41 protein-coding genes, 4 tRNA genes and 1 pseudogene are annotated in these 47,547 nt (G+C 47.4%); 24 read left to right on the forward strand and 22 right to left on the reverse strand.

Features of this window, described 5'->3' with window-relative positions; all coding sequences use genetic code 11:
- On the forward strand, window positions 1–139 hold a 139-nt coding region (locus JNN12_08105), incomplete at its 5' end, for a hypothetical protein (GenBank protein MBL7978292.1).
- A 195-nt stretch (window positions 140–334) separates the two neighbouring features.
- Here JNN12_08105 and gatA read toward each other — a convergent pair.
- The 9 genes from gatA to JNN12_08150 form a co-directional block, all read right to left on the reverse strand.
- Window positions 335–1,792, reverse strand: a complete 1,458-nt coding sequence (gene gatA / locus JNN12_08110; protein MBL7978293.1) for an Asp-tRNA(Asn)/Glu-tRNA(Gln) amidotransferase subunit GatA — start codon at window positions 1,790–1,792, stop codon at window positions 335–337.
- A gap of 48 nt (window positions 1,793–1,840) precedes the next feature.
- Entirely contained in the window at window positions 1,841–2,131 is a 291-nt protein-coding gene (locus JNN12_08115; protein MBL7978294.1) for a twin-arginine translocase TatA/TatE family subunit, read from the reverse strand.
- A gap of 177 nt (window positions 2,132–2,308) precedes the next feature.
- The gene (locus JNN12_08120) at window positions 2,309–3,523 is read right to left on the reverse strand and encodes an MFS transporter (GenBank protein ID MBL7978295.1); all 1,215 of its coding nucleotides are present in this window, start codon (window positions 3,521–3,523) and stop codon (window positions 2,309–2,311) included.
- A gap of 110 nt (window positions 3,524–3,633) precedes the next feature.
- Window positions 3,634–5,859 (reverse strand): VWA domain-containing protein, encoded by a 2,226-nt coding sequence (locus JNN12_08125; GenBank protein MBL7978296.1) that lies wholly within the window; start codon window positions 5,857–5,859, stop codon window positions 3,634–3,636.
- A 114-nt stretch (window positions 5,860–5,973) separates the two neighbouring features.
- On the reverse strand, window positions 5,974–6,192 hold the full coding sequence (locus JNN12_08130) for a zinc ribbon domain-containing protein (protein ID MBL7978297.1): 219 nt from the start codon (window positions 6,190–6,192) through the stop codon (window positions 5,974–5,976).
- Between the two features lie 28 nt (window positions 6,193–6,220).
- On the reverse strand, window positions 6,221–7,939 hold the full coding sequence (locus JNN12_08135) for a tetratricopeptide repeat protein (protein ID MBL7978298.1): 1,719 nt from the start codon (window positions 7,937–7,939) through the stop codon (window positions 6,221–6,223).
- Window positions 7,940–7,997: 58 nt separating this feature from the next.
- Complete coding sequence (locus JNN12_08140) at window positions 7,998–8,936, reverse strand: substrate-binding domain-containing protein (protein MBL7978299.1); 939 nt, start codon at window positions 8,934–8,936, stop codon at window positions 7,998–8,000.
- 90 nt (window positions 8,937–9,026) lie between these two features.
- On the reverse strand, window positions 9,027–9,239 hold the full coding sequence (locus tag JNN12_08145; GenBank protein ID MBL7978300.1) for a hypothetical protein: 213 nt from the start codon (window positions 9,237–9,239) through the stop codon (window positions 9,027–9,029).
- A gap of 295 nt (window positions 9,240–9,534) precedes the next feature.
- The gene (locus tag JNN12_08150) at window positions 9,535–10,569 is read right to left on the reverse strand and encodes a hypothetical protein (GenBank protein ID MBL7978301.1); all 1,035 of its coding nucleotides are present in this window, start codon (window positions 10,567–10,569) and stop codon (window positions 9,535–9,537) included.
- Between the two features lie 214 nt (window positions 10,570–10,783).
- Between JNN12_08150 and JNN12_08155 the strand changes: the two genes are divergently transcribed.
- The 3 genes from JNN12_08155 (at window position 10,784) to JNN12_08165 (ending at window position 15,322) form a co-directional block, all read left to right on the forward strand.
- Window positions 10,784–12,289, forward strand: a complete 1,506-nt coding sequence (locus JNN12_08155) for a DUF92 domain-containing protein (protein MBL7978302.1) — start codon at window positions 10,784–10,786, stop codon at window positions 12,287–12,289.
- A 76-nt stretch (window positions 12,290–12,365) separates the two neighbouring features.
- Complete coding sequence (locus JNN12_08160; GenBank protein ID MBL7978303.1) at window positions 12,366–13,700, forward strand: dicarboxylate/amino acid:cation symporter; 1,335 nt, start codon at window positions 12,366–12,368, stop codon at window positions 13,698–13,700.
- 104 nt (window positions 13,701–13,804) lie between these two features.
- Window positions 13,805–15,322 (forward strand): DUF3808 domain-containing protein, encoded by a 1,518-nt coding sequence (locus JNN12_08165; protein ID MBL7978304.1) that lies wholly within the window; start codon window positions 13,805–13,807, stop codon window positions 15,320–15,322.
- Here JNN12_08165 and JNN12_08170 read toward each other — a convergent pair.
- Window positions 15,319–16,911, reverse strand: a complete 1,593-nt coding sequence (locus JNN12_08170) for a DUF853 family protein (protein ID MBL7978305.1) — start codon at window positions 16,909–16,911, stop codon at window positions 15,319–15,321. The two genes, JNN12_08165 and JNN12_08170, sit on opposite strands and share 4 nt — an antisense overlap.
- A gap of 96 nt (window positions 16,912–17,007) precedes the next feature.
- Between JNN12_08170 and JNN12_08175 the strand changes: the two genes are divergently transcribed.
- Complete coding sequence (locus JNN12_08175; protein MBL7978306.1) at window positions 17,008–17,751, forward strand: hypothetical protein; 744 nt, start codon at window positions 17,008–17,010, stop codon at window positions 17,749–17,751.
- 21 nt (window positions 17,752–17,772) lie between these two features.
- Window positions 17,773–18,093 (forward strand): hypothetical protein, encoded by a 321-nt coding sequence (locus tag JNN12_08180; GenBank protein ID MBL7978307.1) that lies wholly within the window; start codon window positions 17,773–17,775, stop codon window positions 18,091–18,093.
- A gap of 100 nt (window positions 18,094–18,193) precedes the next feature.
- Here JNN12_08180 and JNN12_08185 read toward each other — a convergent pair whose 3' ends face one another.
- Both JNN12_08185 and JNN12_08190 read right to left on the reverse strand, forming a co-directional pair.
- Entirely contained in the window at window positions 18,194–19,438 is a 1,245-nt protein-coding gene (locus tag JNN12_08185; protein MBL7978308.1) for a tetratricopeptide repeat protein, read from the reverse strand.
- A 14-nt stretch (window positions 19,439–19,452) separates the two neighbouring features.
- A complete protein-coding gene (locus JNN12_08190; GenBank protein MBL7978309.1) occupies window positions 19,453–19,716 on the reverse strand; it encodes a hypothetical protein in 264 nt (87 codons plus the stop codon).
- Window positions 19,717–20,063: 347 nt separating this feature from the next.
- On the opposite strand from JNN12_08190, the gene JNN12_08195 reads away from it, so the two are divergent.
- From JNN12_08195 to JNN12_08225, 7 genes are all read left to right on the forward strand, one after another.
- Complete coding sequence (locus JNN12_08195) at window positions 20,064–20,978, forward strand: TonB-dependent receptor (protein MBL7978310.1); 915 nt, start codon at window positions 20,064–20,066, stop codon at window positions 20,976–20,978.
- A gap of 701 nt (window positions 20,979–21,679) precedes the next feature.
- Window positions 21,680–22,312 (forward strand): PDZ domain-containing protein, encoded by a 633-nt coding sequence (locus JNN12_08200; GenBank protein ID MBL7978311.1) that lies wholly within the window; start codon window positions 21,680–21,682, stop codon window positions 22,310–22,312.
- The gene (locus JNN12_08205; GenBank protein ID MBL7978312.1) at window positions 22,258–23,115 is read left to right on the forward strand and encodes a hypothetical protein; all 858 of its coding nucleotides are present in this window, start codon (window positions 22,258–22,260) and stop codon (window positions 23,113–23,115) included. The genes JNN12_08200 and JNN12_08205 overlap by 55 nt, the downstream gene beginning before the upstream one ends.
- A gap of 408 nt (window positions 23,116–23,523) precedes the next feature.
- Complete coding sequence (locus JNN12_08210; GenBank protein ID MBL7978313.1) at window positions 23,524–26,070, forward strand: ATP-binding protein; 2,547 nt, start codon at window positions 23,524–23,526, stop codon at window positions 26,068–26,070.
- A 202-nt stretch (window positions 26,071–26,272) separates the two neighbouring features.
- On the forward strand, window positions 26,273–26,503 hold the full coding sequence (locus JNN12_08215) for a DUF433 domain-containing protein (protein MBL7978314.1): 231 nt from the start codon (window positions 26,273–26,275) through the stop codon (window positions 26,501–26,503).
- Complete coding sequence (locus JNN12_08220; GenBank protein ID MBL7978315.1) at window positions 26,500–26,598, forward strand: DUF5615 family PIN-like protein; 99 nt, start codon at window positions 26,500–26,502, stop codon at window positions 26,596–26,598. Before JNN12_08215 ends, JNN12_08220 begins: the two co-directional genes overlap by 4 nt.
- On the forward strand, window positions 26,585–26,854 hold the full coding sequence (locus tag JNN12_08225; GenBank protein MBL7978316.1) for a DUF5615 family PIN-like protein: 270 nt from the start codon (window positions 26,585–26,587) through the stop codon (window positions 26,852–26,854). The genes JNN12_08220 and JNN12_08225 overlap by 14 nt, the downstream gene beginning before the upstream one ends.
- Window positions 26,855–27,050: 196 nt before the next feature.
- Here JNN12_08225 and JNN12_08230 read toward each other — a convergent pair whose 3' ends face one another.
- Window positions 27,051–29,492, reverse strand: coding sequence for an acyl-CoA dehydrogenase family protein (locus tag JNN12_08230; GenBank protein MBL7978317.1), 2,442 nt, complete (start codon window positions 29,490–29,492; stop codon window positions 27,051–27,053).
- Window positions 29,493–29,712: 220 nt separating this feature from the next.
- Between JNN12_08230 and JNN12_08235 the strand changes: the two genes are divergently transcribed.
- Window positions 29,713–30,690: a N(4)-(beta-N-acetylglucosaminyl)-L-asparaginase gene (locus tag JNN12_08235; protein MBL7978318.1), complete on the forward strand. Its 978-nt coding sequence runs from the start codon at window positions 29,713–29,715 to the stop codon at window positions 30,688–30,690.
- Here JNN12_08235 and pyrF read toward each other — a convergent pair.
- The 8 genes and pseudogenes from pyrF to JNN12_08275 form a co-directional block, all read right to left on the reverse strand.
- Complete coding sequence (gene pyrF / locus JNN12_08240; protein MBL7978319.1) at window positions 30,687–31,523, reverse strand: orotidine-5'-phosphate decarboxylase; 837 nt, start codon at window positions 31,521–31,523, stop codon at window positions 30,687–30,689. The genes JNN12_08235 and pyrF overlap by 4 nt on opposite strands.
- Before the next feature lie 22 nt (window positions 31,524–31,545).
- Window positions 31,546–32,955: a leucyl aminopeptidase family protein gene (locus JNN12_08245; GenBank protein ID MBL7978320.1), complete on the reverse strand. Its 1,410-nt coding sequence runs from the start codon at window positions 32,953–32,955 to the stop codon at window positions 31,546–31,548.
- 12 nt (window positions 32,956–32,967) lie between these two features.
- Entirely contained in the window at window positions 32,968–33,582 is a 615-nt protein-coding gene (locus JNN12_08250; protein ID MBL7978321.1) for a bifunctional phosphoribosyl-AMP cyclohydrolase/phosphoribosyl-ATP diphosphatase HisIE, read from the reverse strand.
- Window positions 33,583–33,619: 37 nt separating this feature from the next.
- Entirely contained in the window at window positions 33,620–34,375 is a 756-nt protein-coding gene (gene hisF / locus JNN12_08255) for an imidazole glycerol phosphate synthase subunit HisF (GenBank protein ID MBL7978322.1), read from the reverse strand.
- Between the two features lie 13 nt (window positions 34,376–34,388).
- Window positions 34,389–35,108 (reverse strand): 1-(5-phosphoribosyl)-5-[(5-phosphoribosylamino)methylideneamino]imidazole-4-carboxamide isomerase, encoded by a 720-nt coding sequence (gene hisA / locus JNN12_08260; protein MBL7978323.1) that lies wholly within the window; start codon window positions 35,106–35,108, stop codon window positions 34,389–34,391.
- Between the two features lie 4 nt (window positions 35,109–35,112).
- Window positions 35,113–35,703 carry an imidazole glycerol phosphate synthase subunit HisH gene (hisH, locus tag JNN12_08265; GenBank protein ID MBL7978324.1) on the reverse strand — a complete coding sequence of 197 codons (591 nt, stop codon included), beginning with the start codon at window positions 35,701–35,703 and terminating at the stop codon, window positions 35,113–35,115.
- A gap of 630 nt (window positions 35,704–36,333) precedes the next feature.
- Window positions 36,334–37,602, reverse strand: a pseudogene (gene hisD / locus JNN12_08270) (histidinol dehydrogenase).
- A gap of 22 nt (window positions 37,603–37,624) precedes the next feature.
- Window positions 37,625–38,476, reverse strand: coding sequence for an ATP phosphoribosyltransferase (locus tag JNN12_08275; GenBank protein MBL7978325.1), 852 nt, complete (start codon window positions 38,474–38,476; stop codon window positions 37,625–37,627).
- 167 nt (window positions 38,477–38,643) lie between these two features.
- On the opposite strand from JNN12_08275, the gene JNN12_08280 reads away from it, so the two are divergent.
- Window positions 38,644–41,376 (forward strand): hypothetical protein, encoded by a 2,733-nt coding sequence (locus JNN12_08280; protein ID MBL7978326.1) that lies wholly within the window; start codon window positions 38,644–38,646, stop codon window positions 41,374–41,376.
- A gap of 351 nt (window positions 41,377–41,727) precedes the next feature.
- Here the strand turns inward: JNN12_08280 and JNN12_08285 are convergent, their stop codons facing one another.
- Window positions 41,728–42,537 carry an amidohydrolase gene (locus JNN12_08285; protein ID MBL7978327.1) on the reverse strand — a complete coding sequence of 270 codons (810 nt, stop codon included), beginning with the start codon at window positions 42,535–42,537 and terminating at the stop codon, window positions 41,728–41,730.
- Between the two features lie 70 nt (window positions 42,538–42,607).
- On the opposite strand from JNN12_08285, the gene JNN12_08290 reads away from it, so the two are divergent.
- The 9 genes from JNN12_08290 to tuf all read left to right on the forward strand — a co-directional run.
- The gene (locus JNN12_08290; GenBank protein ID MBL7978328.1) at window positions 42,608–43,480 is read left to right on the forward strand and encodes an aldehyde dehydrogenase family protein; all 873 of its coding nucleotides are present in this window, start codon (window positions 42,608–42,610) and stop codon (window positions 43,478–43,480) included.
- Window positions 43,477–44,808, forward strand: a complete 1,332-nt coding sequence (locus JNN12_08295) for a DUF58 domain-containing protein (GenBank protein MBL7978329.1) — start codon at window positions 43,477–43,479, stop codon at window positions 44,806–44,808. The genes JNN12_08290 and JNN12_08295 overlap by 4 nt, the downstream gene beginning before the upstream one ends.
- Before the next feature lie 23 nt (window positions 44,809–44,831).
- On the forward strand, window positions 44,832–46,181 hold the full coding sequence (locus JNN12_08300) for a beta-lactamase family protein (protein ID MBL7978330.1): 1,350 nt from the start codon (window positions 44,832–44,834) through the stop codon (window positions 46,179–46,181).
- 248 nt (window positions 46,182–46,429) lie between these two features.
- Window positions 46,430–46,750 carry a cupin domain-containing protein gene (locus tag JNN12_08305; protein MBL7978331.1) on the forward strand — a complete coding sequence of 107 codons (321 nt, stop codon included), beginning with the start codon at window positions 46,430–46,432 and terminating at the stop codon, window positions 46,748–46,750.
- 81 nt (window positions 46,751–46,831) lie between these two features.
- Window positions 46,832–46,904, forward strand: a tRNA-Thr gene (locus JNN12_08310).
- Window positions 46,905–46,932: 28 nt separating this feature from the next.
- Window positions 46,933–47,014, forward strand: a tRNA-Tyr gene (locus JNN12_08315).
- Between the two features lie 17 nt (window positions 47,015–47,031).
- A tRNA-Gly gene (locus tag JNN12_08320) sits at window positions 47,032–47,107 on the forward strand.
- Window positions 47,108–47,114: 7 nt separating this feature from the next.
- A tRNA-Thr gene (locus JNN12_08325) sits at window positions 47,115–47,186 on the forward strand.
- Between the two features lie 82 nt (window positions 47,187–47,268).
- The coding region (gene tuf, locus JNN12_08330; protein MBL7978332.1) for an elongation factor Tu at window positions 47,269–47,547 on the forward strand (279 nt) is incomplete at its 3' end.

Below are 47,547 nucleotides of genomic sequence, written 5' to 3' on the forward strand. Positions count from 1 at the left end.
AGATATGCTTCCAGCAAGCCTGAACTTTGTCAGTGCGACCACTGCCACTGGTTCTTACGACAATGCCTCTGGCCTCTGGTCGCTCGGCAATATCGCCCCGGGAACCTATACCCTGACCATTAATGTGATGGTGAACTAAAAACCTCTTTCGCCGATGACGTCTTGACAAGCCATTCCTTTTCTATCTCACCATAGGGTGTCGGGCATTCAGAACACTCCTGCCCGCAAAAATGACAAATCCAAGCGATGGATTGATTCTATCAACGATCTATCGCTTGGACTGTTTATCGGCATTTGCATTGAGCATGGGTCAAGAAAACCATGCGGCCTGTCTTCAGCCCCTTAAAATATAATCCGCCGTATTCAGCAAAAGCGCTTCATCGAAAGGCCGACCTAACATTTGCAAGCCGATTGGTAAACCGTTACTATGCAATCCCACCGGAACCGAGATTCCCGGAATACCAGCCAGGTTGGCCGTAACCGTATAAATATCGTTCAGATACATGGTTAGCGGGTCTTCGGTTTGTGACCCCAAAGGAAAAGCCGTCGTTGGGGCTGTAGGCGTGACTAAAACGTCCACTTCCTCAAAGGCTCGGTCAAAATCGGAACGGATGAGCCTACGGACTTGTTGTGCCTTGCCATAATAGGCATCGTAGTATCCGGCGGAAAGCACATATGTTCCCAGCATGATACGGCGCTTCACCTCATCCCCAAATCCTTCGGTACGGGTTTGCGCATAAAGTCGGTTAAGCAGCGGTTCTTCATCGCCGCTTTCTTTCATTTCGGCGCGAAGGGCCTTCACGTCTGCGCGATAGCCGTACCGTACTCCATCGTATCGGGCCAAGTTAGAAGAAGCCTCGGCAGTGGTCAAGATGTAGTAGGTCGCAATGCCATACTTGGAGTTGGGTAGAGAGACCGGATGAACCGTTGCGCCATTCAAAGCAAGGCGTGCCACTTCTCTCTGGATGGCCGCGTTGATTTCGGGGTCTAATCCTCCACCAAAAAATTCTGCTGGAAGGCCAATTTTCAATCCCTTCACCGAACCCGTCAACAAGTCGGGGTATGCCGGTACCTCAACAGGTGCAGAGGTGGCATCCCATTCGTCTTGGCCCGCCATCACCGCCAAAATCCGAGCGGCATCCTCGGCAGTATGGGCAAAAACACCCATTGAGTCGAAAGAAGAGGCATAGGCCACCAAGCCACGCCGACTTACGCGGCCATAGGTGGGCTTAATGCCCAACACCCCACAATAAGCGGCAGGCTGACGGATAGAGCCGCCTGTATCGGTCCCTAAAGCTGCATGACAAAGACCTGCTGCAACTGCCGCCGCCGACCCACCCGAAGAGCCACCAGGTACATAATCCGGATTAATCGGATTCCGAACGGGGCCAAAATAGGAGTTCTCATTGGAAGACCCCATCGCAAATTCGTCACAATTCAGTTTTCCGATAAAGATAGCCCCCGCTTCACGAAGCCGTTCAATGGCCGTGGCATCATAGAGCGAAGTAAAATCTGCCAGCATTCTGGAGGCACAGGTTACCTGTTGGTCACGGATACAAATCACGTCTTTTACGCCCAAGACCAATCCAGCCAGTGGCGGCGGATTACCTGTGGCTACGCGGGCATCTAGGGCTTCCGCCTGACGAAGGGCTCCTTCCTGATCTACAGATAAGAAGGCATTGAGCGAAGGATTTTGTTCTTCAATAGCGGCTAAAAACGACAAAACCAGTGTTCGGGAACTGGTTTCGCCCTTCAAAAGCGCGGTTTGGGCTTCCGAAAATGTACGATACATGAAAAATTAGAATGGAAATACAAACAACAAACGTACTACAATCCTCGCTTAAGCATTGTCTCGTGGGGTTTGGACGGATGGCGTGCGGGGCTGCGTTTGACCAACGGGCGGTTGGGGAGGCTGAATTTGCGGTGCTTGGTTGTATGGTTGCTGTTGTTGCTGATATTGGTAGTCATCCGCTTGTACATTCAGTTCGTTCTGAATATCACGGGTGGCTTTTTTAAACTCCCCGATGCCCTTGCCTAATCCCCGAGCAATTTCGGGCAGGCGCTTGGCGCCGAAGAAAATGAAAATCACCAAGGCAATGACAATGATTTCCGTTGATCCGATGTTACCCATAATTTTATTCGATAAGGTGATAATTTCTGGTGTATAAAGTGCTGGTTGTTTTTTTGCACGGCATAAAGGTACGTCAAATCCAGCGGAACTGCATGGCAATTTTTTGTGGAATGCAGTCTAACTAGATTTTTGTTCTCACGGTTCAACGTGAATTTGGTTCCGGCCAATTTCAGCCGCTTATTCTTCCACATAATCCAAGTCTTTGCCATAGGTTTCTTCAATCTGGAAAGTGGCGTAGAGGGCAATCATACTCACAGTCACCCCTATGAACAAAGCGGCATATGTCATGCCTACTTTAGGATATAAAAAGGCAAAAACCCATCCCATCGGAACCAGTGCCCCCCGGACAAAATTCGGTACGGTATTAGAGACCGTTGACCGGATATTGGTGCCAAATTGCTCGGCGGCATTAGTCACAAACACAGCCCAATATCCTGCGCCCAACCCAACCAGCCAAGTAAAGAAATAGAACACCCATTGCGGGACACCGGGCCAAAGTAGGTAAACAAATATAATCCCCAGTAATGCCAACTGAAAACCGAGGATCACCCGTCTTCGCGACTTAAATACCTGGCTTAACCAACCACTCAGAAAGTCACCAGAGGAAACACCAAAATTATAAAACACTGCCGAATTGGCAATGGTAATGACCCCCAAGACCCCACTTCCTTGCGCCAAGCGATCGGCAAATGCGATCAGAATACCAGAACAAAACCAGATGGGCAATCCAATGGCAATACACCACAGATACTTCCCTAAACGCGGCGGACGTAAAAGCATGAGAAAGTTACCACGTGCCACGGGGGTCATCTTGGTTTTGAGAAACATGGTCGGCTCAAAAGTCCCGATCCGGAGCAATAACAGCACCAATCCCATTGTTCCCCCCACCAAATAGTTCGTCTGCCAGTCTAAGAACCGCGAGCAAAAGGCCGCAGTAACTCCACCGAGTAGGCCAAATCCCACCACCATCATGGTACCATACCCTCGTTTTTCTTTGGTGAGCGATTCGGAGACCAAGGTTATGCCAGCGCCCAATTCACCCGCCAAGCCAATGCCTGCCAGTAAGCGGCAAAGAGCATATGAACCATAATCCGTGACAAAAGCATTGGCGATATTGGCCACCGAATAAAGAAAAATAGAGCCAAACAGAACGGTTAGACGTCCTCGTTTGTCTCCTCCAATACCCCATAACAACCCGCCTACAAGCATCCCGGTGTTCTGCCAGCTAAATAAAGAAATCTCAGCATCTACGAGGGCTTGTCCGGCAAACCCCAATGCCATTAAACTTTCTTTTTTTACGAGATTGTACAAAGCCATATCGTAGAGATCCACAAAATAGCCCAAAGCCGCCACAATTGTCAGACGGTTGAATACACGGTCACTTTGTTGCATCGGTTAGAATTTGAGTAAGGAAAGTTGTAAGATACACCTCCTCGGCACCAATTAAAAGAGCCGGAGACGCTCAAAGGGGCCTCCGGCTCGGTAATGGACGAAGCGAGACATTAACGTTCAAATTTGTAAACCTGATTCCCAATCCGCACAATAGTGGTACGGTCTAAGTTTAGATATTGGTTCACTTCCGGAGTTTGACTTCGCGTAAAAGCAAAGTATTCCTCCGTCATCAACTTAATGACTTTGGCGGTTTTTTCTTCCTCAGCCGTAATTTCGCCCTCTATCCAGTTGTTATTACGCAGGTAGAAGGTTTTTGTCCCCACTTGTTGCAACGTCTCTTTTTCTTCTTCCACCTTGGGCGGCTCGGAAGCCACTCCCCCCCTATTGCGGGCAGAAGGCATCACTGGATTACGTTTGGCCATGGGTTTATTGGTCACCACCACCGCCTGATTCATCATGTCTTGCTTGGCCGAGCGCTGGGCATTCGCATAAGCACCTGATGTCTCATTGAGGTCTTCGGTGGCAGAATAGGCACGTTGCATATTCGCCGAAGTGGCCCGCAAGTCCACGTCTTCATCGGCCAAAAAACTGGTATAAGGGGTCAGAATGCCATGTTTTTTAGACAAACTCACCAACTCGTTTACCAATTCTTCGTTGCGGCCATTCAGGTCAATTTGGTCAATAATGGTTCCGATCCGACGTGTTGCCCAAAGTTTTTCCACATAACTATGGGCCGTGCCGTCGGAGGCTTGGGCCAAGTCTGCATCAAAGCGGAAGGTCTTTAATTCATCACCTACCTTTCCAGAGATACTCACCTTCGTTTTTCCGGACTTGTTGTAGCGGCCCACCCATACAATTTGCCCCCCTTCAAACAAGTCTGGCAGTACGCTCGGATACGAACGGTTAAGGTCGGTATGGCTCATCTCAATCCGAATGTTGGTCAGTAGAGGTGCAGTAATACCCGAATAGAACGCAGCGATTTTGGCTTCCAGATTATCTTCGAGGCTCACATACTCGCTTCTTCCGCCATTCCCATTTACCAAACGATCCAATAGCCGAGCATTGACATCCTCGCCCACACCGAAGGCAAAAACCCGTGCCTGATGTCGGTTTCTACGGCGGGTATTTTCGGCAATTTGCATTTCGTTGGTATTACCAGCGGTTGGCAGCCCATCGGTTAGAAAAAGGACATAATTAGGCCGCTTTTCGTCTTGAATCTGCTGCATTGCTTTTTCGAGGGCACTATGAATATTGGTTCCTCCACCAGATTCTATCGCCTCGGTATAACGCAATGCTTCGCGGCGATTGTCTGCATTGTAGGGTTGCAATGCGGGCTTCCACGCACGGATGCTGTCATCATAATCCACAATATTAAAATAATCCCCTTCGCGCAGGTTGTTCAGGACAAATTTCAGGGCTTCTTTGGCTTGTACCAATTTTTTCCCTTCCATAGAACCGGAACGGTCCAAGACAAACAAAACTGTTTTAGGCAATATCTTCCGGCTACGCGCTGTTTTTACGTCTGGCGTAGCGAGCAACATAAAATAGCCATCTTGTTGATCATCTGGACGAAAGCTCAAAACAGTCGCACCCACTTCGCCCGCCTCCGCCGTAAAGGAGAGTTTAAAGTCACGCTCGCGGCGAACATTGGTTTCCTCGAACGAGACAATGGCTTCGCGGTTAGAAGGACGGTCTATCTGCAGTTGGTCGGTTGGGCTGTAAAGGGTCTTCAAGGGTTCCGTAGAGACAATCCGTCCTTTAAAAACCACTTTCCCTATACGACCGCCTGAAAATTTTTGTGTTCCAAATGGATAACTAAAGGAGACAACCCCTTTTTCTTTGGTACAAAGTTGGGTGTATTTAAGCGTAATGGTACGGTCTTCGCCAGGAGGAATTGGGAAAATACTGGTCTTAAACAAGCCATAGCCCGCATATTCCATCAAAGCCGGATCTTTTTTTCGGCGGACAATTTCTTCATAAATACCACGTGCCTCCTCTTTGGGCAATAAGCGGCCAGGCATTTCTTTTCCATTGACCATTAAGGTGAAGCTTTGTACCGAGCCCCCATCTGGCAGAGGAAACAGCAGTTCCACTTCCATCACCCGATGACTTGGGTTGTGAATGGTTTGAGACACTTGGGTTTCGGCAACCTGATCCCGGAACTGCGTATTTACCACAATAGATTTAACCTCGTATGGCCGCCAGGCGGCATCTGGCTTTACCATTGCGGCACGCGACATTGGGGCATCATTGTTTTCGATAGCAATCTGCGCCCGAGTACCCATAGGAAACGCAATGGCACATAGAATAAAAAGGTTTAGAAATGAGTTTTTCATGGCAGAAGAAGTGTTATGATGAAAAGTTACCTTCTAAGAACGGAGGGGGCATGGTCAATATTGCCAGCCGCAAGAACAAAAAACCCCGTCGGTAAAACGGGGTTTAAGTTTGTATTATGATTCGCTGGAAGAAGCAGCACTTTCGGTTTTGTTCCCACTACGGGCATAATCGGTCAGATAAAACCCGTTTCCTTTAAAGACCAATCCGGCACCAGATATTACCCGTTTTATAGGCTGCCCGGTGGTCGGACAAGATTCAAGTGCTGGTTCAGTTATGGATTGCTGAACCTCAAACGTAGTGCCATCCTCCCTTCGATATTCATAAGTAGGCATGGAAAGAAATATTTATGTTGAACGTTCATTATTTACTTTTCCCATTGGGTTTTGCGGGAGACTTACCTCCGGTGGCAGGCGCTTTTGGTACCTGAACGGTTGTCTGGAATCCATACTGATTCAGATTCGCCAACAATTCCTTGTAGAAGGCATTGTTCGGGTCAATTTCCGTCAGATATTTATTGATGTATGCTTTGGTATTGTCTAAGTCTTTTTGTACACCGTAATACGAAATCAGGTATTTATATGCCCGCGTAAATTGTGGCTTGTACTTCGTCGGGTCGGCTTGGGCCAATTCGATAAATTTATCAAACGAAGCCTTTGCATCACCAATTTTAAAGCCTTGCATATCTTCAGATAGCTTATTGGCGCGGTTTTGGTTGTCTTCCTGAATTTGGCGGGTATATCCTTGCCAATAAGGTGCGGCGGGCAAATCTGGACGCATTTCGGCCACTTTGCCAAAAGTGCTGTCTGCCTGGGCATATTGTTGGTTATAAAAATAGCAATACCCCAACAAGAGGACATCTTGGTCTTTCACTTCGGCAGAGGTTTGAATTTTTTTCAGAAAGTACTGCCCTGCTTTACTCCAGTTTTTTTTCTTGAAGTAGATACTGGCAATGGTTCCGTTCAGTTCTTTTTTCCCCTCTGGATCCAATTCCACAACTTTCTCGTAGTAGGTGGCAGCGGTAGAGTCTGCGCCTAATTTCTCATAGATCTTGGCGGTATAGTCATAATCCGAGACCAAGATTTTTTCGGGGTCTTGTTTAGGGAAGAACGTATTCATGGCATCAAGCGCTGCTTGATAGTTGCTTTTTTCGTATTGCGCATAGCCCAACAAACGCCACAAGTAGTTTTCTTCCGGATATTTTTCTACTACACCAGGAATGATCCGAATCAAGGTATCATAGTTCCGAGAAAAATAGGCCGCTTCAACATATGGACGCCAGTCCTCAAAGTTGGCAGCCCCACTGGCCACAATTTTCTCGGAAGCTTCTATGGTTCCGCTCCATTGATTGTTGTCGTAGTATAGGTCCCGAATACGGCGCAGAGGCCCAAGAAATTTGGGGTCCAACTCATTGGCTTTTGTAAAGGAAGCAATGGCCATATCACTATTTTTGGCCCGTTGCCAGATTTTCCCAACCTCGTAGTGTGGAATGGGGTCATTGGGGGCATATTGCATTACATATTCCCATTGTGTAACAGCTTTTCCGGCATTGTTTTGACCATCATAAGCATCTGCCAGTGCCTTATAGACCGCAGGATCGGTTTTGGCCATGCTCCGGGCCTTTTCCAGAAAGGTGAGAGCAAGCGCTGGATCTCCATGATCACCCAATAACAAGGATTCCCCAATAATGCGCATCAGCGTTGCATCTTTTTTGGCTAAACGCGCTGCCTTGTCGAGATTGGTTTTTGCCCCCGCAACATTGTTGTTCAGAATCAAAATTTGCGCAGCACCAAGTAATGCCCCCGCCGTATTCGGCGTTCCAGAAGCCAACTGCTGGAAGACAGCAATGGCGCCATCTTTGTCCCCCTGACTGAGCAAGATTTTCCCCAGTGCAAAATTGGTTGGGACATCGGCAGGCGCTGCCTGACTCAGAGACTTCAACAAGGTAATGGCCTCTTCGGCGCGGTCGTAACTTAGCAATTTTTCTGCATCGCCCAGCGATTGGGCGGGCACAGCCTGAACGGCCAGCCAGCACACAAGGAGCGTTAAAAGACTTTTCGTGAACGTATGGATCTTGCTCATGATGTTTATTGGGGTTGAGGATGACGGAAAATCCAAAATATACAAAGTTAAGGTTATTTTAGTATGGGGATTCATTTTTGGCTTTGATAAGCCTTAATGGCGCAGTTGCCGGCACTAAGCCGGACTTAAGGATGATGCGCTGTCCTTTGTCCGAAGCTGCGAAGAAGGAAAAACCTTTACCTAAGCCATTGCGGCCTTCACGGCTGATAACATGTACTTCGCGTGTTAACGGATAGTCTTTGCGTGCAATATACGCCTGATAAGGTTTAAAGTATTCCTCTCCTTCAGACTTTGCAACGGCCACCACTTCTATTTTATTGGTAAAAGAAGGATTGGTGGGGTCGTCCAGATCACTAATCCAGTTTACGCCAATCACCCCCAGCACACCGGGGTTTTGTGAGACATAAGTTAATACATCTGAGGTCTGTTTGGTGGCAAAAATATTATCGGGTAGCTTTGCACCGCTCGTGAACTGTTCAGATACATACCGCGCAGAGCTGGAATTGGGGTTATCAAATACAACACGCAAATCTCCCCCTTTTGCACCAACCCCACTCCAAGACCGGACTTTACCGGAGAATATATCTCTCAGTTGCCCAATGGTTAGTTTGACTTCGCCCATCGAAGGATGGACGACAAGTGCAATGGCATCTTTTGCGATTTTGGTCGTAATCGGTACCACCTTGATCTTTTCAAAATATTGCTTTTCCTGTGGGGTCAGTTCGCGAGAAGATACAGCCACATGGAAAGAATCACTGGCCAGAAATTTGTTCATCATTTCGGTCTCCGAGAGGTAGAGCGGGGTTACCTTGGCGTCTGGATAATCCGAATGAAAAACATCTAATTGGGTCTCAAAAATGGGTTTATAGGATTCATCTACCACAATTTTGATCTTTCCGCTGGTCATGGTGTCCAGAACGACACCACCTTTTTGGTCGGTACAACCGATAAAGGCAAGCGGGATCAGAAAAAAGAGTGTCCAACGTATGAGTTTCATCACAATCCTGTACAATTTTGGTTGCTTTATCGGCCTCTGGGCATTCCAGAACGAAATTAAGCCAGAAACGAATGCAGCCGTAATTTATTGTTATCGTTTTCCAAAGTCCTGATATATCCGGTACCCACGAATACAGCCATAAACAATAAACAAAGCACTCACCCAAGGTGCAATTTCAGGAGACATCATTTTTAGCTTAGGGTTAAGTACCCATACAAAAACGCCCACCCCGATATACATGGCGGTAATAAATATCCCGAAGGCCATACCGGCAAAAAATGACAATTTTTCGGACTCTTTCATGTGTAGACGGTAAAAAGCTAAATAATACGGCCATCATTGCTGGAAGCATATAAAACAAAGGAAGCGGTGGAGATTTCCTTAAAAGCATTTCGCATAAAAACGTTCCAACGCAGTTCTTGCTTTCTTTAACATTTAAGTATAAGAAAATAAAGTTAAGGAATATATTTATCAACCTTGACAGGTGTAAATCAAAAGCTAAATGAAGAATGTAAGACAATCCATTCAAAAGATGCCGGGGAATACCCTACAAAAAAGCCCTCATGATCGAGGGCCGAGAAACAAAACCAACGCTTCCTTATCCACCTTCTCCTTCGCTATAAGGTATATCGTCCGAAGCCACATCGGCCTGCCGCCAATCTCGGACAATACTCGACGTAAAATAGAAGCCTACGATCATGCCTACGAGGTAGGTGAATTGGTCTAAGAGGGTACCTATTTGAATTTGACTACTTTCCAGGGTATCGGTAGCGGTTTTGGCTCCGATTAATAAGAAATAGACCAAAATAAAGGACGTTGTAATGGCCTTTCTGTATTCGCCTTTGTCTAAGTCCGATGAATTTGAAAGCCGATTAGAGGCATAAAGTGTTGTGAAAAAGGCGATGACACCTGTTCCGGTGATGGCCAGTGCAAGGCTATAATAGTTGAGGGTCAGATAGGCATATACCACGAGTGCCGCAATTCCGACAACTCCAGCCATAGAAATCATTCCGGCATAGAGCCAGCTATTTTGATTCCGCCAACCAGGATCTATGGCTTCGTTGACGAGTTCGGCTTCGGTCTGATACACCACATTGGGCAAAGCATAGGGCTTTCCAAAAGGTCCAGAGGGGACATTTACGGGAATGGACGTTTCTGCGACGGGCGCAGTCGGATTGCCTGTGTTATAATTTACGGCATCGGGATACTCGTTCAAGTCCACATCGGGTCCTGAATTCGGAGACGGGTACGAAGGCACTGTGGTGTTTGTTGGCATAGGAGTTTCGGGTAACGCGTTTGAGGGAAAAGGAACCGGAATTTCTGAAGGCGCGACAACGGTTTGCGGGAGTTCCGGCGGGACTGGAGGAACCGTCGTGGTGAGCGAAGGAGCATCCGCGAACGTGTTAGAAGTCCAAGTATCGGGCATAAGGGGTGGCAATACCTCTTGCTGTTGTGCCTCATCCAATGTAAGGGATTCACTTGGGCGTGGGAATAAATCCGCCAGTTCTTGGAGTGTATCTGGTGGAGCCGGAAGGGCATGTGGAGGTATGGGAGGAGGGGCCTGCTCTTCTTTTAGTGAGGCAGCCAAGGCATCCCCAAGACGATATATGGAATGGTGTACAAACTTTGCCATGGAGGTCTGCGGGTTTTCGGATGAAGTTTGTGCTCCGAAAAATTCAGAAGGCCGGATTAATTGCCCCCATAAACTATGAAATCCCACATCAAAGAACAATCATCCAGAAAAAAACAATCTGGTAGCCTTTCTCCCTTACTTGGCAAATGGTTCAAGCGTTTGTATTTTGAACCACTGAACCACCTACCCTCTGCATTTGTTGAAAAAACGTTTTATGTTCGATTCGGTTTCGGAGTTGTGGACAGATCTACCCATCTTTCTCGCTTGTACGTTGTTTTTACTGGGTTTAGTGGGAATAGGTGAATGGCTAAATGCCCGCCTACACGTTTCGGCGGAGGTGACCCGTCGGTTGATTCATGCGTTTACAGGTTTGTTTGTTACGCTTTCCCCCTTGCTTTTTGCCAGTCCATTCTGGATTTATGTATTGGCGCTTATATTTATGGTTGCCAATTTTGTCGCAATCCAACATCACTGGTTTCAGGGAATGCATGGCATCTCTCGAAAAAGTTGGGGCACCGTCACGTTTCCATTGGCACTGCTCTTTGCATTGGTCACCAGTTGGAGCCCAGATGAAGGACGGATATTTGCCATCCAATGCACGTTTTTGGTACTTTCCTTTTCCGATCCACTCGCCTCTTGGGTAGGGATGAGCGTACCGAAACCGATAGTGTATCAGGTTGGCGGTTCCAAAAAATCCGTGGCGGGGTCGGTCGCATTTGCAGTTTCTGCTTTTTTATTGGTACTGCTCGGGCTATACCTGAATGGTTTTGATTTGCGCTGGGGCTGGGATACGATCGTATTGGCCGCTTTTACATCGGCAGTTGCGGCGACCCTTGCCGAGGCATTGGGCGGAGACGGTTGGGATAACTTTTTTATGGTTGTCGCAATTCTGACAGCCCTTGTTTTCGTGAATCATCATCATGGTTTGGCCTATTACTTGGCCTTTTCCGTATTGGTAGGAATCGGTTTTGCCTTTTTGGCTTGGCGTTTAACGTTTTTAGACCTATCGGGTGCGTTTGCGGTGGCCTTGCTTGGGATGACGGTTTTTGGGCTGGGGGAATGGAAATGGAGTTTACCCGGCCTCACGTTTTTTGTACTGTCGAGTATCTTATCCAAATTGGGTAAGAAGCGAAAAGCAGCCCTCGAAGGAAAAAACGAAAAAACTTCGCGGCGGGATGCGGGCCAAGTGTATGCTAATGGCGGGTTTGCTTGGGCGATGCTGGTGCTATACGTGTTTTTCCAGCATGAAGCCTTTTATTGGGCTTTTGTGGCTTCGTTTGCCGCTGCCGCTGCCGACACTTGGGGGACCGAAATCGGGGGCTATTTTCAGGGGAAGACTTGGCAGTTGCCTGCGTTTCGCCCAGTGCCCCCCGGCGTTTCCGGCGGTATTTCGGTGTCTGGAACCATCGGAGCGTTTTTGGGGTCAGGGGTGGTTTGGTTGGCGGGGGCGGCCTTTTTGGGCGACGTTTGGGTCTGGAAAGGAGCCTTTGTAATCGTGGGTGCTGGTATGGTGTCCATGTTTCTGGATAGCATCCTCGGTGGCACGGTTCAGGCGCAATATATGGATGCATCTGGTGTGGTGGTGGAACGGCGCTATAGTGGTTTGGTAGAAAACCGTCTCATTGCCGGATACCGTTGGGTCAATAACGACCGTGTCAATCTTGCAAATACCTTTTTAGGTGGAATATTAGGCGGTTTGTGCTATCTTGGGCTATCATGAGCATGTTCACCCTCATGGGGATTTATTAAACGTATTGGTGCCTTTTCACTGTTCATCATTTTAACTTGCATTCGTTATGGCTTGGTACAAACAATTACATTGGCAAATTATTCTGGGGCTGCTTCTGGGCTTGGTTTATGGTGTGGTCGCAGCCACCAATGGTTTTCAGCAATTCACTACCGATTGGATCACCCCGTTCGGTACTATTTTCATTAACCTCCTCAAACTGATCGCTGTTCCACTGGTTTTGGCTTCCTTGATTATGGGGGTGGCTTCTCTGGCAGACATCCGGAAGTTAGGCCGTATTGGAGGGAAAACCTTGGGGCTTTATATTCTGACAACGGCCATTGCCATTGCCATTGGTCTGCTGTTTGCGAATCTTTTGCAACCAGGTCATCAGGTTCCGCCCGAAATGCGTGAATCGCTGATGGCTTCGTATGCCGACAATGTACAAACCAGCAAAGATGTTGCCGCTTCCGTGGGGCAACGCGGCCCGCTTCAAATCCTTATTGATATGGTTCCGGACAATATTTTTAAGGCCGGAGCAGACAACCGCAACATGCTTCAAATTGTCTTCTTTGCTATTTTCTTTGGGATTGGGCTTTTGCAGATTCCCAAAGCCAAGGCCAAGCCTATATTAGATTTCTTTGACGGGCTAAATGACGTTGTAATTAGATTGGTGGACATCATCATGCTCATGGCGCCTTTGGGGGTATTTGCCCTCATGTCCAGTACCATCGTAAGTGTGGCGGGAGACGACCTCGGAAAATTACTTCAACTGCTGGGTGCTTTGGGCATCTATTGCCTAACGGTTGTAGGCGGACTCATCATCCACACGGCTGTGGTGTACCCATCCTTTTTATATGGCCTGAGCCGTTACAATATCAAAAAGTTTTTTCAGGCCATTTCCCGTGCCCAACTGGTAGGCTTTTCCACCAGTTCGAGTGGAGCCACCCTCCCGGTAACAATGGAGTGCGCCGAAGAAAAAATTGGCGCATCCAAAGAAATTTCATCGTTTGTCTTGCCATTAGGGGCAACGATTAATATGGATGGGACAGCCCTGTATCAAGGGGTTGCAACCGTCTTTATTGCACAGGCATTAGGCATGGACCTGAGTTTTTCCGCACAGCTGAATGTCCTATTACTTGCCGTAATGGCCTCCATTGGCACAGCAGCAGTGCCGGGAGCTGGGGTTATTATGCTCATCATCATCTTGGAATCGGTAGGGGTTCCAAGCGCCGGAATTGCCCTCATTTTAGGGGTAGATCGGATTTTGGATATGCTTCGGACCGTAACCAACATTACGGGTGATCTGATGGTCTGTACGGTAATTGCCAAGTCCGAGGGGCAGTTACACGAAGTAAATCCGGACCCACATGCCGATGATGTTCGCCTAACAGCAGCAGAATAATGGACCACCTCATTAATTTTTGATTCTGAACGATACTTCTGGGTCTTCGGGTGCGTTGTTAGAGATGTCTGCAACCCACCCGAAGACTTTTTGATAACAAACAGATGCTCTTGATATACAGACGGATTTTTTTGTGGCTTTTGCTGGCCTGTACATCGGTCATGGCCCAATCTAAGCGCGATCTTCCCATCACCCACGCGCTCAAACAAGGTCGAGAAGCCTTTTTTGCCTTTCGCATCAACCAAGCCACGCAGCAATTCCGACAGGTGATCCAAAACGACAAAGACCCGGTGAACCAAGCAATGGCACAGTACCATTTATCGGCAATGGCGGTCTGGCAGTTTGGTTTTGGCCAAACAACAGCGGGGCTTAATGAATTCAAAACACAGAATGCGGCACTGAATACGGCGTTACGCTATGTGAACGATCCGTTATGGCGTCGGTTTTTGACAGCAGAGTCGGCCATGCACCGGGCCATTGTGGGGGTTTTGCGGAACGATATGCTTGGAGCTGCAATGTCTGGACGGGAAGCCTACAACAATTATGTATGGTGCATAGAACAAGATCCATATTTTGAAGAAGCCTATAAAGGCATGGGATTGATGCAAGTGCTGATAGGCTCTGCACCCAGAGCCTATCAAGGGCTTCTGGGTTTTCTGGGGTATCGGGGTACAGTACAAGATGGCCTAAATCACTTAGAACGGGCCATTAAAAAAGCTAAGTGGGTACAGGAAGAAGCCGCGATTTATTTTGCACTGAGCGACGAAATACTGAACCAAAATGAACGGAATGGCATCCAGAAGCTGAGCGAGTTGCAAAAAGCATATCCACAAAGTCCGTTATTCAATTTTTTATATGGTTATGCCCTCCGTAATAAGTTTAAGGCACGCGAGGCCCTGCCCTATTTGGAAGCCGCCGCACGATCCGGTAAAAAAAGCGAAACGGTTTCGCCTGCCATCTTTTTGTTTTATCTAGGAGAGCTCTATTTCCGGCTGAATCAATACGACGAAGCTATTCGGGACTTTACACGGTTTACACAGGAATTTGAGGGGACAACCCTTGTTGGACAAGCATATTTCAAAATGGGTCAAGCCTTGGAAATGGGGGGAGACCGCACAGCCGCCGTAGCGATGTACCAAAAGGTGAAAGCCGGATTTGCCTATGACATGGATGAATTTGCCCTCCGGCAGGCGGCACTGCGTATAGAAACGCCAATGACTCCTGTGGAGAAGCAATTACTACGCCTGCAAAATGCTTCGGATGCGGGCGATTATGCCTTTGTTCTCACGGAAGTGGAAAACATTTTGTCTCAAACCACAATCTCGTCGGTCAACCTCGCAGAAGCACACTACCGAAAAGGGTTGGCCCTTCAAAAGGCTCAACGCTACGAAGAAGCGATTGTTTTTTATGCTCGGGCAGTACAAAATCCTGGAGACCCACTTGCCAAATGGGGGCCTTATAGCCAACTCTATATTGGTGAGTGCTACGAAGCCCTCCAACAACCAGAAAATGCCATTCTTGCTTATCGGAAAGCCCTGATGTATCGGGAAAAATTTGATTATCACAAGGGCTTAGAACAACGGGCAAAAACGGCATTAAGCCGATTAAAAACGGGAAATTAACGCCTACGCCCCCCTAATCCTAAGACACCCAGCAGGCCACGGGCCAATTCATTAAAGACCGTTTTGGTTACTTGTTTACCTACGGAACTTGTCAGTACCTGCTCTACAATGGTTTTTTCGGGCTTACGCTTGGCTGTTTCGGTTTGTGCTTTTTGTTGTTGTTTTAGTTGTTCGGCTTGTGCTTTTTCCTGTTGACGCTGCAACTCGGCTTGTTGTTCGGCGAGTTGGGCTTGTTGTATTTTGGCATTGAGCATTTCATAGGCACTTTGTGGATCTACCACCTTGTTGTATTTAGCAGCCAATTTAGATTTGGCAACCAACGCATCCAACTCCATCGGTGTCAGTACATCCATCCGTGATCCGGGCGCGCACATCAACGTGTGTACCAAGGGGGTTGGTGTCCCTTTCGGGTTGAGTACCGTAACAAAAGCCTCTCCAATCCCCAATTCGGTTAGTTCATTTTCTACTTGATAGAATTTCGATTCCGGATAGTTTTCAGCCGCCGCTTTAATGTCTTTGCGGTCTTTGGCCGTAAAGGCACGGAGCGCGTGTTGCACCTTGAGGCCCAATTGTCCCAAAACGGCATTGGGAATATCGGCAGGGTTTTGGGTGATAAAGAAGATCCCAACACCTTTGGATCGGATCAATTTAATGATGGCTTCGATTTGATTAAGCAAAACCTGAGAGGCTTCCGAGAACACCAAGTGGGCTTCATCTATAAAAATACACAACTTAGGTGCATCCAGATCCCCCTCTTCCGGAAAGGAGGCATACACCTCGGCCAGTAATTGTAGCATAAAAGTTGCAAACAATTTAGGCCGATCTTGCAAATCGGTAAGGCGGAGGATGTTTACCATGCCACGTCCTGTTTCAAGGTCTATCCGGCAAAGGTCATCCACCTCAAAAGACGGCTCGCCAAAAAACACTTCGGCGCCTTGTTGCTCCAATTCCAGCACTTTCCGAATAATGGTTCCAACGGTGGCAGTCGAAATGGCACCATATTCGGCGGTAATTTCGGCCTTGCCTTCTTCTGCCAGATAAGAAAGGGTTTTTTTGAAGTCTTTTAGGTCTAAAAGAGGCAATTGTTTGTCGTCGCAGTATTTGAAAACCACCGAAACGGCACCAGACTGTGTATCATTCAGCCCTAAGATTTTGGAAAATAATACTGGGCCAAATTCGGTAACGGTGGCGCGTAGCCGTGCCCCTTTTTCTCCAGAAAGGGTTAGAAATTCTACCGGATTGGCGGCTATTTTATAGGGTAATCCAATTTTTTGATGTCGTTCTAATGCGCGGGTATTGCTTGGATCGCCGCTGGCTGCAATTCCCGAAAGATCTCCCTTGATGTCCATCAACAGTACCGGAATGCCGTTTTCCGAAAGTTTTTCGGCAAAGAGTTGCAGGGTTTTGGTTTTTCCGGTTCCGGTAGCACCAGCAATCAACCCATGCCGGTTCAGCATTTTAACAGGAACGCGCACCAAGGTATTGGGCAGGCTATCCCCTTTATAGACAGCGCCGCCCAACGCAATGGTGGTTCCGGAAAACTGATACGCTGTTTGTATGGTCTGGATAAATTCTTCTTTGGTTGCCATTGGATGCATGATTTGGGGTTTGCAGGTTGTATTTTCGGGAATCTAAGTCATTGCTACCATCTGCGCAACTGCGCTTTTCACGACCTTCTGTTCAGCATGTTCAAAAACCTATTCTGGAGCATCGTAATCATCGGTTTTGCAGGAGCGGGGTATTATTACCTCATGAAAAATCCTGAATCGGTGTCTCAATCCACCGACACAATGAAGAAGCCGGAAAAACCACCTTCTTCTTTTCCATCAACACCCACTCCTACAACCACCAAAAAAAGCAAGCCCTTCCGTGGATGTCCTGCCGAAGGAGCGGGCGGTGATCCATTGATGAACATTCAAAAAAACCGAGACCATACACCACAAACCTATCAGTCGGTCTCCTTCGACTGGGTGTATAAACTTCCTACTCCGAAGGAAATCCATCGCAAAGACCGACAAAATTGGCGCTTACGCGATGTACAGTTGGTGGCCGAGTACGAACAAATGGCGGTCGCGGTAGAGGGTTTTTTGACGGATGCAAAAATTTCTGGTCCCGAAACCACCAATTGCAATGGCGTTGAAAATGAAATGCTGGACTTTCATATGTGGCTTGTTGAAACCCGACGACGAGACCGAGCAAAATCTATTGTTGTGGAACCAACCCCGCGACTGCGTGCCCAAAACCCTGGTTGGTCGCTTACCCGTCTAAATGCCATTGCCAATACCCAAAAACGGGTTCGGATTTCCGGCTGGTTGTTTATGGATCCCGAACATCCCGAACAATTGGGAAAAATACGGGGAACGCTCTGGGAAATTCACCCTATTATGAAAATAGAAGTGGAAGAGAACGGTAAATGGGTGAAGTTATAAACATATAAACCCTACAATGACATGCAAAAAGCCATTAAACTTATTGCACAACTAAAACAGGTGGCCGAAACCACGCCCGACGCCATCCAATTTGCATTGGAAAACCTGTCTCAGCAGTTGTATTTGTTGAAGGTAGCCGAGTTGGACGACGCATTCTCGTTAGCCGTCTGGGTAGTGGGCGAACAAGAGGCAACTGGCCATTTTCTGCCTATGGCTACGGTCTATCTCCAGACGTTACTTGCCCAAATCCCAGAGGTGGGAGTCCTGTCTATCACCGAAAACACCGATACCGAGGACTTTGAGCAATTGTACGAGCAATTGAACACGCTTCCTATTGTTTGAACGAACCAACCAAGAGTAAAAAATACGCGGGAACCAAGCCTAAGCCCGATTCCCGCGCACCCTTTCCCATTATTCTTCCCAAACAGTAATCCCTAAATTTTTATCTCCGGAAGCGCACCCCAAAACCAAGCCGCTGGGTGCTATCTTTCCCGAATCCGATATTTGCGCCAGCCAGCAACCGGGGGGTAAACTGATATTGCAAGGCGAAGTTCATGTCTAAAATTTGTTGTGCGGGTTTTTCCGGAATCGGACGATGCCAAACCAGCGTTGGTTGTACCGAGAAACGGCTTCCAAGCCGTTGTTTATACGTTCCGGCACAGGTCATACTTTGGGGTAAGCCCGCCAACTGTTCTATAAAGCATTGCGACAAAAAGTAGTTTCGCGGATTAACTTGAACTAAAAGGCCACCTCCGACAATCCATTCAAAATCTTGTCTGTTTTTTAGACCAGGACGTAGCGTCACCAAAAAAGTAACGGCATTTCCGGCACGCACATTGGCATCCACTGAAACCCCATAACGGTAATCTGTTGGGCCTTTTGAACCAAAGAGGGTCAATCCGGCGCGTGTCTTTTCTGTCAGGCTTAACATCGCTCCCATACGGGCGCCCCTCCATGCATCAGTCCGATTTTCGGTTTGCACATCGCGGAAAGCGGTTGCTGTTAGGGCAAACTTACGGTTTAACTGATGGGCCACTTCGGCCACTTGTTGCTCCACATGCCGGCCCTCTGAAACCGTTAATTTCCCCGTATTGACGGTCAGGTCGGTTTTTGCGGTATATTTTAGGGCTTCTAACCCTTCCATAGCCCCCACATGATCGGGTGTTTGGGTCAATACTTCCCGATACAACCGACGGGCGGCGTCGTAGCGTAGCAATGCCCGATAAGCAAACGCAAGGCCAATTTTGGGCTCTATTTGCTCCGGATACGCGACCACCAATTCCTTAAACCGCTCTGCGGCACGTTCCGGCGTTCCTTGCCAAGCCGTCACCCAAGCCTGGCCCACCAATGCAGGGAACAACGTGGGGTCTGCATACAATAAATCGCGATACAATGCCTGCGCTTCTGCATATTTTTTCGCCCAAGCCAAGGTGATGGCCAACTCCAGCCGTGGACTCACTTCCTGTGGAAATTGTACGGAAACCAAACGTAGGAAGCGAATGGCCGTTTCAAGGTCTTTTTGATTCCGGGCCTCGATGGCACAAGCCACCACTTGTTGCCACTCCGCTGCGGAAAGGGTATCCGGAAGATGGTTACAGTCTATCTGAGTATGTTGCGCAACTGCGGGAGCATGATGAAGCACTAAGAAAACGATGGTTTGGGTCAGAAAGACAATGCGGTTGCGCATAAAAAGGTTTTGGTTTAGCTGTACATGGCACGAAGTACCACCAGCAGACCAATAAAGAGCAAGATAAAAATCTCTTTATAGAGAAGGGTACGCTCGTTCCACCGGTCTTCCATGATTTCCGAGTTGGCCAGTATATGACGGCTTTGGCGGTTCAGGATGGCGGCTTTGGCCTGCTGAAGGACTCCTAAGGGTTTTCTGCTCAGAACGCCGCTCAGGATATTGTTGCTCAGGGTTCGCACCTCTTTGTAATTGCTCAGAACGCTTTGGGTCGGATTCATTTTAGCTCACGTTTACTCTTGGAACATTTGTCCTTTGTGACGTGTGCAAAATCCCCCAAAAAAGAGGTGCAGTTCAAATTTGTTCGATCAAGCCTTTTTTCTTTTCGACGAATAAGGCTCCTTGCCAGATGAATCAGTTCTTTAGGGAAACAGTTCCCAAGTCATACGAATTATCCCATATAATCTACCACTCATCTGTTTTACACAACCACTCAGCAAAGCCCTAAATCTAAAACGATTTTATTTTCTGAAAACATAAATGATGCATCGTATTCTGTATTCACCTAAAAAATACTTTATTTTCTGCAAATTATGTCGTAACGTCTCAACGGCCTCTGATAGGCTTTATGGGACTACAAAATTATGTCGCCTTATATCGTTACAATAATGATTCTATAGATAAGAATAACAATGCCTTAGCACCAGCCTATACCACATATTACAGTTTTGGTGTACAGCTCCACTTTTCTCCTTTTGCAACCGTTTTTGCACAAGGCTTCTTAAAACACCAAAAACAACTACCAGGCTTTCAACAACTTACGTTTGTGTTTCCATGGGGGGCAAAATGGACTCAAAATAACTTGGACGAAAAGCGGATCAAGGGTCTTGAAGCGGGTATTTTTGCACAACATCCCGCGGGCTTCTCGGTACAGGCCAATTATACCTATCTTTGGGGCGAAGAACGTTATGGATATGGTCCGGCCCCTTCGTGGTCTCTCACAACCTTTAATGCTTCTTTAACGAAACGTATCCCTCACAACCAAGAACACCAACTGAATGCCTTGCTGAACTTCTGCCCGAAAGGAGAACAACTGCCGACGTTTCTACAAAAACGGTTTTTCAAGGGTATAGGGCTTACCGCGTTGTTTGCCTATAAAACAGGCTTGCCCTATGCAGTGGTTAACGCGCCGTTCAATCAAGTCGTTCTTACTGGGCTATTAAGTGAAGTTGTGGGAATAAGTGAGATGGCCTCCAGTTTTCGGTTAGATCTGAAAGTCGAAAAACAGCTTTATATCGGAGTCAATACAGGGCTTATGCTCTATATGGAAGTACAAAACCTACTTAACCGAGAAAACATCTTTGGGGCCTATGGCTATACAGGGCAACCGGACGAGGATGGGTTCCTAAGTTCACCAACGGGGCTGGCGTCGTATCCGGTTGGTACGATTAATCGGGATTTGTACAAAAACATTGCATTGCCCAAGCGTACACATTATGGAATGCCTCGTTTAGGGCGGATAGGTCTGCGATTTACGTTCTAAGCCGTCCGGGGCGGTGGATGAGGGCCTCTTTAAGAAAGTAGCTAAAGTAGCAAAACTGGGTCATTAGCCCTATTGCATCTTGCCGCCCCCTGTTTTTTGTGAGGAAACCCGAACGGGCGGAGGCGCTGTGGTTTGTCCTGCTGTGCTGCTTGAGCGTATGTGCGGCCATTGGGTAACGGGTATAAAGCCGAGTGGGTCAAAAGAACGAGACAATGCTTTATTAAATTTAGATGACACAAAAAGCATTATCCTTAACCTATGGGCAAGCGGACAAAAAGTCCTATTTCCGAACCGGAAAGGAGCGTTTCAAAAAGTTTGCGCCCTTACTTTAGAAAATCTTATATTGTAGCGGGTAACTATACTTAGACTTCAAGTAGCCCAGAACAGCACCAACGATACAGACAAAGACAATCGTGCATGAGGTTAACATACCTGTACGTTCGCTATTAGCTGTGTGCTATCACCGAAGCCCCCAATATTGACATCTGCTTGAAGCCCCAAACATTTTTTGTCGCGCCAAAGCACATAGTAAATACAGAAAAAATAGTTTTACATATTCTGAAACACCATTATCCACTAAGCCAGCTAACCATACAGATTGTACGTAGTACCTCCCATGCCCGTTTTAACAAAAAGTACGACCGAAAGTGCTAAAAGGGTGGGTATGATTAATTGTACCTTGTATTAAAAAGATAGACAATATGACAGTAATAAGAATAATTTTTATTATAATAATTGCATTATTCGCTAAAGAGATTGTATTTTCTCAGAGTTCACCAAGGGTCAATAATAAATTACTAACCAAACAGCAAGCTATTGAAGACTATGATGTTTTATATTCTTCACTTATAAATTACCATCCAAATCCGTTTATGTATGTTAGTGAAAGTGATTTTAAGACATATTATGAGACTCAAAAATTAAATATACCTGACAGCCTTAGCGAATTGGAGTTTAATTTTTTATCACGCCAACTCATCTCACAAATAAAATGTGGACATACGTATGCTAAGCCCTCAAAAGAATGGTACACTTCGGCAAGGGAAAAAAATGTACAATTACCCTTTGATGTCAGAAAGAAAGAAAATAGGTTATTTATTTCCAATACAACTGATGATGATTTTGAATTCAATATTAATGATGAATTAATAAGTGTTAATAATGTTAAAGTTGTGGATATTTTGCAAAAAATGTCATTAATGCAAGAAAGAGATGGTTTTACTGAGTCTTTTAGCAATGCTTTAATTGAAAAAGATTTAGGACTTATATTTTATTTATTATGGGTATTCAATCTGAATATAATATTGAATATAAAACAAAGTTTGGTGAAATAAAAAATACAATAATTCTTCTAACAAATAAAAAATTAAAAGAAATAGAAAAGCCAAAATTGCCTTTTAATTTCAAAAAAATAATTGAAAATAGTTGGAGTTTTTTTAGTTTTGACTCTTCTTTAAATTTAGCATATCTTAAAATTGAAAATTTTAGTTCTAAAAAAGAATTTAAAAAATATTATCAATTGGTTTTTGAATATTTGAAACAAAAAGACAATCCACAACTTATCATAGATTTAAGAGGTAATCCTGGTGGAGATTTTAGAAATGGTAATAATTTTCTAACATATTTAACACCTAATAAATTTGAATTAAATTTTCAAAAGCAGCAAACAGTTAAAACAGGAAATGAATATGTTAAATTAAGTAAATGGGCAAAATGGACAAAAGTTGCATTTGCTCTCAAGCCTTCAAAATATAAAGTTAAAGGAAAAACATCAGAAACGTTTATTTACAAACCAAGTAAATATCTATATAAAGGTAAAGTTAATGTCATAACAAACGGTATTACATTTTCTCAAGCCGCATTGGTTGCTGCACATTTAAATGAGTACGGAGCAGTATTTTTTGGACAGGAAACAGGTGGTGCTGAAATTGGATGTGATGGAATACTTAATTATGACCTTGTATTGCCAAACTCAAAGTTGGCAGTTACAATACCAATGTATCACGTAAAATCAAATTCAACCAAAGGGCAGTTCGGGTATGGTATTAAACCAAATTATCCAATTTTACCAATATTGGATAATTCAATTGACAACACACTCATAGATGTGGTAAAAATATTAACGAAGGAAAAGTGAAAACGAAGGCACAACATCCACTCCCCCATAAAGGCGCTACCACCCAAGTCCGTAAATAAACAAGGGGCTTGGGATGAACCCTTTTGTATCCGCAAGACCGAAGGCGTTTTGCTGGTTTGGTTAAACGTGTTTGGGGAGCATGAATTCTTTCGTGTCCGTGTTAAGCGGCCAGGGCTACGCCCCCAGATTTTGAATTAAGGTGGGGTTGATAGTTAGGTCGCCAAACGGCTGGGGAAGAGCAAAGAGATCGGTTAATCCTCATCAAGCGTCGTCTGGTTTTACCAAAGAGGGGCAGTCATGCTAAAAACGTTGTAGCAAAACAACGCGAATGATTCGATGTTGTACGGCATGCTGCTTTTTTGCCCCCTCCACGATTGCTATATTGGTTAAGGATAAACGACCAACTAAATGGCAAGGGATAACCATAAAATTTACTCGATCCTGACGGGCTTGGGTTTTTTGGGGCTGAATATTTTTGGCGCAGACGCGGCCCTGACAGTAAGGGACATGCTGGGTGCAGCCCTCCTGGAAGGAAGTAAAGGCCTTTTGGGTGAATTGTTTGGCGGGAGTGTAGATACGCTCATTCAGGAAAAATTGCTTGCTGATGCCGCGCAGCATCCCAACGAAATGAACCATGGTCTGCATGAAGCCTTAGGCGTAGCCATGCAGACCACCTTTCATAACCTCCATATCCTGTATCAGGAAAAAGGCTATGCCGTCCCCGAAATGGCGGAAAACCTTGCTGGTATTGCAGACCTACGGTTTGATCTGGGTTATGATGTTACCCATGAAGTGCAGGCACAAACGGCCTTGCAGCAACGGGTAGCCAAGGTGCTGAAGTTGCATCAAAAAGCTTTAGGAGAACCCTATCTACGCTTCTTCCACGAAACGTTTAAGACGCAGTTTGCAGTTTGTTTGGGCGAGCAGTTGAAAACCAACAACCGCGCCTGGATTGATTTTCAACGCAGCATTTATGCAAACCTGAACGAACAAGGCCGGGAAATCTTGGCGAAGCAGGATCAGGTTTTGGTGTTATTGGAAAGCGCGGGGAATGCGGGTGTTTCGAATACAGCTTTGGATCAAAAATTAGACGATGCCATTACCCAATTAAAAGGGGAGTGGACGGATCTTCGTGACGGAATTGAAAAGATTGGAACCCTTGCGGAAAGAATTGACCAAACCACGCAAACCACGGCTGCCCAGCTTACCGCATTAGCAGAAAAACTAAGCCCTCAGCCCCAAACGCCGTTCCGCCTCACCGCCATTCCCAAACACGATGGGAAAGTGTTCGGGCGCGATGCACAAGTGAAAAAGATACGCGAGCGCTTCCAGAAAAAACAACCCGTTCTGCTCGTGAACGGCATCGGCGGTATTGGGAAAAGTACGGTAGCCATGCACTATTGCGCCGAGTTTGGAGATGCCTACACCCATATAGCGTGGTTGCAACTTGCCGATGCCCAATATGCGAATCCCCAAAAGGACAAACAGGCACGCCGCAGCCTACTCAAAGCCTTTGGCGATGTTACCTTGCTGCAAAACTTGGAGCAGCCTTTGGATCACGGCTTAGACGAAGAAAAACTCTTCCAAGTGGTTTTGTCCAAACTCGGCAACTTGAAGCCCCAAGTGCTGCTCGTTTTGGATAATGCCAATGACGCAAGCGAAATTCAGCAATACAAACACGCGCTGCTTGCCACCAACGCCGACGTACTCTTTACCTCGCGCACTTCGCCCGAATTATGGCCCGAACACGACTGCCTGCGTATTGACCAACTGCCGATTGACGAAGCGTGGGAACTCTTCCGCACCTTCTATACACGGCCTGCCGACGAAACTGCAGTCAAAGCGTTTCTGGAAACCAAACTGCATTGTCATACGCTGTTGATGCAATTGGTGGCGAAAGTGGCGCAGGCCCGAAACCTGCCTTTTGCCAAGCTGGAAGCGAAATATAAAATGCTGAAAATGGCAGAACGCACCATTCAACAGCACATCGAAACCACCTTCCAAGAACTTAGTGCATTAGACGAAGCGCCGCGCAAGGTACTGCGCAGCTTTACGCTCTTGCCGCCGAACCGCCCGATCTCGGCGGAGCTTTTGGCGCAACTTACCCAAACCGAAGAAGAAGCGACCGAAACGTACTTAGACGCGCTTGTTGCACAAGGTTGGCTCGACACCACAAGGCTCGAAGCAGGCGGCATGCTCTATGCCATTCACCCGCTCATACACGAAACCGCCACGCGCTTGTTGCCGCTTTTCCTCGAAGAAGCCACGCCCTTTGTGGAAGAAGTAGCCACGCTGATTCATTATAGCCATGTTGATCCGAAGCACAATGTATTCGAGATTGCCCAAAACCAAGACCTTGCGGAGTTTCTGCTCGCGCTTCCGATCTTACAAAACACCGATGCCCCCGAAGTTTCTTATTTGAAAGATCGCTTAGCATCTTTGTATGAATACTTTGGGCAATACAAAATTGCAGCAAAATTAGGCGAAGAAGCCTTAGACTCGGCTATCAAGCACTTTGGTCAAGACCATCCAACCGTTGCGGCTTATCAATCCAATTTAGCCACTGTGTACCGAAATCTTGGTCTTTATGCCAAAGCAGCCGGTTTATTGGAAACGGCCTTAGCCTCGGATATCAAGCACTTTGGTCAAGACCATCCAGAAGTTGCGGTGCGTCAATCCAATTTAGCGCTTGTGTACCGAGATCTTGGTCGGTATGACGAAGCAGCCGGTTTATTGGAAAGGGCGTTAGACTCGGATTTAAAGCACTTTGGTCAAGACCATCCAGAAGTTGCGGTGGATCAGAATAATTTGGCGCTTGTTTATTTTGCAACAGAACGATACGCCGAAGCGATTGTGTTGTGGGAACAGGCATTGGCAAATGTCGAGCGGAGTTTAGGTACGGCACATCCGCGTTATGAAGCGATTGCGGCGGCGTTGCAGGTTGCGCGGGCATAGGGAAGAATGAAAAAAGACACGAACCGCAAGGCGTTAAGATGTTAGGGCTACGCCCCCAGATTTTGGATTAACGCGTTTGGGGGTCGCGTTGCGCCAAACGGTTGGGGAATAACCTTTTCGTACTCGAAAAACCAGAAGGCGTTTCGGAACAAAGCGCCATGAAGCACGGTTTGGTAACGCAACACTTTAAACGGCACTTTTTATGCAACCGCTACAACGCATCACCATTGATCCTGATATTTGTCATGGAAAACCCACCATTCGTGGAATGCGGTATCCTGTCGAAATGATCTTGGATTTATTGGCAGCAGGTATGACGAATGAGGAACTGATCGAAGATTATCCAGCATTAGAACCCGAAGATATACAAGCGTGTTTGATGTATGCTGCGCGTTTGTCAAAAGTAAAATCCATTTCTAAGCTGGCAGCATGAAATTTATCGTAGATGCCCAACTTCCGTACAAATTGGCTTTGTTCATTCAAGAAAAAGGCTACGATTGTGTGCATACAGACGATGTTACCCAATAAAGAACGTACCAAAGACCATGAAATATGCGCTCTATCTGTTCAAGAGTCGCGCATTGTAATCTCGAAAGATGAAGATTTTTTAGATCACTATATGTTAAAAAACATCCCACAGAAACTTTTATGGATCACAACAGGAAATATCAAGAACAAAGATTTATTGGCACTTTTTACCGCACATTTTGACATGATTTGTCAAGCCTTCCCCCATTTCAACCTCATCGAATTGAACAACGATCATCTTTATTTCCACGAATAAATTTGTTCACGATTAGGCATTTAAGGTTTATATAGCGTGTTCGCAAAATAACCCTTTCGCGTCCGAAGAACCGCAAGGCGTTAAGATGTTAGGGCTACGCCCCTTTAAATTGTTTCTGTGCTATACCTGCTACGAAGATAGGTGGGCGCTACGCCCCCAGATTTTGGATTAACGCAATTCGTTTTGTTGGTTTCTGTCACACCCATTCGGGATCGGCGGAGGCAGAGACCATTTCTGGAATGGGCTTATCCACCCATTCGAGCCTCTCGGACAGGTTTTCTGTGGATGTGTCTAACCCAAAAGACCTACCCGAAGATACGCCTTCGGTGGATTCTAAGTTGGGTTCAAAGTTGATCGTCGAGACCGTTTTTGCGGTTTTTGGTTCTTCTTTTGGCCACGAACTTGTTGCCTCCAAAATTGGCTGAAGGATCAAATCGGTGGTTTGTTCTTCGGAGGCCAAAGGTATAGGGTTTGGGGCAGGTTGCCAAATTTGGTGATAGACCTCGGAGGTTTTGGGTGTTCGGGACTTGGGATAAGTCGTTTTTTTGGTGAACAACGTAGTTGTTTGCCACGTAGTTTTTGTGGGCGCTGGTGCAGGAATTGGTGCGATCGCTTGCGGGATTTCTACAGGGAGTTGGAGGACCTTTGGTGGATCAAGCCGAGACTCCTCGGTTGGGACTTCTGCTACAACAAGTGGGGAGTGCTGGGCTTGGCTTGTAGCGTCGGCAACCAATGGAGCATTAGAAAGGGCAAGTACGGGCGATTTTTCGGGTAGTACAAAGCCTTCGTTAGGCAAGGTATCGTTGTATTGAATAGCAGCTTTGGCAGCAAGAAGCATAGAGTGGTCTGCATTCTCGGTTAAAGATTGGATGTTTTGCTGGATTGCTTGTTCGGCCAAGTCGAAGAAATGGACAAATGCGGCCCAATCGCGGTCTAACGTAGCGCTATGCGATGGGTGTTCCAACTGATCTTCGATCTTAGACACACATGCAGAAAGGGCAAATAAATAAATCGCATTTTCTGCCAAGCGTGCTTGAAGTGCCTGCCGCGTCACCATTTTTTCTTGGTGCACAAATCCCGTTTTTTTGACCTGATAGCTATGTTCGGGGATGAGCCTTGCCAGACGATCTGCAAAGGGACGGAGTTGGTGGTGTTTTACAGGAATTTCGGGCTTTTGTTTTCTCAATCCCAGTATCACCTCGCCCCCCAAGGGCAAGGCTGTGCGCCAAACGGTGGGTTTGAAAAAAGAAGCCGTCATCCGACGGAGGTTTTGGGCGGTTTTTTGGTTTTTTTGCCATAGAAGTCGGTCGCGAATGCCCAATAATTGCAATGAAAGTTGCTTGCTACCATAGGCATAAATAAAGGAAAGCATCACTTCGTTGGCTCCTTCCACAATGGGGTAAATGCGGGCATCGCGCCACGCCCTTTCCAATTCGTTCTCGGTGATGTACCCTTCTCCGCCCATGATTTGTAGGGCATCGTTCAAGATATGATTTCCCATTTCCGAGCAAAAGACCTTGGTAGCAGCGGTTTCTACCATAATATCGGGGTCTTTTCGGTCCAACATGTTGGTTGTGAGGTACAAGACGGCCTCCATGGCATAGGCACGCGCCGTCATTCGGGCAATTTTTTGCTGGATTAATTCAAAATCTGCCAAGGGGCGTTTAAATTGGTAGCGGGTTCGGCTCCACTTAATGGCTTGGTTCATCCCGCGAATGGCGGCCCCTGTCACGCCCGCCGAGAGCGTACAACGTCCGTAATTAAGACAGGAAAGCGCTACTTGAAGCCCTTTTCCTTCTTCATGGAGCAGGTTCTCGAGAGGAACTTCCACTTGGTTAAACCGAATTCGGGCTTGCCACGTGCCTCTAACACCCGCTTTGGAGCGATTGTGTTCAAAAACTTCTACGCCACGCATATCGGGCGTAACGATTAGGGCGGTAATGGCATCTGAACCATCAGGCTGGGATTGGCGGGCCAAGACCGTAAAAAGTCCGGCGATTGCACCGGATGTACTCCATTTTTTTTCGCCGTTTAAGACATAGACTTGTCGTTCTGCATTCCATACACACGTCGTTTCTTGGCCCCCGGCATCGCACCCCACATTGGGTTCCGACAAACAAAAGGCAGAGAGTTTCTCGCGGGCCATCATCGGTAGATAGCGTTGTTTTTGAGACTCCGTACCATATAAAATCAATGCTTTACAACCAATGGATTGATGCGCAGAAACCACCACCGAAGTAGCGGCACAGCGAGCGCCAATGACGGAAAGTACGCGGTTATACGCCGTTACGCCCAATCCTAAACCGCCGTATTCTTTAGGGATTGTCATCCCCATCACGCCTATTTGGAACAAGCGATCTATGCACCATTTAGGGATTTCCTCGTTCTGGTCTATTTCTTTGGCCGGATGTTCGTGGGTCATATACGCCGTAACATCGCGGAGGAGTGCGGCTAAAGTCTCTTTTTCGTAGGCATTTTCCGCTGGGTAAGGCAAAACCAAGTCCGAACGAAAACGTCCCCAAAATAGGTTCTTGATGAAGCCCATTTCGGAAGGCTCAGGCCCCATCATTTGCTCTGTCTCGCGGATCATGTCCCGGTCTTTTTTGGAAAGGTTTTGCAAGTTGGAAAGTTGACTCATATACAGCTTCATTTGAAGAGATGTCCAAAAAATCAGCAACAAACATGCCTATTTGGTCTTTTGGAGACAAAACCATCCGAAAGGTTTAGCGTTTTTGGGGTTTCTTTCACTTTGTTTTCATAACAATGGCGGAATTGAAAGCGGTTTATCGTATTTTAAAAATGAAAACGTGCCCGCTTGATTTTCGGGATTGATTCACCATGATTAACGCATCAATGCAATGATAGAAAAAAGAAGAGCATTTATTCAGAAATTGGCCGGATTGGGTCTTGCCTCTATAACCAATTGTAAGCCATTGGTTGCTGCTCCGGTTTCCATAAAACGTATAGGAAAGCCCGTCATTCTTTCTACATGGGATAACCAGCCCGCCAATAAGCGTGCTTGGGAAATCCTCTCGAAAGGTGGTCGTGCATTGGATGCCGTAGAACAAGGGGTGATGATTACGGAGGCGGATCCTAATGACACGAGTGTGGGATATGGGGGGTTTCCGGATCGCGACGGAAATGTGACCCTCGATGCCTGCATTATGGACGAAAAAGGACGTTGTGGTGCGGTGGCTTGTTTGCAACACATCATGCACCCGATTCAGGTGGCGCGTTTGGTAATGGACAAAACGCCGCATTGGATGTTGGTTGGGGATGGCGCTTTGGAGTTTGCCTTGGCCCAAGGGATGAAAAAAGAAAACTTACTCACGCCCAAAGCAGAAGCGGCATGGCGGGAATGGCTGAAAACCTCGGAATACAAACCTATTTCCCCCGAAAACCATGACACGATCGGGATGGTGGCCTTAGACCAAAATGGACAACTCTCTGGCGCTTGTACAACAAGTGGGGCGGCGTGGAAAATGAAGGGGCGGGTGGGGGATTCACCGATCATTGGTGCGGGCTTGTATGTGGATAGTGAAGTGGGGGCCGCTAGTGCCACCGGGCTTGGCGAGATGGTGGTGCGGGCGTGTGGTGCGCATACCATCATCGAGTTTATGCGTCAGGGTTTATCACCGGAGATGGCCTGTAAAAAAGCCTTAGAGCGGATTATAAGGTTGTGGCCAGAGCATAAGGGGCAACAACTGGGGTTATTGGCGATAGACAACCAAGGCAATATCGGTGGATATGGCCTCCGCCCCGGCTACAAAATGACCGTAACCGATGATAGTGGAACCCGTGTGGTGGTTCCGAAGCATTTGTTTGAGTGGGACTAAGCCCGATAGGGCATTTGGCGGGCTAATTTTTGGGCTTCACGTGCGGCGGCTTCGGCAAAATCGCGACCAGATGCGGCATATAAAATGCCTCGGCTGGCATTGATGAGTACCGAGCCGCCGTTTGCGGTTCCTTCGGATACGGCCAAGTGGAGGTCGCCGCCTTGTGTACCAATACCAGGAATTAAAAATGGCAAACTCGGCGCTTCCTCACGGATAGCCCGCATGGCGTGGGCTTGGGTTGCACCCACCACCAATCCTGCCGTTCCGGGCATCTCTTTTTGCCATTGGTTTACTTTTTGGGCGACGGTCAAATAAAGGGGTTTGGCTGCTTGGTCTTGGTTCTTAATGGTTTGTTTCTCAAAGTCATCTGCTCCGCGATTCGAGGTAAGGCTCAATACAAATGCGGCTTTTCCAGCAAAGCCGAGAAACGGTAACACCGAGTCTGCTCCCATGTAGGGGGCAACGGTGAGGGCATCGCAGTCGAATTGTACCAAAAACGCTTCGGCATATTTGCGTGCTGTATTGCCAATATCGCCCCGTTTGGCATCGGCGATCACCAATTTATCGGGTGGAATGGCCTCCAATGTTTTTTTAAAAACCGTCCAGCCTTGCACCCCCAATGCCTCGAAAAAGGCTAAATTGGGTTTAAAACTACTGGTAAAGGCTTGTGTAGCCTCGATAATAGCGGCATTAAAGTGATAAACGGCCTGTGGCAGGTCGTATCTGGCCAATAGATGTTGGGGTATTTTGTGTGGATCGGGGTCTAATCCCACACACAAGAGGCTGTTACAAGCCGTTTGTGCTTCATGTAGCTTTTCGGGAAAAGTGTGCATGGCGTTGTTCCTGATACACTTATTAGGCTGGAGTCTCGGCCAATCGTTGGGCAAAGTCAAAAACCAAACGGGTTCCATAACCTGTGGCATGGCGCATTTTGCCAAAAGGGCCATCGCCATAGACCGTTCCGGCCACGTCTATATGTGCCCATGCCGGATGCTGATCTGTGAAGGCTTCTAAAAATTTAGCAGCGGTAATGGCCCCCGCTGGTCTTCCTCCAAGGTTTTTGAGGTCGGCAATGTCGGATTGTATTTGCTTTTTATACACCTCCCAAAGCGGTAAGCGCCAAAGGCGGTCTCCGGAGGTTTCTCCGCTTTCGGAAAGTTGGGCGGCTAAGGCATCGTTCGGGGTGAATAATCCGGCGGCATGATACCCCAAGGCCATCACACAAGAGCCTGTAAGTGTTGCGAAATCAAGTAGATAATCGGTTTCATAATTTTTTACTAAATAGGCCAAGGCATCTGCAAGGATAAGCCGCCCCTCGGCATCGGTATCTTCTACTTCGACGGTTTTGCCATTGTATAAGGTAATCACATCGCCCGGAAGGGTGGCATTAGAACCTGTTTTGTTCTCGGTGGCAGGGATGGCCACGAGGACGCGGATGGGTAGCTTGGCGGCGGCAATGGCGCTTATCGCCGAGAGGACAATGGCCGCGCCTCCCATATCGCACTTCATCATATACATGTTTTCACTGGGCTTGAGGTTGAGTCCGCCCGTGTCAAACGTCACCCCTTTGCCAACCAGCCCCAGCGTTTTGGTGGCATTTTCCGGCTCATAGCGGGCAATAATAAAATGCGCCGCATGATGGCTTCCGGCATTCACCGCAACAAGGCCGCCCAATCCCATATCTTTGAGGGCATCGCCCGTATAAATTTCGGTCGTAAAGCCTGTTTTATTCGCTAATTGTAGGGCATTTCCTGCCAAATGCTTGGGTGTGAGTTGGTTCCCCGGTGCATTGATGAGGGCCATGCCAGAAAGTGTGGCTTCTGCCAAAATCTGACCAAGCGCAATAGAGGCATGGGCGGAGGCGACATCTGGTACCACCAGTTCTATGTGGGCTAAAGACTTCTTTTTGGGATCGGTTTTCCAATGTCCCAGATCGTAAAGCCCTAAGAAAATGCCTTCCGTAATGGCTTGAAGGGCACTTTTTTCTTCGATGAGGGAACCATCGGGCATCATTATGCCAAGGTCATTCAGTTTGGTTTTGTAGGCATGGACAAATTGGCGTACCACGCGGCGAAGCGTATGAGCATCGGGTTTCTCCCCTAAACCAAGAAACCAGCCGCTATCGTTTAAATGTGAATAGCGCTGAATTTCGCCTTCTTCTGCCAAAAAATCGGCCAGAGGGCGTTGGACTTCTGAAGGAGTCTGGTCTTTGGCAATAAATCGTATGGCCTCGAAACGGGTTTGGGGCACGGGACGGAGGATCATAAAGGTTGGTGGTTAGGAGGGTTGATGGCGTGCTTCTAAAACAGCTAAAACGTCGTCTAATGGAATTTCTTTGGCTTCGAGCAAGACTAAAAAATGGAAAAGCAGATCGGCGGCCTCGCCTCTAAACAAGTCGTCGTTCTGGTCTTTGGCCTCAATCACCAATTCGACGGCTTCCTCACCCACTTTTTGGGCAATCTTGTTGATGCCTTTCTGAAACAAGGAGGTTGTATAAGACGGGATATTGGTGGCTACTTTTCGATGGTGGATGACTCCTTCTAAATGCCTTAGAAATAATAATTTATCCATTTTATTTTTTTCTCCCCAGCAGGTATCATCGCCTGTATGACAGGTAGGGCCAGCAGGCAATGCCTTAACGAGCAAGGTGTCTTGGTCGCAGTCCAAGTGTATTTCAATGAGCTTGAGTATATTTCCAGACTCTTCGCCTTTAGTCCAAAGTCGGTTTTTGCTCCGGCTGAAAAACGTGACGAAGCCGGAAGATAAGGTCTGTTGCACCGCTTCTTGGTTCATATAGCCCAGCATGAGTACCTGAGCGGTCTTTGCATCTTGGATAATGGCGGGAACCAAGTCGTCGGACTTTTCAAAATCTATGTTTTCGATATTAAACATGGCGTGTTAACCATTTGTTTTTATGTGTGATATAGGCTTAAAGGCGCATCGTGATCCCGCCAGCGGCAAGAAAGGCTTTAAGCTCAGGTATTGGGATTTCGCCAAAGTGGAAAATACTGGCGGCCAAGGCGGCATCTGCGGCTCCTTCACGGAAAACATCGGTAAAGTGTTCCTTTTTCCCCGCGCCACCGGAAGCAATTACTGGAATACTCCGGTTGGTAGAGAGTAAACGGGTTAGCTCTAAGGCAAAGCCATTTTTGGTCCCGTCGTGGTCCATCGAGGTCAAAAGGATTTCGCCAGCGCCCCGTTCTTCCACCTCTTTGGCCCATTCCAAGGCGCGGCGTTCGGTGGGGGCACGTCCGCCGTGTGTATAAACCACCCAGTCGTCTTCCGATCGGCGGGCATCTATGGCCACCACCACAAATTGTGACCCAAATTGATTGGCAATCTCTGAAACCAAATTAGGGTTGCGAACCGCCGCAGAGTTTACCGATACTTTGTCGGCGCCAGCATAAAGCAATGTGGAGGCATCACCAACTGTATTGATACCACCACCGACGGTGAAGGGGATGTTCAGGACTCGGGCCACACGCTTAACCAATGCAACTAATGTGCCTCGATTTTCGACGGTAGCGGTAATGTCCAAGAACACCAATTCGTCTGCGCCTTGTTCTACATACGCTTGCGCCAGTTCTACTGCATCTCCGGCATCGCGCAAATCCACAAAATTGATCCCTTTTACGGTTCGTCCGTCTTTTACGTCTAAACAGGGGATGATGCGTTTGGTGAGCATATTTGCCTTAAGGTTAATCAACAAAACGGCGAAGGTCGGATAATTGGATGGTTCCTTCATAAATTGCCTTTCCGATAATCGCGCCGTGAAGCCCATTTTCGCGCAATTTTTCGAGGTCTTCGATGTGGGTAACGCCACCACTTGCAATTAGCTTAAGACCCTCACATTCCGAGAGTAGGCGCTGATAAAGTTCTAAGGAAGGCCCCCTCATTGCTCCATCTTTGGCGATGTCGGTACAGATGACGTACTGCACGCCTTCTTTTAGGTAGGATTGGATAAACGGCAACAGTGCCACCTCAGTCAGGTCTTGCCAGCCACTCACGGCCACTTTTCCATCTTTGGCATCGGCACCCAAAATAATTTTATCAGGCCCATATTCCACCAACCAATGTAGGAACAAAGCGCGGTTTTGAATGGCAATGCTTCCACCTGTAATCATAGCTGCACCCGACGAAAAGGCAATTTTTAGGTCTTCATCGGATTGAATGCCACCACCAAAATCCACGACCAAGCCAGTTTTTCCGGCGATGTTTTCCAATACTTTATGATTGATGACACGCTTTTTCCGCGCCCCATCCAAATCCACTAAGTGCAAGCGGGTAATGCCTGCACCCTCAAACATTTTGGCCACTTCGAGCGGGTCTTCGTGGTAGGTCTTTTGGCGATTGAAGTCGCCTTGTGTTAACCGAACACACTTCCCCCCAATGAGGTCTATGGCAGGTACTATTTCCATGTTATTACAAAGATAGGCTTAAAAAATTCTGCAAAATCATTGCGCCTACATCGCCACTCTTTTCGGGATGGAATTGTACCGCGTAGAAATTGTCGCGGTGGAGCGCGCCGCTAAAGGGCAAAACATAGTGTGTGGTGGCAATGGCTGCTGGGTGTTCCTCTGCATAAAAACTATTGTTATAATACACATAGGAGCCTTCTTTAATGCCCAAAAATAGCGGTGAATGCAAGTGATGGATGCTGTTCCAGCCGTTTTGTGGGACTTTCTCGGAGCCAGTGGGGAACTTCCGGACGGCAACATCAAAAATACCGAGACAAGGCGTGTCGTTTTCTTCGGAGTGTTGGCACATCAGTTGGAGGCCCACACAAATGCCCAAAACGGGTTGTTTCAAGGTGGGTAGAAGGATATCTATACCGTTTTCCTGTACCGATTGCATAGAGGCGCGGGCTTCCCCGACTCCCGGAAAAATAACCCGATCGGCGGTACGAATTTCTTCGGGATCGTTTGTCCACACCGGCTCTACGCCCAGTCTGTTCAGGGCATTGACAACGGAGACAATGTTTCCGGCATTGTATTTGATGAGTGCGACTTTCAAAATAAGTATTGGTTAAACCGGTTAGAGTACACCTTTGGTGCTGGGTAAAATGTCCATCCGGGTAGGGTCTCGGCGGACGGCCATCCGGATGGCTTTGGCAAATGCCTTAAAAACCGACTCAATCAGGTGGTGGTCATTATCAGCCTTTGCCTGTATGTTGAGGTTGCACTTGGCGTTGTCGCAGAAAGATTTAAAAAAGTGGTACCACATCTCGGTTGGTACATCGCCCACCCGTTCGCGGGTAAAGGGGACGTCCCAGACCAACCAAGGCCGTCCGGAAAAATCAAGGGCTACTTGTGCCAATGCTTCATCCATTGGCAATAAAAAACCATATCGTTCGATGCCGCGTTTATCCCCCAGAGCCTCCCAAAACGCCGTTCCGAGGGCCAATGCGGTGTCTTCTACGGTGTGATGCTCGTCTATGTGGAGGTCGCCTCGTACCAAAACCGAGAGGTCGCAACCGCCATGCCGCGCCAATTGCTCCAACATATGGTCAAAAAAGCCCAACCCTGTGTGAAGGTCGGCTTTTCCGGTTCCGTCTAAGTTCAGGTGAATACGGATGTCCGTCTCGTTGGTGGTGCGTTGTACGTGAGCGGTTCGGTGGGTTGGTTCGGGGGCGGGTAATACCGCCAGACGGTGGGTTACGGCCCATTGGTGCGCCTCCAAGCCTTCGGCAGCCGCCATAGTCTCTACGGTAGGACCGATGTTTTGTAAACCCTCCGGCGTAAGGTGTTGAAAGGTGACTTTTCGTACAAAGGTATCTAAGGAAACCCCTGCATACATCCGTGCAGAGCCATTGGTCGGAAGGGTATGGTTGGTTCCTGAAGCATAGTCACCCACCGATTCTGGTGTCCAATGTCCCAAAAAAACCGATCCCGCATTGGCCACTTGGTCGGCGAGGGCATATGGGTGGTCGGTGGCCAGAATCAGGTGTTCGGGTGCATAAGCATTGAGCAACTTCATTGCTTCGGCTTCGGTTTGCACTTGGATCAGCAGGCTGTTTTCCAACGAGGCGGCAGCTATTTCGCGTCGGGGCAAGGTGGCCAACTGTGCCCGCACCTCGTGTTCTATTTGTTCTATCATAGAAGCAGAGGTGGAAACGAGTAGGACTTGGCTATCGGCTCCGTGTTCTGCCTGTGAGAGGAGGTCTGCGGCCACAAACACCGGATGGGCGGTCTCGTCTGCGTAAACGGCCACTTCCGAGGGGCCAGCAGGCATATCTATCGCCACGCCTTCTTGTTGGATCAATTGCTTGGCGGCAGTAACAAAGGCATTCCCCGGTCCCAAAATTTTATATACCGCAGGGATGCTTTCCGTGCCGTATCCCATGGCGGCAATGGCCTGTGCACCGCCCACTTTATACACCTGACGAATGCCAATGAGTTGGGCAGTGAACAAAATGGCCGGATGTACCGATCCATCTTTTTGCGGAGGCGTACATAAAACAACCTCCCGACAACCCGCTAATTTTGCCGGAATCCCCAGCATCAATAAGGTGGAAAACAGCGGAGCCGTCCCACCCGGAATGTATAAACCCACCTTTTCGATTGGGAGCGACTTTCGCCAGCACCGAACACCGGGCATGGTTTCTACCTCGCGCACGTTCTCGGCCTGCGACGCATGGAACTTCCGAATATTGGCGTAGGCGGTTCGGATAGCCATTTGGAGGGCCGGAGAAACCGTAGCCGTGGATGCCGCAAACTCGGTATCTTGTACCGCCAATTCCTTTAGGGTAACGCCATCGAATTGTGCCGTGAAGGCCCGAAGTGCGGCATCGCCTTGCACACGAACAGCCTCCAATATGGGTGCAACCCGGTCGGTTAATTGTCCGACCGCCAATGCAGGTCTTGACAAAAGGGAAGGCCAGTCGGTTTGCGGAGGGTGAATAATTTTTTTCATGGATTTAGGGCAATACCAGACGTTATAAAATCATTTTCTCGATCGGAACCACCAAGATGCCTTGGGCGCCAGCAGCTTTTAGGCCCTCGATGATTTCCCAAAACTGGTCTTCTTGAATTACCGAATGAACCGAACTCCAACCCGAAAGGGCAAGTGGCAAAACCGTCGGGCTTTTCATGCCGGGCAGGAGCCGGATCACTTCCGGCACTTGTTCGTTTGGGGCATTGAGCAGAATGTATTTAAAATTCCGCGCCCGATGCACCGACCGAATGCGGAACTTTAGTTGGTCTAATAATTCCGTTTTTTCGGATGACAACGCCGCATGGCGAATGATAACGGCTTCGGATTGTAGAATGGCTTGCACTTCTTTCAGGCCATTGCTCAATAATGTTCCGCCAGAGCTTACCAAATCGCAAATGGCATCTGCAAGCCCAATACCAGGTGCAATCTCTACCGATCCACTGATTTCATGAATGCTGGCTGAAATTCCGGCGTTTTTAAGGAAATCTTGTAACACATTGGGGTAAGAAGTGGCAATGCGCCTACCGTTCAGGGCTTCCAAGCCCGTCCATTCAAATGTCTTGGGTACCGCAATCGAAAGTCGGCAAGTGCCAAATCCTAATTTTTCCGCAATCTCTACAGGTTTCCGCGTCTCTTCTACCACATTCAGGCCCACGATGCCCAAATCAGCCGTTCCGTCTGCCACATAGCCCGGAATGTCGTCGTCACGCAAAAAAAGGATTTCTACCGGAAAATTGTGTGCCACACACCGGAGTTTATTCTTGGTATCAGGCAGGTCAATCCCGCATTCCCGGATCAGTGCTAAGGAGTCTTCACTTAAACGTCCGGATTTTTGGATGGCAAGGCGTATCAAGGTTTCGTTTGTGTATGGTTGATGAAAAAATAGGGGAACGCTGAACCCTAAGCCTGAACATAATCCAGAACAGTCCTCATGCTGGCGACATTCACAACATTTCCTTAGCGAAAAAAAGCCGAAGATCTTATTTTGTGTAAACGCTTACACTTAACCCATACGGCTTTATGACACGTAGTTCTATCAGCCTCGCGAAAGCCGCCGCTTTTTTCCTTGTTTTTCTTTTCTTTATGAATGCTGAAGCACAAACGCACTCCTTACCGATTTTTACGGAAGAAGTGCGACAAAATGGCTACCTGCACCAAAACGATACCACCTATTTTGTGTTCGATGCCTTGCGCTATGGACGGGAAAATGTGGAAAAAGTGGTCGTTACGGGCGCTTTTCGTGGATGGGATCAAAATATGAACGACCCGCAATGGTTGCTCAAGCCCATAAATGGCACGGGGCAACTCTGGTACCTTCCTGTTGTGAACCGTGATATGCAGACCATTCCACCCAGTTCACCTTTTAAATTCAGAATTAATGAGGGCGCTTGGCTGGATCCCTTTACGGCAGCCCCCAATGCCGAAGGTGGGAACCTGATTTTTATGAAGGGAATGACTCCGCCCGCTCTTAAAGCGACGTTGAATAATAAACGCGCCATCTATGTAAAAGTGCAAGGAGAAGGGTTAAGCCGCCCATTAGACCCTCATAAGTGGGTCATAACCGACGTAAAAGGGCGCCTCATCCCCATTCGTGAAGTCCTACCTCTCAATGCCAACGATGCCATCCTCGTTCCTGCCGAAGACTTGAACCGCAAAAAAGTCTATTATGTGAATCTCCCTAGCCTCAAAATGAATACGTGGGCCGACTTCGAAGGTTGGTGGCGGGATCTTTATTCGGATAAACCGCTCGGCGCTACTATCCATGAGGCCAGACAATCTACCCATTTTGGGCTATTTGCACCCCGTGCCGATGCCGTTACGCTGTTCTTGTACCGAAATGCGACCGATGAAATGCCCTATCAGAAAATTCCTATGACCGAGGACGAAAACGGAGTCTGGGAAACCACACAAACCGGAAGCCTGAAAGGGGTTTGGTACATGTTTTGGGTTCAAGGCGTCGAAATTCCTGGCTTCCCGTCCGATCATCTGGTTAGTGATCCATATGCACGTGTACAGGATGGGTCTTTTGGCAAAAGCCGTGTTTGGCCTGCTACAAAACCTGCTTCTGTACTTAAAAAGGGCATTCCCAAGATGGAAGATGTGGTGGCCTACGAAGTGCATGTGCAAGATTTTACGACATTATTGCCCGTAGCGCCCGAACTGAGAGGTACCATACCCGCCATGATTCGGCCAGGACTGAAGAATAAAAAAGGTGCACCCATTGGCTTTGACCACCTCGTGAAGACGGGCATCAATACCGTCCATCTGATGCCGATGCAAGAATACCTCCATTATCCGGATGCTGTTTGGAAAGAGGCGTTCCAAAACGATCCCTTGATGAAGGAATTGGGGGTTTCCGAAGAAAACTACCAATGGGGCTATCGGATCACCCATTTTATGGCGATCGAAAGCAAATACCGCCAGAAAAATACCGAACCCGGAACGGAACGTGAGCAATTTCGTGATCTCGTACAGGCCTTTCATCATAAAGACATGGCGGTGATCGTAGATTTTGTATTCAACCATACCGGGGAAAATATGGAGGGCAACCATTGGGCCATGAACTTCAATGGGATTGATATGCTCTACTATTACCGAACAAAAGACTTTCGGCATATCGGAGGGTATGGGAATGAAACCAAGTCCGAAAACCGGCCTATGGTACAGCGATGGCTGATTGATCAATGTAAAATGTTTAGAGATGAGTTCGGGGTAGATGGGATTCGGATTGACCTCGCCGGGATGACGGATGAGCAGTCGCTTTATAAAATCAAACAAGCCATGGGGCCGGATTGGATTATATACGGTGAGCCTTGGATTAGCCCGAACGATCCCGAGTTTCGTAAAAATCCGGACTGGGATTGGTATAAAGCGGATTCACCTATTACTTACTTTCAGGATGATGCCCGAAATGCGTTTAAAGGACCCACTTCCGATCCGAACAATAAGTACACAGACCGGGGGTTTGCTGGTGGAAATGCAACCGAAAGGGATCGCACCATGTTGGCCCTCACCAATGGATTTCCGGAAGAAGGGGACCCCAACCGAGGATTAAACTACTTGGATATTCACGATAATTGGGCCTTGGCAGATCAGTTTGCGACCAAGGATTGGGATGGACGAAAAGGTGTGGACGAAGGGGCCTATAAAATTGCAGCCACCCTCCTTTTTACGTCTCTCGGCCCTATCGTCATTCATGGCGGAACCGAGTTCATGAGAAGCAAAGGGGCCATGCCAGACTCGCGTGGGCAGGTGATCAAGGAAACCCGAATGGGCAAGATTTATCTCAAAGGCCGGGGCGATACCTATAATGCGCTTATCCCCAATCTGTTCGTTTGGGACAATGTGGGTAAATCTCCCAAAGATGATAAGGCGTGTAATTGTGACTTTAAGGGGATGCAGGCCTATTGGGAGGGTCTTACACGATTTAGGCTTAGCGAAAAAGGGAAGGTGTTTCGGTTTGGGGGGAAAGTTCCTCCACCCAACTATTACCAATTCATCAAGCCCGAAAATCCGTACCTACTTGGATATGTTGTGAAAGCGAATGTCTTGGTCTTGGTAAATACGGCGGAAGTGGCGAATCGTTTTCAAATAGAGGCACTTCCTGCAGGAAACTGGCGATTGATTGCAGATGGCCAGCAAGTGGATTTTGTGAACGGTCTTAAAGGAGCCAGTGCAACCCTCAATGGCGGTAAGGTGCCTGAGGTCATAACCGTGCCAGCCACAACAGCGATGATTTGGGTAAAAGACTGATTCCAAAAACGGAAAACAATAAAGCCCCTTTGGTAAATCCGAAGGGGCTTTTGTAATTTTGAAACAATGGAGGGAAATAAGGAACAACTTTCAAAATGACAAAACAAATTGATTGTGGAACGCGCAACTTATGCCGAATAGACGATCAGCATGAGAATCGCAACGAACCCCACGCATACGAACATGAGCCGCATGCTTTTGGTTTGTTGGGTCATTTTGGTTATTAGGGAAATAGTGGGAAAGAACATTATGTGTGGGAACGGCTTGAAAGTAAAAAAACGATTTAATAAAAGCAAGTGCCTGTGGTGCGTTTTAAGAAAAAAATACAATTTTATTTTTTCTTAAAACAAATCACACAAAAATATTGAATTGGTCGGCATCCAAATGAGCAGGAAATTTATTCCGATATTCCAGAAGTGCGGTATGAGATAAGGGATAGGTGACACTGTTCATTGTTCTACCCGCATCCCAAAGAATCTGGCCTTTGTAGTCTGAAATCAGCGAGTCTCCTTGGTATGTTTTTCCATTGCCATCAAGACCTATTCTATTAATTCCAACAACATAGGATAGGTTCTCTATGGCTCGTGCAGGCAATAGGGCACGCCAAGCCAAAGACCGCGTCGCTGGCCAGTTGGCCACATAAATTAAAAGATCGTACGCCAGCCCAAGATTTCTACTCCATACCGGAAATCGTAAATCATAACAGATTAATGGGCATATTTTCCAGCCTTTCCATTCAATAATTAATTGCTTATTTCCTGACGAATAAACCTGTTCTTCTCCAGCCATCCTGAATAAATGCCGTTTATCATATGATTGGTACCGTCCATCCGGAAAGACCCAAAAAAGGCGGTTATAAAAGTGGTTCTCATCACATACCATGAAACTGCCCGTGAGTGCAGCGTTATAGGCTTGTGCCTTGGCCTGCATCCATGCAAGGGTGGGGCCCTCTGGTGGCTCGGCATAAGGCGCTGGATTCATGGAGAATCCCGTTGTGAACATTTCTGGCAATACAATCACATCCGTGGCCGAGTCTATCCCCAAAAGGTGCTCATCCAGCATTTTCCGGTTGTTTTCCGGAGATTCCCAGTGAAGATCAGTCTGGATGGCCGATATGTATAAACTTTCTTTCATAGGGGGGTGAAAAAGATGCTTGGGCATAACAATTCAGGATATTTGAAACTATGGATATTGTACCTATATTCCAAAATCAAAACCAATCATGTAAACCATGCCCCGACTTTCAGTGCCCAAGACCTATAAGATGTTAATTAATGGAGCTTATGTTCGTTCCGAACGTGGCTACGTAAGCTCCCAAACCGATGGAACAGGCAAGGTGATTGCAACATATCCACTAGCCTCCCGCAAGGATGTACGGGAGGCGGTTGCTGCGGCCCGAAAAGCGCAGAACGGCTGGGCAAAACGTTCGGCTTTTAACCGGAGCCAAATCCTTTTCCGGATTGCCGAAATGCTCGAAACGCGCCGTAAAGGTTTTGAGGAATCTTTGGCGCAATGGCTAAATTTTAGCGAGGAAGAGGCCGTTGTCGAACTAGATGCAGCGATTGATCGGGTTTTTTGGTATGCTGGCTGGGCCGATAAATATGCCCAAGTGTTCAGCAGTGTTAATCCTGTGGCGGCTCCTTTCTTTAACTTTACCACGCCCGAACCAACGGGGGTCGTCGCCCTCTTTGCACCTGCCTCTTCACCGCTATCCGGATTGGTCTCGGTGCTGATGCCCGTTATTCTTTCTGGTAATACGGCGGTTTTGGTTGCAGATTCGGTTTCTCCTCTTTCAGCCTTAGATTTTGCAGAGGTGATCGGCGTCAGCGATGTGCCCAATGGCGTGGTCAATATTCTTACAGGCCAACGGGAGGAACTGATCACCCCAATGGCAAATCATATGGACATAAATGCCCTTGCCGGATTTGGCCTTTCGGCTGAGGAAGAAAAACGGATAACCGAATTGGCCGCAGCCAATATGAAACGCATCCATTTTGGAAAAGATAACGGGAAGACCGATTGGCAACAAGTGGACAACCAGTCCCTCTATGCTGTATTACCATTTGTAGAGTTCAAAACTGCTTGGCACCCCATTGGCGTATGAACGCGTTTCGTGATACCTTTTTCACCAATCGCTTGTATTTGGTGCTGGGCGTTGTGGTGGTTGTTTTAATGTTGGGCCATTTTACTTTGGCTTTGGCCATTCTAGGTAGGGTGGCTTTAATATTGGTGCTGGGTCTGGTGCTGCTGGAATCGCTTGTGTTGTACCTAAACCCAAGGCCCGTTTCTGGTGAGCGTGAACTTCCGGAGCGGTTTTCGAATGGGGATGCCAACACAATTGGTCTGGTTATACGCAACGGATATGCTTTTCGGGTGCATCTTGAGGTGATAGACGAAGTGCCTTTTCAGTTTCAAGAACGGTATTTTAACAACCGTTTTTCATTGGCTGCCGCCGAAGAGAAGGCGTGGTCTTATACCCTTCGGCCAGTGCGTCGAGGGGTTTACCATTTTGGCATTTTGAATGTATTAGCCACCACCCGATTAGGACTAGTACAACGTCGTTTCCGGTTAGCCAAGGAAGAGAACGTAGCCGTGTACCCCTCTTTCTTGCAAATGCGGCAGTTTGAGTTATATGCCATCTCAAACCGACTCACCGAGGCTGGTGTAAAACGTATTCGGCGTATAGGACGTGCGACCAACTTTGAACAAATTCGGGCCTATGTTCCGGGTGACGAGCCTAAAACCGTAAACTGGCGGGCGACGGCAAGACGAGCAGACCTAATGGTAAACCAATACGAAGAAGAAAAAGCCCAACAGGTGTTTAGTGTATTGGATCTTGGGAGAAATATGGAAATGCCTTTTGAGGGGATGAGTTTACTCGATTATGCCATAAATGCCACATTGGTCATTTCTAATATCGCCATGCTTAAGCAGGATAAAGCGGGCTTGGTATGTTTTTCAGATGAAAAGCCTTTGATTCTGCCAGCCGATCGGAAAAAAATCCACCTTCAACGGATCATGGATGCACTCTATCGGCTGACAACCGATTTCAAAGAATCTGATTTTGAAAAACTTTATGCCTACGCCCGACAACACATCCATCAGCGAAGCCTTTTACTACTTTATACCAACTTCGAGTCGCTTTCAGGCATGAAACGTCGGCTCCGGCAGTTGCAATTATTGGCCAAACAGCATCTGGTGGTGGTTATTTTTTTTGAGAATACGGAACTGAGCGCCCTCACAGAAGCCTTGCACCAAAATGTAGAGCACATCTACATACAAACCATTGCCGAGAAAGTGGGATTCGAGAAGCGAGAAGTGGTTCGGGAATTGAAACAATATGGCATTCACACCATCCTTACCTCACCTCAAAACCTTACGGTCTCTACGATTAATAAATACCTAGAGCTAAAAGCCCGAGGCCTGATCTGATTTTCTAACCCTATCAAACGGACATGAAATACGCTTTATCCTTTTTGTTGTTGTTGCTGCTGTTTGGCGTTTCGAAGGCACAAACCACGCCGGGTGCCACAGCCAAAAATAAGGCTCCTTCTTCGGGAGTTGAACCTGCTACTCTAAACCGCCAGATACCCTTTAACCTCACCAATCCGAAAATGGTGGGTATGGATGAAAGCCGATTGCAGCGTACTGATAGCCTGATCTTGCGGGAAATTGCAGCAAACCGCTTGGCGGGTGCGGTTTTATTTGTGGCACGGGAGGGGAAAACCGTTCGATACCAAGCATATGGGATGGCGGATGTAGCAGCTAAAATCCCCATGCGAGAAGATACCATCTTCCGGATTGCCTCTATGTCTAAAGCAGTGACCACCGCCGCCATTATGATCCTGAATGAGGAAGGGAAACTCGATCTTGGTGATCCGCTTCATAAGTTTATTCCGGCATTTAAAGACATGAAAGTGGCGTATCCCAATCCAGATAAAACAGCACCTCATAAGTTCATAACAAAACCTGCCAACCGTTCTATTACCCTGCTCCAACTCCTGACCCATACTTCTGGATTGGGTTATGGCTGGGGCGTTGGAACAGAAGCCTGGCAAGCTGCGGGGATTACGGGGTGGTTTTTTGCAGACCGTAACGAAAAAATTGGGGACGTAGTGGAAAAAATGGCTTTGTTGCCGCTGGAAGCTCAGCCTGGTGAATCCTGGGTATATGGCTACTCTACAGATGTTTTGGGCCGAGTGGTCGAAATAGCCTCCGGTATGTCGTTAGATGAGTTTTTTGAGAAGAAGATTTTTAATCCCTTGGGTATGAAGGATAGTGGATTCTGGCTGCCTTCCAGCAAAGCCGGACGTTTTGCACCAGTCTATGGACTCTTTGATGATGGACTCCGGGTGGTGGAAGACAATGCAAATACCCAATACCTGAATGGACCAAAAAAATGTTTCTCTGGTGGTGCAGGCCTTATTTCCACAGCACATGACTATGGACGCTTTATCTCGATGCTCCTGAATAATGGATCATTAGATGGTGTTCAGGTACTGGCACCAAAATCTGTAGAGATGATGCGCACCAATCAGGTGGGCGACCTGTATAGCACCATTGGTTGGGGGCGAAAGCAGGGTTTTGGACTTGGATTTTGGGTGAATGAACAATCCGGAAGTGGAAACCGTATCGGAACAGCCCATGCGTATGGTTGGGGAAGTGCCTATTACCCAATCTATACCATTGATCCTAAAGAAAAACTAGTCTATGTTTTCCTTACTCAACTTATGCCTTCTGGTAATCAAAGAATCGCTGATCACTTGGGAACCCTCATCTATCAATCTGTTCTTACCTTATACTAAATGCTCCATGCAGGTGCATTAATTTTAAGTAACCTCTTTTTTTTTTGTTGCTTTTTGATTTGTTGCTTCCTATTTTGCACATTATTAAAAAAGTGTATTTGTCACAACTTTTTTGATCTGAGCCAAATAAAGTTTTTGATATAACATTGTATCAAATAGTCATATCGGCGGAAGGGGTAGTACTCAGTTCTTGTCACCTCTATAGGGTACTGCCCTTCCACGATAGTTTTTATAGGGTTAATATCTATATGCCTTTTTTTCCTAAAAGTGCTCAAACCTCCATAAACCCTTTTACCGGATACGATGGAAAAATGGTGCATGGTGCTCGTATGTCTATGGTTTTGTGGGAAGTGGGACCACTTGCGGAAGTTCCTTTACATACCCACGAACATGAGCAAATTGGTGTTTGCCTGGAAGGCACATTTGTCTTTCGGTTGGGCGATGAAGAGAGGGAGATGGGTCCTGGTGATATGGTGGTGATTCCTTCGCATGTACCACATGGAGGATATGCACGCGTTGCTTGTACCTTTCTGGATGTTTTTTCACCAGCGCGTCATGAGTATGGCTGAAATATGAAACAATGGAAAAGGTGAAGTCAGGGGTTGACACAAGGCGCTTTTCCACATTATCTTAAAGTCCTTTTAAAAAATGCTGGCATAGCTCAGTTGGTAGAGCAGCTGATTTGTAATCAGCAGGTCATCGGTTCGAGTCCGATTGCCAGCTCCCCTTTTAAAGGTGTTCATTAAATTATGGGCGGATACCCAAGTGGCCAACGGGGGCAGACTGTAAATCTGCTAGCTAAGCTTTCGGAGGTTCGAATCCTTCTCCGCCCACGTGTTTATTTTTATAAGCGGAAGTAGCTCAGTTGGTAGAGCGTCAGCCTTCCAAGCTGAATGTCGCGGGTTCGAATCCCGTCTTCCGCTCCAAAAATAAGCCGCCTTAGCTCAGCGGTAGAGCACTTCCATGGTAAGGAAGGGGTCCTGGGTTCGATTCCCAGAGGTGGCTCTTAGGTATAGCAGGAAATTTTCTTGCTATACCTTTTGTGTGTTAATGAACATAAATTCCAATATTTAAAAGATTTCCAGCTATGGCAAAAGAGACTTTTGTACGCTCCAAACCGCACGTGAACGTTGGTACGATTGGTCACGTTGACCACGGTAAGACGACGCTTACGGCAGCAATCACGACGGTATTGGCGAAGCACACGCCGGGCATTCAGGTCCGCTCTTTCGACTCGATTGACAATGCTCCGGAAGAGCGTGAGCGTGGTATCACGATTGCGACGGCGCACGTGGAATACGAGACGGCGAATCGTCACTATGCGCACGTTGACTGCCCTGGTCACGCGGACTATGTTAAGAACATG

Source organism: Bacteroidetes Order II. bacterium (assembly GCA_016788705.1).
GTDB lineage: Bacteria > Bacteroidota > Rhodothermia > Rhodothermales > UBA2364 > UBA2364.

What these genes read in the sequence shown, in the direction of transcription:
- JNN12_08225 (MBL7978316.1), top strand. Translation starts at nt 26,585, where the DNA reads ATGTTACCCAATAAAGAACGTACCAAAGACCATGAAATATGCGCTCTA.
- pyrF (MBL7978319.1), bottom strand. Translation starts at nt 31,523, where the DNA reads ATGCACACTTTTCCCGAAAAGCTACATGAAGCACAAACGGCTTGTAAC.
- JNN12_08230 (MBL7978317.1), bottom strand. Translation starts at nt 29,492, where the DNA reads ATGAGTCAACTTTCCAACTTGCAAAACCTTTCCAAAAAAGACCGGGAC.
- JNN12_08180 (MBL7978307.1), top strand. Translation starts at nt 17,773, where the DNA reads ATGCAAAAAGCCATTAAACTTATTGCACAACTAAAACAGGTGGCCGAA.
- JNN12_08250 (MBL7978321.1), bottom strand. Translation starts at nt 33,582, where the DNA reads ATGTTTAATATCGAAAACATAGATTTTGAAAAGTCCGACGACTTGGTT.
- JNN12_08280 (MBL7978326.1), top strand. Translation starts at nt 38,644, where the DNA reads ATGACACGTAGTTCTATCAGCCTCGCGAAAGCCGCCGCTTTTTTCCTT.
- JNN12_08235 (MBL7978318.1), top strand. Translation starts at nt 29,713, where the DNA reads ATGATAGAAAAAAGAAGAGCATTTATTCAGAAATTGGCCGGATTGGGT.
- JNN12_08150 (MBL7978301.1), bottom strand. Translation starts at nt 10,569, where the DNA reads ATGGCAAAGTTTGTACACCATTCCATATATCGTCTTGGGGATGCCTTG.
- JNN12_08210 (MBL7978313.1), top strand. Translation starts at nt 23,524, where the DNA reads ATGGCAAGGGATAACCATAAAATTTACTCGATCCTGACGGGCTTGGGT.
- JNN12_08170 (MBL7978305.1), bottom strand. Translation starts at nt 16,911, where the DNA reads ATGGCAACCAAAGAAGAATTTATCCAGACCATACAAACAGCGTATCAG.
- JNN12_08145 (MBL7978300.1), bottom strand. Translation starts at nt 9,239, where the DNA reads ATGAAAGAGTCCGAAAAATTGTCATTTTTTGCCGGTATGGCCTTCGGG.
- JNN12_08220 (MBL7978315.1), top strand. Translation starts at nt 26,500, where the DNA reads ATGAAATTTATCGTAGATGCCCAACTTCCGTACAAATTGGCTTTGTTC.
- JNN12_08285 (MBL7978327.1), bottom strand. Translation starts at nt 42,537, where the DNA reads ATGCCCAAGCATCTTTTTCACCCCCCTATGAAAGAAAGTTTATACATA.
- JNN12_08135 (MBL7978298.1), bottom strand. Translation starts at nt 7,939, where the DNA reads ATGAGCAAGATCCATACGTTCACGAAAAGTCTTTTAACGCTCCTTGTG.
- JNN12_08295 (MBL7978329.1), top strand. Translation starts at nt 43,477, where the DNA reads ATGAACGCGTTTCGTGATACCTTTTTCACCAATCGCTTGTATTTGGTG.
- JNN12_08300 (MBL7978330.1), top strand. Translation starts at nt 44,832, where the DNA reads ATGAAATACGCTTTATCCTTTTTGTTGTTGTTGCTGCTGTTTGGCGTT.
- JNN12_08190 (MBL7978309.1), bottom strand. Translation starts at nt 19,716, where the DNA reads ATGAATCCGACCCAAAGCGTTCTGAGCAATTACAAAGAGGTGCGAACC.
- JNN12_08130 (MBL7978297.1), bottom strand. Translation starts at nt 6,192, where the DNA reads ATGCCTACTTATGAATATCGAAGGGAGGATGGCACTACGTTTGAGGTT.
- JNN12_08195 (MBL7978310.1), top strand. Translation starts at nt 20,064, where the DNA reads ATGGGACTACAAAATTATGTCGCCTTATATCGTTACAATAATGATTCT.
- JNN12_08140 (MBL7978299.1), bottom strand. Translation starts at nt 8,936, where the DNA reads ATGAAACTCATACGTTGGACACTCTTTTTTCTGATCCCGCTTGCCTTT.
- gatA (MBL7978293.1), bottom strand. Translation starts at nt 1,792, where the DNA reads ATGTATCGTACATTTTCGGAAGCCCAAACCGCGCTTTTGAAGGGCGAA.
- JNN12_08160 (MBL7978303.1), top strand. Translation starts at nt 12,366, where the DNA reads ATGGCTTGGTACAAACAATTACATTGGCAAATTATTCTGGGGCTGCTT.
- hisF (MBL7978322.1), bottom strand. Translation starts at nt 34,375, where the DNA reads ATGCTCACCAAACGCATCATCCCCTGTTTAGACGTAAAAGACGGACGA.
- hisA (MBL7978323.1), bottom strand. Translation starts at nt 35,108, where the DNA reads ATGGAAATAGTACCTGCCATAGACCTCATTGGGGGGAAGTGTGTTCGG.
- JNN12_08115 (MBL7978294.1), bottom strand. Translation starts at nt 2,131, where the DNA reads ATGGGTAACATCGGATCAACGGAAATCATTGTCATTGCCTTGGTGATT.
- JNN12_08175 (MBL7978306.1), top strand. Translation starts at nt 17,008, where the DNA reads ATGTTCAAAAACCTATTCTGGAGCATCGTAATCATCGGTTTTGCAGGA.
- JNN12_08165 (MBL7978304.1), top strand. Translation starts at nt 13,805, where the DNA reads ATGCTCTTGATATACAGACGGATTTTTTTGTGGCTTTTGCTGGCCTGT.
- JNN12_08205 (MBL7978312.1), top strand. Translation starts at nt 22,258, where the DNA reads ATGGGTATTCAATCTGAATATAATATTGAATATAAAACAAAGTTTGGT.
- JNN12_08125 (MBL7978296.1), bottom strand. Translation starts at nt 5,859, where the DNA reads ATGAAAAACTCATTTCTAAACCTTTTTATTCTATGTGCCATTGCGTTT.
- JNN12_08200 (MBL7978311.1), top strand. Translation starts at nt 21,680, where the DNA reads ATGACAGTAATAAGAATAATTTTTATTATAATAATTGCATTATTCGCT.
- JNN12_08305 (MBL7978331.1), top strand. Translation starts at nt 46,430, where the DNA reads ATGCCTTTTTTTCCTAAAAGTGCTCAAACCTCCATAAACCCTTTTACC.
- JNN12_08155 (MBL7978302.1), top strand. Translation starts at nt 10,784, where the DNA reads ATGTTCGATTCGGTTTCGGAGTTGTGGACAGATCTACCCATCTTTCTC.
- JNN12_08185 (MBL7978308.1), bottom strand. Translation starts at nt 19,438, where the DNA reads ATGCGCAACCGCATTGTCTTTCTGACCCAAACCATCGTTTTCTTAGTG.
- JNN12_08215 (MBL7978314.1), top strand. Translation starts at nt 26,273, where the DNA reads ATGCAACCGCTACAACGCATCACCATTGATCCTGATATTTGTCATGGA.
- JNN12_08245 (MBL7978320.1), bottom strand. Translation starts at nt 32,955, where the DNA reads ATGATCCTCCGTCCCGTGCCCCAAACCCGTTTCGAGGCCATACGATTT.
- JNN12_08290 (MBL7978328.1), top strand. Translation starts at nt 42,608, where the DNA reads ATGCCCCGACTTTCAGTGCCCAAGACCTATAAGATGTTAATTAATGGA.
- JNN12_08120 (MBL7978295.1), bottom strand. Translation starts at nt 3,523, where the DNA reads ATGCAACAAAGTGACCGTGTATTCAACCGTCTGACAATTGTGGCGGCT.